The organism is Aeromonas sp. MdU4, assembly GCF_041929505.1.
In the GTDB taxonomy this organism is placed as follows: domain Bacteria; phylum Pseudomonadota; class Gammaproteobacteria; order Enterobacterales; family Aeromonadaceae; genus Aeromonas.
Map to the genome: position 1 here is coordinate 115,343 of NZ_JBHFMW010000032.1, position 57,671 is coordinate 173,013.

General features: G+C 58.9%; 48 protein-coding genes (1 of these 48 cut by a window edge). 30 read left to right on the top strand and 18 right to left on the bottom strand.

The genetic code is table 11. The features are described from left to right. From torA to ACE1BR_RS19630, 6 genes are all read left to right on the top strand, one after another. A protein-coding gene (gene torA, locus ACE1BR_RS19605) for a trimethylamine-N-oxide reductase TorA (RefSeq protein ID WP_374873226.1) crosses the window boundary here: on the top strand, positions 1–734 show its end. The gene continues 1,759 nt to the left of window position 1, outside the view; 734 of the gene's 2,493 nt are visible here — the last part of the coding sequence; the start codon falls outside the window, past its left edge; it ends in the stop codon at positions 732–734. A gap of 99 nt (positions 735–833) precedes the next feature. Next, positions 834–1,502, top strand: a complete 669-nt coding sequence (gene torD / locus ACE1BR_RS19610) for a molecular chaperone TorD (protein WP_374873228.1) — start codon at positions 834–836, stop codon at positions 1,500–1,502. 7 nt (positions 1,503–1,509) lie between these two features. Continuing rightward, positions 1,510–1,878, top strand: coding sequence for a hypothetical protein (locus tag ACE1BR_RS19615; protein ID WP_374873230.1), 369 nt, complete (start codon positions 1,510–1,512; stop codon positions 1,876–1,878). 170 nt (positions 1,879–2,048) lie between these two features. Next, on the top strand, positions 2,049–3,188 hold the full coding sequence (locus ACE1BR_RS19620) for a hypothetical protein (protein WP_374873232.1): 1,140 nt from the start codon (positions 2,049–2,051) through the stop codon (positions 3,186–3,188). Then, complete coding sequence (locus ACE1BR_RS19625; RefSeq protein ID WP_374873234.1) at positions 3,178–3,801, top strand: hypothetical protein; 624 nt, start codon at positions 3,178–3,180, stop codon at positions 3,799–3,801. Before ACE1BR_RS19620 ends, ACE1BR_RS19625 begins: the two co-directional genes overlap by 11 nt. 188 nt (positions 3,802–3,989) lie before the next feature. Beyond that, positions 3,990–6,431, top strand: a complete 2,442-nt coding sequence (locus tag ACE1BR_RS19630; protein WP_374873236.1) for an EAL domain-containing protein — start codon at positions 3,990–3,992, stop codon at positions 6,429–6,431. Between the two features lie 52 nt (positions 6,432–6,483). Here the strand turns inward: ACE1BR_RS19630 and ACE1BR_RS19635 are convergent, their stop codons facing one another. Next, positions 6,484–6,762, bottom strand: coding sequence for a hypothetical protein (locus ACE1BR_RS19635; RefSeq protein ID WP_374873238.1), 279 nt, complete (start codon positions 6,760–6,762; stop codon positions 6,484–6,486). 168 nt (positions 6,763–6,930) lie between these two features. On the opposite strand from ACE1BR_RS19635, the gene acs reads away from it, so the two are divergent. The 7 genes from acs to ACE1BR_RS19670 all read left to right on the top strand — a co-directional run bounded on the left by acs (position 6,931) and on the right by ACE1BR_RS19670 (position 14,847). Next, positions 6,931–8,877, top strand: a complete 1,947-nt coding sequence (gene acs / locus ACE1BR_RS19640; RefSeq protein ID WP_374873240.1) for an acetate--CoA ligase — start codon at positions 6,931–6,933, stop codon at positions 8,875–8,877. Between the two features lie 285 nt (positions 8,878–9,162). Next, positions 9,163–9,612, top strand: coding sequence for a type II 3-dehydroquinate dehydratase (aroQ, locus tag ACE1BR_RS19645; RefSeq protein ID WP_374873242.1), 450 nt, complete (start codon positions 9,163–9,165; stop codon positions 9,610–9,612). A 36-nt stretch (positions 9,613–9,648) separates the two neighbouring features. Next, the gene (gene accB, locus ACE1BR_RS19650; protein ID WP_374873243.1) at positions 9,649–10,101 is read left to right on the top strand and encodes an acetyl-CoA carboxylase biotin carboxyl carrier protein; all 453 of its coding nucleotides are present in this window, start codon (positions 9,649–9,651) and stop codon (positions 10,099–10,101) included. Between the two features lie 15 nt (positions 10,102–10,116). Further along, on the top strand, positions 10,117–11,457 hold the full coding sequence (gene accC / locus ACE1BR_RS19655) for an acetyl-CoA carboxylase biotin carboxylase subunit (RefSeq protein ID WP_374873245.1): 1,341 nt from the start codon (positions 10,117–10,119) through the stop codon (positions 11,455–11,457). Between the two features lie 162 nt (positions 11,458–11,619). Then, positions 11,620–11,883 carry a YhdT family protein gene (locus ACE1BR_RS19660; RefSeq protein WP_374873247.1) on the top strand — a complete coding sequence of 88 codons (264 nt, stop codon included), beginning with the start codon at positions 11,620–11,622 and terminating at the stop codon, positions 11,881–11,883. Further along, positions 11,873–13,330 carry a sodium/pantothenate symporter gene (panF, locus tag ACE1BR_RS19665; protein ID WP_374873249.1) on the top strand — a complete coding sequence of 486 codons (1,458 nt, stop codon included), beginning with the start codon at positions 11,873–11,875 and terminating at the stop codon, positions 13,328–13,330. Before ACE1BR_RS19660 ends, panF begins: the two co-directional genes overlap by 11 nt. 89 nt (positions 13,331–13,419) lie before the next feature. Further along, the gene (locus ACE1BR_RS19670; protein WP_374873251.1) at positions 13,420–14,847 is read left to right on the top strand and encodes a PTS transporter subunit EIIC; all 1,428 of its coding nucleotides are present in this window, start codon (positions 13,420–13,422) and stop codon (positions 14,845–14,847) included. A gap of 1 nt (position 14,848) precedes the next feature. On the opposite strand, the gene ACE1BR_RS19675 is transcribed toward ACE1BR_RS19670, so the two are convergent. Then, positions 14,849–15,721, bottom strand: a complete 873-nt coding sequence (locus ACE1BR_RS19675) for a LysR family transcriptional regulator (protein ID WP_374873253.1) — start codon at positions 15,719–15,721, stop codon at positions 14,849–14,851. Positions 15,722–15,821: 100 nt separating this feature from the next. On the opposite strand from ACE1BR_RS19675, the gene ACE1BR_RS19680 reads away from it, so the two are divergent. The 3 genes from ACE1BR_RS19680 (at position 15,822) to ACE1BR_RS19690 (ending at position 19,448) form a co-directional block, all read left to right on the top strand. After that, positions 15,822–16,838, top strand: coding sequence for a zinc-binding alcohol dehydrogenase family protein (locus ACE1BR_RS19680; RefSeq protein ID WP_374873255.1), 1,017 nt, complete (start codon positions 15,822–15,824; stop codon positions 16,836–16,838). A 538-nt stretch (positions 16,839–17,376) separates the two neighbouring features. Next, the gene (gene prmA, locus ACE1BR_RS19685) at positions 17,377–18,255 is read left to right on the top strand and encodes a 50S ribosomal protein L11 methyltransferase (protein WP_374873257.1); all 879 of its coding nucleotides are present in this window, start codon (positions 17,377–17,379) and stop codon (positions 18,253–18,255) included. 218 nt (positions 18,256–18,473) lie between these two features. Then, entirely contained in the window at positions 18,474–19,448 is a 975-nt protein-coding gene (locus ACE1BR_RS19690) for a D-2-hydroxyacid dehydrogenase family protein (protein WP_374873259.1), read from the top strand. Between the two features lie 70 nt (positions 19,449–19,518). On the opposite strand, the gene ACE1BR_RS19695 is transcribed toward ACE1BR_RS19690, so the two are convergent. From ACE1BR_RS19695 to ACE1BR_RS19705, 3 genes are all read right to left on the bottom strand, one after another. Further along, positions 19,519–20,598, bottom strand: coding sequence for a methyl-accepting chemotaxis protein (locus tag ACE1BR_RS19695; RefSeq protein WP_374873261.1), 1,080 nt, complete (start codon positions 20,596–20,598; stop codon positions 19,519–19,521). A 470-nt stretch (positions 20,599–21,068) separates the two neighbouring features. Further along, entirely contained in the window at positions 21,069–21,617 is a 549-nt protein-coding gene (locus ACE1BR_RS19700; protein ID WP_374873263.1) for an NAD(P)H nitroreductase, read from the bottom strand. Between the two features lie 104 nt (positions 21,618–21,721). Then, on the bottom strand, positions 21,722–23,749 hold the full coding sequence (locus ACE1BR_RS19705; protein ID WP_374873265.1) for an FAD-dependent oxidoreductase: 2,028 nt from the start codon (positions 23,747–23,749) through the stop codon (positions 21,722–21,724). Positions 23,750–23,958: 209 nt separating this feature from the next. On the opposite strand from ACE1BR_RS19705, the gene sppA reads away from it, so the two are divergent. Next, positions 23,959–25,803: a signal peptide peptidase SppA gene (gene sppA / locus ACE1BR_RS19710; RefSeq protein ID WP_374873267.1), complete on the top strand. Its 1,845-nt coding sequence runs from the start codon at positions 23,959–23,961 to the stop codon at positions 25,801–25,803. A gap of 96 nt (positions 25,804–25,899) precedes the next feature. On the opposite strand, the gene ACE1BR_RS19715 is transcribed toward sppA, so the two are convergent. The 8 genes from ACE1BR_RS19715 to ACE1BR_RS19750 all read right to left on the bottom strand — a co-directional run bounded on the left by ACE1BR_RS19715 (position 25,900) and on the right by ACE1BR_RS19750 (position 35,074). Further along, positions 25,900–26,820 carry a L,D-transpeptidase family protein gene (locus ACE1BR_RS19715; RefSeq protein ID WP_374873268.1) on the bottom strand — a complete coding sequence of 307 codons (921 nt, stop codon included), beginning with the start codon at positions 26,818–26,820 and terminating at the stop codon, positions 25,900–25,902. A gap of 539 nt (positions 26,821–27,359) precedes the next feature. Beyond that, positions 27,360–28,601: a tetratricopeptide repeat protein gene (locus tag ACE1BR_RS19720; RefSeq protein ID WP_374873270.1), complete on the bottom strand. Its 1,242-nt coding sequence runs from the start codon at positions 28,599–28,601 to the stop codon at positions 27,360–27,362. An 11-nt stretch (positions 28,602–28,612) separates the two neighbouring features. Beyond that, positions 28,613–29,248 carry an energy transducer TonB gene (locus tag ACE1BR_RS19725; RefSeq protein ID WP_374873272.1) on the bottom strand — a complete coding sequence of 212 codons (636 nt, stop codon included), beginning with the start codon at positions 29,246–29,248 and terminating at the stop codon, positions 28,613–28,615. A gap of 16 nt (positions 29,249–29,264) precedes the next feature. Further along, positions 29,265–29,672 (bottom strand): ExbD/TolR family protein, encoded by a 408-nt coding sequence (locus ACE1BR_RS19730; protein WP_374873274.1) that lies wholly within the window; start codon positions 29,670–29,672, stop codon positions 29,265–29,267. Between the two features lie 66 nt (positions 29,673–29,738). Further along, a complete protein-coding gene (locus tag ACE1BR_RS19735) occupies positions 29,739–30,266 on the bottom strand; it encodes a MotA/TolQ/ExbB proton channel family protein (RefSeq protein WP_374873276.1) in 528 nt (175 codons plus the stop codon). 9 nt (positions 30,267–30,275) lie between these two features. After that, positions 30,276–31,649 carry a MotA/TolQ/ExbB proton channel family protein gene (locus ACE1BR_RS19740; RefSeq protein WP_374873278.1) on the bottom strand — a complete coding sequence of 458 codons (1,374 nt, stop codon included), beginning with the start codon at positions 31,647–31,649 and terminating at the stop codon, positions 30,276–30,278. Then, positions 31,646–32,410 carry a DUF3450 domain-containing protein gene (locus ACE1BR_RS19745; RefSeq protein ID WP_374873280.1) on the bottom strand — a complete coding sequence of 255 codons (765 nt, stop codon included), beginning with the start codon at positions 32,408–32,410 and terminating at the stop codon, positions 31,646–31,648. The genes ACE1BR_RS19740 and ACE1BR_RS19745 overlap by 4 nt, the downstream gene beginning before the upstream one ends. Before the next feature lie 108 nt (positions 32,411–32,518). Further along, entirely contained in the window at positions 32,519–35,074 is a 2,556-nt protein-coding gene (locus tag ACE1BR_RS19750) for a TonB-dependent receptor (RefSeq protein ID WP_374873282.1), read from the bottom strand. 739 nt (positions 35,075–35,813) lie between these two features. Here ACE1BR_RS19750 and ACE1BR_RS19755 point away from each other — a divergent pair. The 5 genes from ACE1BR_RS19755 (at position 35,814) to ACE1BR_RS19775 (ending at position 42,075) form a co-directional block, all read left to right on the top strand. Further along, a complete protein-coding gene (locus ACE1BR_RS19755) occupies positions 35,814–36,839 on the top strand; it encodes an ABC transporter permease subunit (RefSeq protein WP_374873284.1) in 1,026 nt (341 codons plus the stop codon). A gap of 112 nt (positions 36,840–36,951) precedes the next feature. Next, on the top strand, positions 36,952–37,995 hold the full coding sequence (locus ACE1BR_RS19760) for an ABC transporter permease (protein WP_374873286.1): 1,044 nt from the start codon (positions 36,952–36,954) through the stop codon (positions 37,993–37,995). Between the two features lie 159 nt (positions 37,996–38,154). After that, complete coding sequence (locus ACE1BR_RS19765) at positions 38,155–39,972, top strand: extracellular solute-binding protein (RefSeq protein WP_374873288.1); 1,818 nt, start codon at positions 38,155–38,157, stop codon at positions 39,970–39,972. A gap of 31 nt (positions 39,973–40,003) precedes the next feature. Next, positions 40,004–41,062, top strand: coding sequence for an ABC transporter ATP-binding protein (locus ACE1BR_RS19770; RefSeq protein WP_374873290.1), 1,059 nt, complete (start codon positions 40,004–40,006; stop codon positions 41,060–41,062). Continuing rightward, positions 41,059–42,075 (top strand): ABC transporter ATP-binding protein, encoded by a 1,017-nt coding sequence (locus ACE1BR_RS19775; protein WP_374873292.1) that lies wholly within the window; start codon positions 41,059–41,061, stop codon positions 42,073–42,075. The genes ACE1BR_RS19770 and ACE1BR_RS19775 overlap by 4 nt, the downstream gene beginning before the upstream one ends. A gap of 100 nt (positions 42,076–42,175) precedes the next feature. On the opposite strand, the gene ACE1BR_RS19780 is transcribed toward ACE1BR_RS19775, so the two are convergent. Next, entirely contained in the window at positions 42,176–42,787 is a 612-nt protein-coding gene (locus tag ACE1BR_RS19780) for a YitT family protein (protein WP_042031690.1), read from the bottom strand. A gap of 320 nt (positions 42,788–43,107) precedes the next feature. Between ACE1BR_RS19780 and ACE1BR_RS19785 the strand changes: the two genes are divergently transcribed. The 3 genes from ACE1BR_RS19785 (at position 43,108) to ACE1BR_RS19795 (ending at position 45,668) form a co-directional block, all read left to right on the top strand. Next, entirely contained in the window at positions 43,108–44,118 is a 1,011-nt protein-coding gene (locus ACE1BR_RS19785; RefSeq protein WP_374873295.1) for an NAD-dependent epimerase, read from the top strand. A gap of 348 nt (positions 44,119–44,466) precedes the next feature. Continuing rightward, on the top strand, positions 44,467–44,655 hold the full coding sequence (locus tag ACE1BR_RS19790) for a hypothetical protein (protein ID WP_374873297.1): 189 nt from the start codon (positions 44,467–44,469) through the stop codon (positions 44,653–44,655). A 155-nt stretch (positions 44,656–44,810) separates the two neighbouring features. Then, entirely contained in the window at positions 44,811–45,668 is an 858-nt protein-coding gene (locus tag ACE1BR_RS19795) for a lytic transglycosylase domain-containing protein (RefSeq protein ID WP_374873299.1), read from the top strand. An 8-nt stretch (positions 45,669–45,676) separates the two neighbouring features. Here the strand turns inward: ACE1BR_RS19795 and ACE1BR_RS19800 are convergent, their stop codons facing one another. Both ACE1BR_RS19800 and ACE1BR_RS19805 read right to left on the bottom strand, forming a co-directional pair. Next, positions 45,677–46,258 carry a YgjV family protein gene (locus ACE1BR_RS19800; protein ID WP_374873301.1) on the bottom strand — a complete coding sequence of 194 codons (582 nt, stop codon included), beginning with the start codon at positions 46,256–46,258 and terminating at the stop codon, positions 45,677–45,679. Between the two features lie 57 nt (positions 46,259–46,315). Continuing rightward, on the bottom strand, positions 46,316–46,891 hold the full coding sequence (locus ACE1BR_RS19805) for a Crp/Fnr family transcriptional regulator (RefSeq protein WP_374873303.1): 576 nt from the start codon (positions 46,889–46,891) through the stop codon (positions 46,316–46,318). A 243-nt stretch (positions 46,892–47,134) separates the two neighbouring features. Here ACE1BR_RS19805 and ettA point away from each other — a divergent pair, with 243 nt between their 5' ends. The 5 genes from ettA (at position 47,135) to glnE (ending at position 54,508) form a co-directional block, all read left to right on the top strand. After that, complete coding sequence (gene ettA / locus ACE1BR_RS19810; protein ID WP_374873305.1) at positions 47,135–48,802, top strand: energy-dependent translational throttle protein EttA; 1,668 nt, start codon at positions 47,135–47,137, stop codon at positions 48,800–48,802. A gap of 93 nt (positions 48,803–48,895) precedes the next feature. Then, on the top strand, positions 48,896–49,225 hold the full coding sequence (locus tag ACE1BR_RS19815; RefSeq protein ID WP_374873307.1) for a hypothetical protein: 330 nt from the start codon (positions 48,896–48,898) through the stop codon (positions 49,223–49,225). Positions 49,226–49,489: 264 nt separating this feature from the next. Beyond that, positions 49,490–50,821 (top strand): NCS2 family permease, encoded by a 1,332-nt coding sequence (locus ACE1BR_RS19820; RefSeq protein ID WP_374873309.1) that lies wholly within the window; start codon positions 49,490–49,492, stop codon positions 50,819–50,821. Between the two features lie 183 nt (positions 50,822–51,004). Then, positions 51,005–51,451, top strand: a complete 447-nt coding sequence (locus ACE1BR_RS19825) for a GNAT family N-acetyltransferase (protein WP_374873311.1) — start codon at positions 51,005–51,007, stop codon at positions 51,449–51,451. Between the two features lie 159 nt (positions 51,452–51,610). Then, complete coding sequence (gene glnE, locus ACE1BR_RS19830) at positions 51,611–54,508, top strand: bifunctional [glutamate--ammonia ligase]-adenylyl-L-tyrosine phosphorylase/[glutamate--ammonia-ligase] adenylyltransferase (RefSeq protein ID WP_374873313.1); 2,898 nt, start codon at positions 51,611–51,613, stop codon at positions 54,506–54,508. An 80-nt stretch (positions 54,509–54,588) separates the two neighbouring features. Here glnE and ACE1BR_RS19835 read toward each other — a convergent pair whose 3' ends face one another. Continuing rightward, positions 54,589–55,323 carry an SDR family oxidoreductase gene (locus ACE1BR_RS19835; RefSeq protein ID WP_374873315.1) on the bottom strand — a complete coding sequence of 245 codons (735 nt, stop codon included), beginning with the start codon at positions 55,321–55,323 and terminating at the stop codon, positions 54,589–54,591. 78 nt (positions 55,324–55,401) lie between these two features. Further along, positions 55,402–57,603: a glycoside hydrolase gene (locus ACE1BR_RS19840; protein ID WP_374873317.1), complete on the bottom strand. Its 2,202-nt coding sequence runs from the start codon at positions 57,601–57,603 to the stop codon at positions 55,402–55,404. Between the last annotated feature and the right edge of the window lie 68 nt (positions 57,604–57,671).

Consider the following 57,671-nt stretch of genomic DNA (forward strand, 5'->3'; position numbering starts at 1 on the left):
GTCGTGGCATCGGCATCCGTCTGCCCCGTTTCAGCCAGTTCTGGCACGGCGAGGGCTTTGTCACCTTCCCGGCAGGCCAGCCCTGGGTGCGCCACGAGTCGTTCCGTCAGGAGCCGGATCTGGAACCCCTCGGTACCCCGTCTGGCCTTATCGAGATCTACTCCAAGACCATCGCCGACTACGGCTATGGGGATTGCCCGGGCCACCCGGTCTGGATCGAACCCTACGAGCGCTCTCACGGCGGGCCGGGCAGCAAGCAGTATCCGCTGCACCTGCAATCCTGCCACCCGGACAAGCGGCTGCACAGCCAGCTCTGTTCCTCCGACAACTACCGCGCCACCTACACGGTACAGGGTCGCGAGCCTGTCTATATGAATCCGCAGGATGCCAAATCCCGTGGCCTCAAGGACGGCGATCTGGTGCGGGTGTTCAACAGCCGCGGTCAGGTTCTGGCCGGGCTGGTGGTGAGCGATGACTACGCCCGCGGCGTGGTGCGCATTCAGGAAGGAGCATGGTATGGCCCGCAGGAGGGCGGCAAGGTCGGTACTCTCTGTACCTACGGAGACCCCAACGTGCTGACCGCCGACATCGGCTCCTCCAGCCTGGCACAGGCCACCACGGCCCACACTGCGCTGGTGGAGATCGAGAAGTTCCACGGACCGGCACCCGCCGTCACCGCGTTCGGCGCGCCGGAATCGGCCAAGGGCATCGACCCCATGTTCCCGGCACTCTGACCCCGGGGGGACGAAAGCGCCCCCTTGAGTTTCCTTTATTTTTAAAGTCGTTAGAATCGGGAGCCATCAAGGCTCCCGATTGCCATCCACGGAGGAAAAATGCAGGAATTTATGGCTACCAGCGAACGCCGGGCCGAACTCTACTGGTGGTTCTCCACCCTGTTCGCCGCCGAACTCAGTGATGAGCAGATCGCCGAATATGACACCTATGATGTGCGAAGCTTTCTGAAAAGCCTCTCGACCCTGGATCCGATGCGCGAGGCGGTGGCGGAACTCAACGAGGCTATCGCTCGCCTGCTGGTGCGCCCGGATCGCCAGCTCGAACTGGCCGCCGACTTTGCCGGCCTGTTTCTGGTGGATCCCAAGCATGGCGCCCTGCCCTACGAGTCGCTCTACCGCGGCGAGGCCAAGTTGCTGATGCAGGCCCCGATGGCCGAGATGCAGGCCCGCCTCGATCGCCTCGGCATCAATGTCAGCGACAAATACAAAGAGCCTGCCGACCATCTGGCTATCGAGCTGGATCTGATGGGCAATCTCATCATCCGCGCCGCGGAAGCAAAGAGCGCGGCCGAGCGGGAAAGCTGGATCGACGAGCAGGAAGCGCTGCTGCACGGCCATCTTTTGGGCTGGTTCGACAAGTTCGAGACCGCCTGTCGCGCCGCCGACCAGTTTGGCTTCTATGGCGCCAGTGCTCGCCTGTTGGGGGTCTTCCTCAAGATGGACGCCAACTACCTCTCCCTGGTCAAACCGGCGCCCTCCGCCGACTGAGCCCGAGATGAAAACAGCCCTGCTTCTGATTGCATGCTGGCTGCTGGCCCTGATCCCGCAGGATCAGGGCATTACCCCTCTCGTGGCCCTGCTGTTCAACCCGGATCGCGAGCTATACGGCAGCGCCCAGCTCACCGGTTTCGGTGGCATCCTGCTGACCCTTTACCTTGCCAACCTCGGGGTTGAAGTAGTACTGCGCCGTCGCTTCCAGATTGCGGGCATGCTGACCCTGCTGGTCGCCTGGATTGGCTTCATCAATTGCAGTGACAACCAGTCACATTTCCTGCTGCTCTATCTGCTCGCTCTACCATTCCACCTGCTCGGCTGGTTGATATTGGTGCGCGGTATTCAGGCCTTCGGCCGCCAAAAAGGCTAAGCAAACAGCCAAAAGTATTACAAATCATGACAGCCGACTCAGGCTATCCCCTGTCAGAGTCACCACTTACCCTTGTTACCCGTAACATTTGCTTACATTCAGCTCCCGTTCAGTTTCGCAAAAACCGCTATAGTGCCGCTCCTTTCCCCACACCACACAGGAGCAATAGCATGCCTCCACAGGATGCGCGCATCACAGGCCTCGATCTGTTGCGCGGGCTGGTCATCTTCATGGCCGTGTTTGAGCACTACACCGGCTACCTCAACTACTGGTATATCGATTTCTTCAATCGGGAGCATGCGCTGTGGGACAGCTTCTATCTGTCGCACAAGGCGATGGCAGGACACCTGTTACCCATGGATCAGCTGACAGCCCACGCATCAGCCTGGTTGATCCCCTGGGTCAGCCAGATTTATCTGGCTCTGGCCGCGTTCAACCTGAGCCGCCGCAGCCAGGCCAGCTTCAGAACACAACTGGGTGGCAAGCTGGCGCTGTTCGCCAGCATCATACTGATGCTCTATGTCGAGGGACTGGTCATCGCCCCCAACTTCGGCGAGGCCATCTCTTTCTATCCGGTCATGCTCTGGATGTGCCTGCTGGCACTCTTCTCGATGGTGTATGCCTGGTTCGGCATCCGCGGCATGCTGGTGCTGACCGTGCTCAGCCTGTTGCTGGATCAGCTCGGCGTGCAGGATCTGCTCGGTCATATCGACAGCTGGATGAAGCTGCACGTTCACCCCGAATATGAGCTGGATGCCCGTCTCGACCTGTTCATGGCCAGCGGCTGCTTCGGCTTTCTCTATGGCTGGTGCTGGCATCAACGCCCCCAGTGGCGGGATCGCCTCAACCGTCTGGTGTTCACCCTCTCCCTCATAGCACTCGCAGTCTATTTTCTGTTTGGCGAAAGTTGCGCGGTCGATATCAATGACATCTATGCCGACGAACATGAGCTGGCACTGGACATGATTGGCCGTGCCGGGATCTGGGGCATGGAGTTTCTGGTGATCGGGGCCGTACTCTGGCTACACCAACGCAATATTCGCCTCTGCTGGCGACCGCTCAACTGGATCGGCATGTACTCCCTGACCGTATTCATCTTCCACAAGAGCATCTTTGTCCACCTGTGGGGCCCCTTGCTGCTGTGGTGGACGGCTCGCCAGGGCACCATACTGCCCAACAGCTTCGGCCTGATCATGCTGCTCTGCACCGCCAGCGTCTTGCTTATTTATGCTTTCCAGCGCTCCGGCATCATCTGTCACCTGATGGGAATGCATCAGGATCGGGATTGGCAGCGACTGTATGGCAAATAAGCGCGGGTTACTGCTGCTCATCACTCTGATGCAGCCCTTCTCGGCCAATGCGCTGGTCATGGGCAGCCAATGGCAGCTCGATAGCAGCCACGCTGGAGAGGGGGCCGACTCCACGGTGCAGCTCTGGCTCGGCTATGAACGAGAGACATCGGTGGGCCTTCTCTTTGTCGATGGCCAAAGTGCGGGGCTGGCGTTGCCCCTTTATAAACAGAGTTTTATCGCTGTAGGGGCCAGCCCCATGCAGGTGGCGGATCACACCCGTTTCGGCGCGCTATGGCGTCTTGGCTGGCAACTGGATGACGACCACCAGCTCAGCATTGGCCAGCTTTATGATGTAACCGGTCGTTATGGCCAGCTCTGGTATATGGAACATTCGCTCCCGCTGCCTGCCAGCGTCTCCTTTAATCTCTGGCTGACCAGAGGTAACCAGGCACATATGTCTGCTTATGATGCCGAAGAGGGATGGTGCGAATGGGGAATGACGCTGGAGCGGAGCTGGACCTGGAAGCAATGGACGCTGGACACGGAAGCGGGTGCGAAACAGTGGCTGATGAAGGAGCGTGACTGGCAACCCACCATCAGCCTGACATTACGCTATCAATTAAGTCTGTAATAAATCTTGATGGGCAATCGCTCCCCCATGATTGCCCATCCTATTTGCCTCTCGCCACATTCAAGCCTGCTTTATCACGCAATCTATGTTTTATAACAACGAGATAGCTTGATTGAAACGCCCTTAAAACCGTTCGTGCCATACTAAAAACCGACGCAAGTGATAAATCAATCAATGCCGAGGTCATCATGGATGGGAAACCCTTTGACGCCGAGACACTATTGACACAGCTGTCAGATCACTCGGTTCTGGAACAGCTGATGGATAACGCGCCCCTGGGGATCGGCGTATTTGACCGCGACTTTCGCTACCGCAAGGTCAATCAGGTGCTGGCTGACATCAACGGCAAGACCATAGAAGAGCATCAGGGCAAACACCTCAGCGAGGTCGTGCCCAAACTGGCCCCCACTCTGGAACCCATGTTCCAGCAGATAATGCGCAGCGGCATTCCCTACGTGGATATCGCCATCACGGGCCAAACGGCGGCGTACGACAGCAGCTCCCGACGCTTTCAGGCTACCTACAGTCCGATGCGTGATGACAAGGGGGAGCTCAGCGGCATCCTCGCTATCGTGCGGGATATCACCGAACAGTACGAAACCGAGCAACGGCTGCAGTTGGCCATGCGGGCGGCACAAATTGGTGTGTGGGAGTGGCACGTCAAAGAGGACAGATTACTGTTCGACGGTCAGATTGAGCCACTGCTGGGTATCCAGGCTCACCTGTTCCACGGTGGCATTCAGACCTTCATCGACTGTTTTGAACCGGCTTCAGGCGACCAGCTCAAGGCTGCCTTGCAGGGTTTTGACCCCATCCACCTCACCCTGAGTTACATGACCAGCCTCAAGGAGCGCCACTGGGTCGATATCCATGCCGACCATGTGCCCGCCACAGAATCCGTTGGCCATAGAGTCATGGGGGTGATCCACAATGCCACCGCCCGCCGCCGCCAGGAGGAGCGACTCCATCAGGCCAACGTGGTCTTCGACACCACCGCCGAGGGGATCATCATTCTCGACAGCGAGCACCACATTCTCTCGGTCAACCCGGCCTTCACCATGCTGACCCAATATGATGCTGAAGAGGTGATAGGACGGACACCGGATATCATCATGCACCCGAAACGTTACACTGAGCTCGACTATCCTTGGCACCACCTGCGCCCCGGCAACAACGCCTGGCACGGTGAAATGGTCTGCCTGCGCAAGGACGGCAGCTACTTCTCCTCCTGGCAGCAAATCAGCGCGGTGTATGACAACTTCAACAACACCACCCACTATGTGATTGCCCTCTCCGACATCAGTGCCATCCGCAAGGTCGAAGCGGAGCTGAACCATCTCGCCTATCACGACCCCCTGACCGAGTTGGGCAACCGCCACCTCCTGCAGGAGCGGCTCACCCTGGAGTTGAAGACCGCAAAACTCAATCACAAGCAGCTAGGGCTGCTCTTTATCGATCTGGATGGTTTCAAGCTGATTAATGACAGCCTGGGCCACAGCGTTGGCGACCAACTGCTAAAACGACTGGCCGAGCGGATCCGTTGCTGCCTGCAGCACAATGACCTGGCCACACGCCTTGGCGGCGACGAGTTTCTGGTGCTGATCCCCTATCTGGAGCAACCTGACGAGCTGGCGAAACTCGCCAGCACCCTGCTCACTATCTTGCGTGAGCCGGTGGAGCTTGCCCACGATCTGGTCGCCATCTCAGCCAGCATCGGCATCGCCATCTATCCGGATCATGCCGACACCCCTGAAACCTTGATCAGCGCCGCAGACAGCGCCATGTATGAAGCCAAAAGCCAGGGGCGCAACGGTTATCAGTTTTATAGCCCGAGCATGGCAGCCAGCGCCCGTGAACGGATGCATATCGAACAGGGGTTGCTCAAGGCTCTGGAGCAGGAACAGCTCTGCATCTTCTATCAACCCATGACCAATCTTGCCAATGGCGACCTGAGCGGGCTGGAAGCACTGGTACGCTGGCAACACCCGAATGAGGGGATCATCGCCCCGACTCGATTCATCCCGGTCGCGGAAGAGTGCGGTCTGATCGAAAAAATCGGGGGGTGGGTGATGCGTAACGCCTGTGAGCAAGGGCAGTTCTGGCTGGCCGCAGGGCTACCGGTGCCCCGCTTGTCGGTCAACGTATCAGTGCGGGAGATGCGCTCTCCCGGCTATGTAGAGCGGGTTGCCACCATTCTGACCGAGACGGGATTTCCACCAGAGCGGCTGGAGATCGAAGTAACGGAGAGCATCATCCAGCGGGTCGATCAGAGTCTGGAGCTCTTTACTCGCCTGAAAAATCTGGGAGTACAAATTGCCATCGACGACTTTGGCACCGGCTTCTCCTCCCTGAGTCTGCTCAAGACCTTGCCCATCGATCGCATCAAGATCGACCGCGCTTTCGTGCAGGCACTACCAGAAGACAAAAATAGTCGGGAGCTATGCCGCACCATCATCAATCTTGCTGACAGTCTGGGAATGGAGGTCACCGCGGAAGGAATCGAAACCTGGGAACAGCAACATTTCCTGCAGTCCCTCAACTGTGGCGAAGGACAGGGATACCTGTTCAGTAAACCACTGCAGGTCGAGCGGATGCATGAACACCTGCATCATCGCGAGTCAATGCAATAGCCGCCCGGACTCAACAAGATCAGGTGGTAAGCAATCGGGCAAAACGCTCGATTTACTTACCCAGAGTCAGTGCTGCCATGCTCCCGTCATCACGCTCGTTGAGCATGCGAGCAAGGGGAGAGTTTTCCGGATAACGGCTGCCTGGTTCGCTGAAAGAGAGACGGGCCCCCGGTTTCTGCTCCAGCAATGAGGATTCAAGCTGGCTGGCCACCTGCTCGCGCAATGAGGGCGGTGCCTCTTCATGGGTAATCACAAACTCTTTTTCGAACCGCTCCGCAGGGAGCGGTGCGTCAAACGGCCAGAGAGAGGCGCTCAGTAAAAGAGAAAGCATCGGCATCTCCATCGTGCAAAAGGCCTTTTTAACCAAACTGAACGAGTTTGTCACCCTTGGCGCAGTAACCCGAATGTTGCCGTCTATCCAAAAGTCTAATTGCCCCCACCCGCCAAAGGTATAAGTTGTTACTTAATCATTAAAAGAATGTATTCAAAGGAGTGAGTAATGAGCGAGAGCAAGGTCTACCCGGTCAAACCCCATATCAGCAACAGTGCCCTGCTCGACAAGGGCGACTATGCAGCCATGTATCAAGCCTCCATCGAGGATCCCGATACATTCTGGGGTGAGCAGGGGAAAATCCTCGACTGGATGAAGCCCTACACCAGGGTCAAGAACACCTCCTATGATCCGGGCCACGTCTCCATCAAATGGTATGAAGACGGCCAGCTCAACGTCTCCGCCAACTGCCTCGATCGCCATCTCGCCGAACGGGGCGACAAGGTTGCCATCATCTGGGAAGGGGACAACCCCGCCGAAGATCGCAAACTCACTTACCGCGAGTTGCACGCCGAAGTGTGCAAATTTGCCAACGTATTGAAAACTCAGGGGGTGCACCGCGGCGATGTGGTCTGCCTCTATATGCCCATGGTGCCCGAGGCAGCCGTCGCCATGCTGGCTTGCACCCGCATCGGCGCGGTACACAGCATAGTGTTCGGCGGCTTCTCGCCGGAAGCGTTGGCCGGTCGCATCATCGACTCCGGTGCCCGCATCGTGATCACTGCCGACGAGGGGCTCCGTGGCGGCCGTCCTGTACCGCTCAAGAAGAACGTGGATGAAGCGCTCACCAACCCGGATACCCAGGTCAACAAGGTGATCGTGCTCAAACGCACCGGTGGCAATGTCGCCTGGCACAACCACCGCGACATCTGGTGGCACGAAGCGACCGCTGCCGTCAGCAGCGACTGCCCGCCCGAGGCGATGAATGCCGAAGATCCGCTCTTTATCCTCTATACCTCCGGCTCCACCGGCAAACCCAAAGGGGTGCTGCACACCACCGGTGGCTATCTGGTCTACGCCACCCTTACCTTCAAATATGTGTTCGACTACCACGAAGAGGACATCTACTGGTGTACCGCCGACGTGGGCTGGGTCACCGGTCACTCCTATCTGGTCTACGGGCCGCTTGCCAACGGTGCCACCACCATCATGTTCGAAGGGGTGCCCAACTACCCGGCCACCAACCGCATGAGCCAGGTGGTGGACAAGCATCAGGTCACCATCCTCTATACCGCACCGACCGCCATCCGCGCCCTGATGGCCAAGGGCAATGAAGCGGTCATCGGCACCTCGCGCCAGAGCCTGCGCATCATGGGGTCAGTGGGTGAACCCATCAACCCGGAAGCCTGGGAGTGGTACTACCGTACCATTGGCGACGAGCGCTGCCCCATCGTCGATACCTGGTGGCAGACCGAGACTGGCGGCATCCTCATCACCCCGCTGCCCGGAGTCACCGACCTCAAGCCCGGCTCCGCCACCAAGCCGTTCTTCGGCGTACAGCCTGCACTGGTCGACAACATGGGCGAACCGCTGGAGGGAGCTACCGAGGGTAACCTGGTGATCACCGACTCCTGGCCGGGTCAGATGCGCACAGTGTTCGGCGATCACGAGCGCTTCGAGCAGACCTACTTCTCCACCTTCCCGGGTCGCTACTTCACTGGCGACGGTGCTCGTCGCGATGCTGATGGCTACTACTGGATCACCGGACGGGTGGATGATGTACTGAACGTCTCCGGCCACCGCATGGGTACCGCCGAAATTGAATCGGCGCTGGTGGCCCATCCCAAGATCGCCGAAGCGGCGGTGGTGGGGGTACCGCACGAGATCAAGGGTCAGGGCATCTACGCCTATGTCACCCTGATCGCCGGGGAAGAGCCGAGCCGAGAGCTGCACAAAGAGGTGAAGGAGTGGGTGCGCAAGGAGATCGGCGCCATCGCCACGCCGGACGTGATCCACTGGGCCGAGGGGCTGCCGAAAACCCGTTCAGGCAAGATCATGCGGCGAATTCTGCGCAAGATCGCCACCGGCGAGACCGACAGTCTGGGGGATATCTCCACCCTGGCGGATCCGGGGGTGGTGGACAAGCTGATCCGCGAGAAGTCGGAAGCAGCCTGATCGCCTGCCAACTCACGTTCAAAGCCGGCCTCGTGCCGGCTTTGTTGTCTCTGCAGCAGTGCCAACGGCCTGCGCTGCAGACGCTGGACGCCCAGGGCCGAAGAGCTCAATAAATAGCCAGATGTAGAGATTAGACCAGTAAAATGCTGCTAATTTTCACGAAATCAATATAATTGCGAAATCTGTGTGCCAGGGCACACCGATTTGCGCAGAAAATGGCTAGATTTCTGGTAGTCCACAAGATAGCTGACAGATAGCAGCATTATCATCGAGGATGCACTCAATATGTCGCAAAATCACCGAATTCTCCTGCTCAACGGACCAAACCTGAATCTGCTGGGCAAACGGGAACCGGGTATCTACGGCAGCAAGACGCTTGATGAGATCGTCGCCGATCTGAAGCTTAACGCCAGCGAACTCGGTGTCACTCTGGAACATCTGCAATCCAACGCCGAACATGAGTTGGTCAGCCGCATCCATCAGGCCATGGGCCAGGTGGATTTTATCATCATCAATCCAGCCGCCTTCACCCACACCAGTGTCGCCATTCGCGATGCGCTGCTGGGCGTTGCCATCCCTTTTATCGAGGTTCACCTGTCAAACGTCCATGCCAGGGAGCCGTTCCGTCATCACTCCTATCTGTCTGATGTCGCCAAAGGGGTCATTTGTGGTCTGGGGGCCGATGGCTACCAATTCGCTTTAACCGCGGCCGCGCACCATCTGCGCGCGGCTTGATAATCACTGATCAGATAAAGAAGAAAGAGAATGCTAATGGATATCCGCAAAATCAAGAAGCTGATTGAACTGGTTGAAGAGTCCGGCATCGCCGAACTGGAGATCTCCGAAGGTGAAGAGTCTGTTCGCATCAGCCGCAACTTCTCCGGTCAGGTGACCACCGCCATGCCGCAGATGATGATGCAGCAAGCCGCTCCGGTTGTCGCATCTGCCGCCCCGGTTGCTGCGGCCCCGGCTGCCGATGCTGCGCCGAGCGGTCACCTGATGCGCTCCCCGATGGTTGGTTCCTTCTACCGTTCCTCCAGCCCGGAAGCCAAGCCGTTCGTGGAAGTGGGTCAGCAAGTCAATGTCGGTGACACCCTGTGCATCGTCGAAGCCATGAAAATGATGAACCAAATCGAGTCTGACAAGGCCGGTGTGATCAAAGCGATCCTGGTTGAAAATGGTCAGGCCGTCGAATTTGACGAGCCGCTGTTCATCATCGAATAAGGGAAATCGCCACCCATGTTGGACAAAGTAGTCATCGCCAACCGCGGTGAAATTGCCCTGCGGATCCTGCGCGCCTGTAAAGAGCTCGGGATCAAGACAGTGGCCGTTCACTCCACCGCCGACCGGGAGCTCAAACATGTGCTGCTGGCCGACGAATCCATCTGTATCGGCAAACCGGCCAGTACCGACTCCTACCTCAATGTGCCAGCCATTATCGCGGCCGCCGAGGTAACCGGTGCCGTGGCTATCCACCCGGGTTACGGCTTCCTCTCCGAGAACGCCGATTTCGCCGAAGTGGTCGAAAAATCAGGCTTCGTCTTCATCGGCCCGCGCGCCGAGACCATTCGCCTGATGGGTGACAAGGTCTCCGCCATCGAGGCGATGAAGAAGGCGGGCGTACCTTGCGTACCGGGCTCTGACGGCCCCGTCGACAACGACGCCAAACGCAACGCAGCCATTGCCAAGCGCATCGGTTATCCGGTGATCATCAAGGCCGCCGGTGGCGGTGGTGGTCGCGGCATGCGCGTAGTACGCAACGAAGCCGAGCTGGCGGGTGCCATCGCCCTGACCAAATCCGAAGCAGGCCAGTTCTTCAAGAACGACATGGTCTACATGGAGAAGTACCTGGAGAACCCGCGCCACATCGAAATTCAGGTGTTGGCAGACGGCCAGGGCAACGCCCTCTATCTGGGCGAGCGTGACTGCTCCATGCAGCGTCGCCACCAGAAAGTGGTGGAAGAGGCGCCAGCTCCGGGCATCACTGCCGAAATGCGCAAGTTCATCGGCGAGCGCTGTGTACGCGCCTGTATCGAGATCGGCTACCGTGGTGCGGGTACTTTCGAGTTCCTGTACGAGAACGGCGAGTTCTATTTCATCGAGATGAACACCCGTATCCAGGTTGAGCATCCGGTCACCGAGATGGTCACCGGTATCGATCTGATCAAGGAGCAGCTGCGCATCGCCGCCGGTCAGCCCCTGTCGATCACCCAGCAGGATATCCGCATCCGTGGCCACGCCATCGAGTGCCGGATCAACGCCGAAGATCCATCCACCTTCATGCCCTCTCCGGGTCTGGTGCAGCGCTTCCACGCGCCGGGTGGCCTGGGCGTACGCTGGGACTCCCACATATACGCCGGTTACAAGGTACCGCCCCACTACGATTCGATGATCGGCAAGCTGATCTGCTACGGCGAAAATCGTGACATCGCCATTGCCCGCATGCGCCATGCGCTGGACGAACTGGTGGTGGAAGGGATCAAGACCAACGTACCGTTGCAAAAAGAGATCATGAAGGACGAAAACTTCCAGCACGGTGGTACCAATATCCACTACCTGCACAAGAAGCTGGGTCTATAAGATCTCGCAGGCAGAACAATCACTTCCGGCCGGATAGCAGTACTCTGCCACTCCAAAATCCCACCGGAAGCTGACCTCACAAGAGGTTTCTGCTGAAAAAGGGCCATGGCGACATGGCCCTTTTTTGTTATCCTTGCGCCCCTCAATTTGTCGGAGGCCAAGGTGAACCGTTTCGCTCTCGCCCGCCGGGAAGCAGCTTTCTGTCTGCTGCTGACCCTGCTCTACTTCTTTGCCTGGTATGGCACCGCCTATTTTATCCCGCTCCAGCTGGAGTTATGGGGGCTACCGCTGTGGTTCCTGCTCAGCTGCATGGTGATGCCACTGCTGTTCATTCTGCTCTGCGCCCTGATGGTCAGCCGTCTCTTCGTCGAGATCCCGCTCGATACCCTGCCTCTTGCCAGCAAGGAGACATCCCATGAATCTTGAGCTGATGCTGCCGCTCTTTATCTATCTGGCACTGGTGCTGGGGGTCGGCTTTTGGGCCAGCCGCCATCGCGCCGAAGGCAACTTCGTGCAGGAGTACTTCATCGGCAACCGCAGCATGGGCGGGCTGGTACTGGCGATGACCCTGGTGGCCACCTACACCTCGGCCTCCTCCTTTATCGGCGGGCCGGGCGCCGCCTACAAGATTGGTCTGGGCTGGGTATTGCTGGCGATGATCCAGCTGCCCACCGTCTGGCTCACCCTCGGGGTTCTGGGCAAAAAGTTCGCCATCATTGCCCGCCGGGTCAATGCGGTGACCATCAACGACATGCTGTGGGCACGCTACCAGAGCAAGGCGGTGGTGATCCTCGGCTCCGTCACCATCATCCTCGCCTTTATCGCCACCATGGTGGTGCAGTTTATCGGCGGCGCCCGCCTGCTGGAGACCGCCACCGGCCTCTCCTACCAGCAGGGGCTGATGCTGTTTGCCAGCTGCGTGCTGCTCTACACCATCATCGGCGGCTTCCGTGCCGTGGTGATGACCGATGCCCTGCAGGGGATCATCATGCTGATTGGCACCGGCGCCCTGCTGGCGGGGATTCTGATCGCCGGTGACGGCCTGCCGAACCTCATCCATCAGCTCAAGGAGATCGATCCCAAACTGGTCAGCCCGCAAGGGGCCGATGACATGCTGACCCAGCCCTTTATGCTGAGCTTCTGGATCCTGGTCTGTGTCGGGGTGGTGGGTCTGCCCCACTCGGCACTGCGCTGCTTTGGCTATCGCGACAGCAAGGCACTCCATCGTGGCATTCTGATCGGCACCGTGGTCAGTGCCCTGCTGATGTTCGGCATGCATCTGGCTGGCGCCCTGGGCCGCGCCATCCTGCCCGGCATGGACAGTCCGGACAAGATCATGCCCTCCCTGATGATGGAGGTGCTGCCCCCCTGGCTGGCCGGAGTCTTTCTGGCGGCACCGATGGCGGCCATCATGTCCACCATCGACTCCCAGCTGATCCAGGCCTCCGCCACTCTGGTGAAGGATCTCTACCTCAACTACCTCAGCCCGAAGCAAGAAAAGCTGGAGGTGCGCATCCCCCGCCTCTCCCTGCTCTGCACCCTGATCCTCGGTACCCTGGTGCTACTGGCAGCGTTGCAACCGCCCGAGATGATCATCTGGCTCAACCTGCTCGCCTTTGGCGGCTTGCAGGCGGTGTTCCTTTGGCCGCTGGTGCTCGGCCTCTACTGGTCGCGGGCCAACGGCCCCGGTGCACTGGCCAGCATGGTCAGCGGCATCGTCAGCTATGGCGTGCTGAGTCAGTGGGGGATCAAGCTGGCTGGTCTGCATGCCATCGTGCCAAGCCTTGCTCTGGCGCTGGTGGTCTTCGTGGTGGTGAGCCTGCTGACTGCAGCCCCCTCGCGAGAAGTGCGGGAACTTTTCGAGCAGAAATAATAAAAAGATAAGAGAAGGGTTCCAAAACTATCCCCAAATGGGTGTTTTCCGGTTAAACTGTGCGCCAAGTCACAAAAAGTAGCCGCTGTATGCCCGTTAAAGCCACTCGACAAGTCGTTACACAAGCCCTGCAGCGGCTCGGTTATGCCCTGCTGCTGCCCGTCTCCATCCTGCCGATGGCGGCGTTGATCTACCGGCTTGGGCAGCCCGACGTGCTCGATTTGGCTGTGCTCTCCCTCACCGGTCAGGCGATCTTCAGCCAGATGCCGCTCATCTATGCGGTAGCTATCGCCTTTGGCCTGAGTCGGCAAGAGCTGGGCGGACAGACGCTGGCGGGGGCGGTCAACTTTCTGCTGCTCAGTACCGCGTTCAATACCCTGGCCCCCAACCTGCACGCCGACATGATCTGCGGCCTGCTGGCGGGGCTCACCACCGCCATCATCTATCCCTGGGTACACCAGCAGAAACTGCCTGGCTGGCTGCAGATCGCCAAGGGGGAGTTTCCCTGCCTGCTGGCATCGGCACTGGCCTGCCTGCTGCTCGCCATTCCCCTCGCGCTGCTCTGGCCGCCACTGGAGCGCGGACTGACCCTGCTCACCTCGGAGCTGCTCACCACACCGTTTGGCGCATTCTGCTACGGCGTGCTGAACCGGCTGCTGATCCCGCTCGGTCTGCATCAAGTGCTGGGCAGCGTCATCGGCCTTGGCGAGAGCAACCTGCAAGCGCTGGCCGCAGCACAACCGCTTCATGAAGGGTACGTGGCCGGTCTTTACCCCATCATCATGTTCGGTCTGCCGGGCGCCTGTTTTGCCATCTGGCTGCACCGCCAACGGATGCAACGGCTGCCGCAAGGCGGGCTGCTGCTCACCCTGGCGCTCACCTCGGCACTGGTGGGCATCACCGAGCCCATCGAGTTTCTGTTCGCCTTCACCGCCCCCTGGCTGTTTCTGGCCCACGCTCTGCTGACCGGGCTGTCGCTGGCAGTCTGTAGCGGGCTGGGGATCAAGGTGGGCAGTTACTTCTCCGCCGGTCTGCTGGATCTGGTGCTGAGCTATCAATCCGGCGAGCACAGCTTCTGGCTTATTCCGGTCGGTATCCTGTTCTTCGTCGCCTACACCCTGCTCTTTTATCAGCTGCTGGAACGCGCCCCCCTCAGCATGCCGAGCAAGCCGATCGCCAAGGAGCACCCGCGCCTCGCCAGCGTTGCCCCCTCCGACCCGCAGATGCTGGCGATCCAGTATCTCAAGGTGCTCGGCGGGATGGACAACCTGCAAGCAATGAGCGTCTGCCTCACCCGGCTCAGCCTGCGGGTGCGCGATATTTCGCTGGTGGAGCAATCCCGTCTGCTGGGTCTGGGTTGCCTCTCCTGGATCCAGCTCAACGACCACCAGCTGGTACTGGTGCTGGGCCCCAGCGCCAGCCTGATTGAAGGGCAGATCCGCATGCTGGCGGAGCGCCAGTCGGTGCCCCTTGGCCTCAAACCCAATCAGGAGTCGGCCAGCCAGAGCAGCTGGTAACTCAGGCGAACGGCAACCGTTCGGCCACGAAATCCATCAGGGTGCGCAAGGCGGGAGCCAGATGTTCCCGACTCGGATAGATAAGGTAAAACGGGTTGGCCGGAATCGGCTGATCCGGCAACACCTTCTGCAATCGGCCCGCAGCCAGATCCCCCTCGCAGACATGGTGGGGCAGCAAGGCAATCCCCCCGTCATTTAGCGCCATCTCCCGCAGTGCCAGCAAGCTGTTGCTGACACAGGCCCCCTGCGGCCGCCAGCCCCCCTCCTGCAATGGCCACACCGGCATGGCCGAGTGCACCAGACAGGCATAACGGCCCAGCTCGCTCAGCTGTTGCGGCATGCCGTGGGCAGCCAGATAGGCAGGTGCCGCCACCAGATGACGTGCCACCTGACCGATGCGCCGACAGATAAGGCTGGAGTCTTTCAGCGGCGCCGCCCGCAGCGCCAGATCGTAACCCTCCCCCACCAGATCGAGCTGCTCATCACTAAGGGTCAGCTCCAGCACCACCTCGGGGTAAAGGGCGCGAAACTCGGCGAGGATCCGGCCAAGCAGCAGGGTGCCGGTCGCCTCTGGAGCGGTGATCCGCACCCGACCTGCCGGGGCCGAGCGCAGCCGTGCCATCGCCAGATTGGCGCTGCGAGCCAGTGCCAGTAGTCCCTGACAGTGCTCTACATAGAGCTCCCCCTGCGGCGTCAGGCTCAACCTGCGGGTGGTGCGCTGTAACAGCCGCACCCCGAGCTGGGCTTCGAGCCGCGAGATCTTCTGGCTCACCGACGACTTGGGCATGCCAAGCAGATCGGCGGCCCGGGTAAAGCTCCCCTGCTCCACCACGGTGGCGAACAGTCCCATCAACTCCAGATCGACATTGTTCATATATTCAAACAGTCTTTACCGATTACCCACCTTAATCTTGATAATCAACCAGACTAGAGTGAGTGGCAATCCCGAACACAGCGATTTGAAAGGAATAACCATGAAAGCCATTGCCCTGACTCACTACCTGCCAAGCGACCACCCTGACTGCTTTATCGCCGCCAACCTGGCCGATCCCGTCCCGGGCCCGCGGGATCTGCTGGTGCGCGTCACCGCCACCTCCGTCAATCCGGTGGATACCAAGGTGCGATCCCCCAAGGCCAAAATTGAAAGCTCTCCCCGGGTGCTGGGCTGGGATGCAGTGGGGGAAGTGATCGCCACCGGCAGCGAAGTGACCCTGTTCAAGGCGGGCGACCGGGTCTGGTATGCCGGCGACATCAGCCGCTCGGGCAGCAACAGCGCCCTGCAACTGGTGGATGAACGCATCACCGCCATCGCCCCCACTAGCTTGAGCGATGTGGAGGCCGCCGCCCTGCCGCTGACCGCCATCACCGCCTGGGAGACCCTGTTCGAGCGCTTTGGCCTCAGCCGCGAGAGCCGTGGCAAGCTGCTGATCATCGGCGGCGCCGGTGGCGTGGGTTCCATCGCCATCCAGCTCGCCCGCCAGCTCACCGGCATGGAGGTAATTGCTACCGCTTCCCGCCCCGAGAGTCGCGACTGGTGCCTCGAGATGGGCGCTCATCAGGTCGTGAGCCACCACAAGTTGCAGGAGGAGCTGACCGCCCTTGGCATCACTCAGGTCGATGCCATCTTCTGCACCAACGCCACTGCCGAGCACTGGGCCACCATGGCGGGGCTGATCCGCCCGTTTGGCCATATCTGTACCATCGCCGAATCAAGCGAGCCGTGGGATCTCTCCTTGCTCAAGAGCAAAAGCGTTACCTTCAGCCAGGAGTTCATGTTCACCCGCTCCCTGTTCCAGACTCCGGATATGATCGAACAGCACCGCCTGCTCGGGCGGGTGGCGGCACTGGTCGATGAAGGGGTATTGCAGACCACCCTGACCAGAACCATCCCCTCGCTGACCCCGGTCACACTGGCTCAGGCTCACGCCGAGGTGGAAGCGGGCCGCATGGTCGGCAAGCTGGTGATCGACATGAGCGACTTTGCCAACTAAGCCCTCAAACGCACCATGATGGGATAAGTTCCCCAAGGGGATGCCCCAAGCAGGCACAACCAGCGGCACTCATGCCAGCCAGTGGCAGGCCAACGTCCGGCAACCAGCCAAAAAAGAGGCCATTTCGCGAGAAATGGCCTGAATACCTGAACATTGGGGTAACAATCACACACATATCCTTATGCAGGACATATTAGTCTTTGCATCTGGTGTGCCAACAGCCGCATGAATGCGCCAAAACGGCGCCAGCCCGTCCTTGAGCGAGGTGTCGACCTTGCTCTTTTTTGTCTGGCAGAGTTTTTACCGGACAAACAAGCACAGATAAAAAAATGCCACCCGAGGAGGGTGGCAGTGAAAGATGACGGAACTTGAGCAAAGCGTTCAGCGAAAACCGGTCGTCTTCGCCTGCATAGAGCAATACAGGAACCGTGCCAACCCGGCAAAATCCCCCATATCCCCCACATCATGGGCAAACCACGACAGCACAGCCCCATGATGATAGAATCTCGCGGTTTCACATTTATGAAGAGTCGACGCCATGCCCTGGATACAAATTCGAATCAACGCCACTGCCAAGACCGCAGACAAGGTGAGCAACATGCTGCTGGGGCGTGGAGCCCAGGCTGTGACCTTTATGGATGCCAAGGATGTGCCCGTCTACGAACCCATGCCCGGTGAAACTCCGCTCTGGGGCGAGACCGAAGTGATGGGTCTGTTCGATGCCGAAACCGATCCGGCCCCCACCATCGCCTTCTTCCAGCAGATCTTCGGCGAAAACGTCGGCTACAAGGTCGAGCAGCTGGAAGACAAGGACTGGGTACGCGAGTGGATGGATCACTTCCACCCCATGCAGTTTGGCGAGCGCCTCTGGATCTGCCCGAGCTGGCGCGATGTGCCAAACCCAGATGCAGTCAACGTCATGCTGGATCCGGGCCTGGCCTTCGGTACCGGTACCCACCCCACCACCGCACTCTGCCTGCAGTGGCTGGATGGTCTGGACCTGACCGGTAAAACCGTGGTCGACTTTGGTTGTGGCTCCGGCATTCTCGGCATCGCCGCCCTGAAACTGGGAGCGGCCCGCGTCATCGGCATCGACATCGACCCGCAAGCCATTCAGGCCAGTCACGACAACGCCGAGCGTAACGGCGTTGCGGGCCAGATCGAACTCTACCTGCCGGCCGACCAGCCGCAGGATGTCGAAGCGGACGTAGTGGTCGCCAACATCCTGGCCGGTCCGCTGCGCGAACTGGCACCGCTTATCGCCGGACACGGCAAGCCGGGCAGCCTGATGGCCCTCTCCGGCGTGCTGGAGAGTCAGGCGCCAGAGCTGGAAACCATCTACGGCCAATGGTTCGACATGGATCCGACCGCAGTCAAGGAGGAGTGGTGCCGCCTCTCCGGCCGCAAGCACGGCTAAGCACAGTCAGCATTAACGCCGACCTCATACCATCAGGGCTCCCGTTCGGGGGCCCTGATTGTTTTGGCCTGCCAACCCCACCTCCGTTGAGGCGCACCGTCGATATGAGGAGGCTTGAAGGCAACACGGCACTCCTCGAGCGTACCCATTCGAGGGCACAGCCCACCTGTTTCCGATAAGATGGATGCCTAACTAAACGCTATCGAGAGGGATTTCTTATGCGGATTGCCATTCTGGATGATTATCAGGATCAGGTACGCCATCTCCCCTGCTTTGCCCTGCTGGCAGGTCATGAGGTCATCATTCTCAACCAGAGCGAACCGGATCCGGCGCAACTTGCCGCCAAGCTGACAGGCGTGGAAGCGCTGGTGCTGATCCGCGAACGCACCCGCATCGACGAACAGCTGCTGATACAGCTTCCCACCCTTAAACTGATCAGCCAGACCGGCAAGATCAGCCAGCATCTCGACCCTGCCTTATGCCAACGCCATGGCGTAGCCATCGCCGAGGGGATCGGCAGCCCGGTGGCGCCCGCCGAGCTCTGCTGGGCACTGATCATGGCCGCCTCGCGCCATATTCCAGCCTACTGCAGCGCCCTGACCCATGGCGAGTGGCAGCAGTCTGGTCCACTTGGCTTGGGCCGTACCCTGCAGGGGTTAACCTTGGGTATTTGGGGTTATGGCAAAATCGGTAAACTGGTGGCCGGTTACGGCCAGGCCTTTGGCATGTCAGTGCTGGTCTGGGGCAGCGAGGCCTCGCGCAGACAAGCAGAGCAGGATGGCTATGCCAGCGCGACCAGCAAAGAGGCGTTCTTTAGTCAGGCCGATATCCTCTCACTGCATCTGCGTCTAAACGAAGCAACCCGCGGCTGTGTTCACCGGGCCGATCTCGCCCTGATGAAAGCGGACTCCCTGCTGGCCAACATCAGCCGGGCCGAACTTATCGAGCCGGGTGCTCTCCATGCCGAACTCACCGCCCATCCGACCAAGCGAGCAGCACTCGATGTCTTTGCTTCCGAACCCGCGACACCAAAAAGCGAGCCCCTGCTGCGTCTGCCCAACGTCTTGGCGACACCTCATCTGGGCTATGTGGAACAACACAGCTATGAACTCTACTTTCGAGTGGCATTCGAGAATGTACTGGCCTTTGCCGCAGACAAAGCCCAAGACCTGATAACACCGACAGCGCAGTAACCATTATTTTAAGAAAGATAACCGCCAGGCTGTTAATTCGGATCAGGGGAGCAAACCTCCCCTTGACTGATTAAACCTCTCCGAGCAAACGGTCGATGCAATTAACCACCTGCATGCTGGCACTCTCCATGGCATCAAGTTCGGCAACCATTGTTTTGATATCGCCCTGCTGCCTGGCTTGCAACGCAGCTTTACCACTTTCGTGAACCCGCTGATGGGGCTCATCCAGTTCGCGAAAAGCCGAACAATGGCCAAACAGCTGAGCCCCATATCCCTCAAAATACCATTTACCAAGCCGACATTCGGTGTGTCCGCTAACAGGTTCATTAAACGTCTGCTGCTCAATCTGACGATAGATGGCGCTCTTCCAAACCACGTGATCCAGCTTTGTGGTATTGAGAAACGAGGTAGTGGCTGCACGGTGAATCACCTCCTGCATCTCACCGGATTGCACCAACACCTTTGCGACGACAGAATCGATCTGGGATGATGAGGTAGCAATCTCGTCAGCACTGACCTGATTATCATCAATGATCGACTTGATACTCTGTGCCTGACTGACAATTTGATTTACCAGCACCTCAATCTGACTGCTCGACTCATGAGCATTGCGTGCCAACTGCCTGACTTCATCAGCTACAACGGCAAAACCTCGGCCAGCCTCTCCGGCACGCGCAGCCTCAATTGCCGCATTCAATGCCAGTAAGTTGGTCTGAGCAGAAATCCCCTGAATGGCGGTGACAAACTGATTGATAGCCGAGGTGGTGACATCCAGCTGACTAACGGCAGCAAGGCTTTGCTGTGCCTCTTCCTTGATGATTTGCGCTCTCGTGGTCAAACTGCCAATGGCACTGCGGGTCTGGGTAAATAACTGCTCAAGTTCGCCCAGCGCCTGTTTCTCATCCATCAGATGGGCAGCACTCCCGGCAAGGGCCTCCCTAATCGTCAGCAACATCTCCCCGCCACGGTTCTGACAAGAAAGCACCTGACTATAGAGATCGCCGCTCACCCTTCCCGTTTGCTGCGACCTCTCATACTCGGTACATATGACCCGCAACTCCTCCAACTCCTTTTGATGCTGCTGCACCTGAAGTCTCAGTAATTCTTTAAGATGCTGGTTCTCGGTTTTCAACTTGCGATTAAACCACATGCTACCTCCGCGATATTTTGGAATGCATGTAGGCACCCCGATGAAAGAACAACTTCTTTTGCATTATCTGTCTTCCATCAAATCACTGAACCCCCAACTATCTAATCAGAGACTAAAAATTGACCTCCTTCACAAAATTTTGATTACAAAAAAATAAAGCCCAATGTCACAAGGACGTTGGGCTGTAAAAAGGTGCTACGGAATTGCGACTCTCATCGCAGAAAAACTTAGAAGGTATGCCCTTCTAAACTGGCAAGGGAATAATAGCGGATGCGCAAACGTTTTACATAGTGAAACAGGCCAGGATTGCGAGGTATATCGCACTCTTTAAATAATTAGCTGCTATGGTGGACAAACCCCTTTTGTGCCATTTATTTTCCATACCAACTCTGGTTACTATTCACGGTTAGACAGTAAAAACCCGATTTATCGAGGAATTACTGGTCTCAAGCGCAACAAACCAGAAAAAATCAGAAGCGGTGGACAAACTGGTCGATGGGCAGTTCGCGCAGCTTGCGCGCCTCCAGCATGGGGGTGCCGAGGTAGAGGAAACCCACCAGCTGATCTTCTGCCGCCAGCCCCAGCCCCTTGTTGATCTGCTCGTCGAAGATGAACCAGCCGGAGCGCCAGATGCCGTTGAAGCCCTGCGCCTGCGCCGCCATCTGCATCGCCATCACGGCGCAGCCAGCTGAGAGCTCCTGCTCCAGTTTCGGCACCTTGGGGTGAGCCTGATAGCGGGTCGCCACCGCGATGACCAGCGGAGCCCGCAGCGGCGCTTCACTGCACTTTTTGATGCTCTCTTCATCCTCGCCACGGACACGGGCCGCGTCCGCCAGTAGGCTACCCAACCGTTCACGCCCCTCCCCTTCAAACAGAATGAATTGCCAGGGGGTCAAAGTGCCGTGATCCGGCGCGCGCAGTCCCGCCTTCAAAATATTGTCGAGCACCTCGCCGGCAGGAGCGGGATCGGCGAGACGGCCACAGGAGTGGCGGTTGAGCAGCAGGGTCAGGGCATCCATGGGCAATTCCTTCTTGGGCAATGATGGCGCTACCTTAGCACAGCGCCGAATGAAGAAAACCCCTGAGGCTCAGGGGTTTATCTCATCGATGATGGCGGGAGGCGCTAGATGACAGCGGCCAGTTCGGCGCCCTGTCTGATCGCCCGCTTGGCATCCAGTTCGGCAGCCACATCGGCACCACCGATGATATGCACTGGCTTGCCAGCGGCCTGCAGACCGGCCTGCAACTCCTTGAGGGGCTCTTGTCCGGCGCAGATGATCACCTGATCCACCGGCAGGCACTGCTGCTTGTCGCCCACCTGGATATGGAGCCCGTCGTCATCGATGCGCAGGTACTGCACGCCGGAGAGCATCTCCACCTTGCGGTTCTTGAGTACGGTACGGTGGATCCAGCCAGTGGTCTTGCCAAGGCCGTCGCCTACCTTGCTCTCCTTGCGCTGGAGCAGCCAGATCTGGCGCTCGGGCGCATCGACTTCAGGAGTGGTGAGGCCACCGCGCTCGCCGAGTTGCTTGTCGATGCCCCACTCCTTGAGCCAGTGATCACGGTGGCTCCCGGCATCTGTCTCAACCCTTTTCTCCACAAGGAATTCGGCCACATCGAAGCCGATGCCGCCAGCGCCGATCACCGCCACCTTCTCGCCGACCGGCTTGTGATCCCGCAATACATCGAGGTAATTCAATACCTTGGGATGCTCGATCCCCGGAATATTGGGAGTACGCGGACGGATGCCGGTGGCGAGGATCACCTCGTCAAAGCCGCCGCCGAGCAGGCTCTCGGCACTCTGGCGCTGGCCGAGGTAGAGCTCGACGCCACACTTCTCCAACCGCTTGGCAAAATAGCGCAGGGTCTCGTAGAACTCCTCCTTGCCCGGGATCTGCTTGGCAAAGTTGAACTGGCCGCCAATCTCGCTCGCCTGATCGAACAGGCTCACCTGATGACCGCGCTCGGCAGCGTAGCAGGCAAACGCCAGCCCGGCCGGACCCGCACCCACCACTGCCAACTTTTTGGGCTGCGGCACGCGACCAAACGTCAGCTCGGTCTCGAAACAGGCACGGGGATTGACCAGACAGGAGGCGCGCTTCTGTTTGAAGACATGATCAAGGCAGGCCTGATTGCAGGCGATGCAGGTGTTGATCTCGTCCGCCCTGTCTTCGGCCGCCTTGATGACAAATTCAGGGTCTGCCAGGAAGGGGCGCGCCATGGAGACCATGTCCGCCTCGCCGCCCGCCAGAATACGCTCGGCCACCTCGGGAGTGTTGATCCGGTTGGTGGTGATAAGTGGCACCTTGAGATGCTTTTTCAGCTCGGCTGTGACCCAGCTGAAGGCACCGCGCGGCACGCTGGTGGCAATGGTGGGAATGCGCGCCTCGTGCCAGCCGATGCCGGTGTTGATGAGGGTCACCCCCACCGCTTCCAGCGCTTTGCCAAGGGCTATCACCTCTTCCAGGGTCGAGCCCTGCTCCACCAGATCCAGCATGGAGAGGCGGAAGATAATGATGAAGTCAGTGCCGACTCGCTCGCGGATGGCGCGCACTATCTCCACCGGGAAGCGCATCCGTTTCTCGACGCTGCCACCCCAGCCATCGCTGCGCTGGTTGGTGCGCTCGCAGATGAACTGGTTGATGAGATAGCCTTCCGAGCCCATCACCTCGACCCCGTCATAACCGGCCGCCTTGGCCAGTGCTGCAGTGGCGGCGAAGTCGCGGATGGTGCCACGGATCTGTCGCTCGCTCATGGCGCGCGGCTTGAATGGGGAGATAGGGGCCTTGAGGGAGCTTGGCGCCAGACTGAACGGATGATAGGCGTAGCGGCCCGCATGGAGGATCTGCAGCGCAATCTTGCCCCCCTCCTGATGCACGGCGCGGGTCACCTTCTTGTGCTTGCTCACCTGCCAGGGAAAGCTCAGCTGGGAGCCGTGAGGCACCAGCCGTCCGCGCAAGTTGGGGGCGATGCCGCCAGTGACGATAAGACCGACGCCACCGCGGGCGCGCTCGGCGTAGAAGGCAGCCAGCTTGTCAAAACCGCCCTTCTCCTCTTCAAGGCCGGTATGCATGGAACCCATCAGCACACGGTTGCGCAGTTGGGTGAAGCCGAGATCGAGCGGGGTCAGCAGGGTTGGGTAACGACTCACGACGCCTCCAGTTAATTTTTTGTTATCAAACTGCAGCTAGAGTAAAGAATCGAAAATGCTTTTTCAAACAATTGTTTGGATGATTTTTCAGCGAACAGCCGTGCCCTGAACGAAGTTGGCCGGTAACTTGGTGCTGAAAATGGCAATTGAGGGAACAACTGGTTAATAATGAGCCCTCTTTAACCCATTAACAGGGCGATAACTCGACTATGTCTATCTTCAAAGGTCTGGGTTGGCTGTTCCGCACGCTGTGGCGCCTGCTCAATTTCACCCGGCTGATGCTGGTCAATCTGCTGTTTCTCGTACTGGTGCTGGTCATCGTCTACAGCGTTGGCCAGAAAGAGGCGCCAGAGACGCCCATCGAAGGCGCTCTGACCCTCAACCTCAACGGTATGCTGGTGGAACAGCGCAGCACGACCGATCCCACCTCGCAGCTGCTGCGCCAGATGGACAACAGCGACGAGCAGCCGAGCGAGATCCTTCTCTCCGACCTGCTGTGGGCCATTCGCAGCGCCAAGGATGACGATCGCATCAAGGCGCTGGTGATCAAGCCGCAAGGGCTGCAGGGCACCAGCTTCTCCAAACTGCAGGAGGTGGCTGCCGCCATCGACGAGTTCAAGGAGAGCGGCAAGCCGGTTATCGCCATGGCCGACTTCTATAGCCAGGGCCAATACCTGCTGGCGGCCCATGCCGATCACGTGCTGCTCAACCAGAGCGGCGCCGTGGTGATCGAGGGGCTTGGCGTCTACCAGACCTACTTCAAGTCGGCGCTGGAGAAGCTCAACATCACCCCGCACGTGTTCAAGGTCGGTACCTACAAATCCTTCGTCGAGCCCTATACCCGCGACGAGATGTCCCCCGAGAGCAAGGAGGCGAACCAGCGCTGGCTGGATCAGCTGTGGCAATTCTATGTAGCCGACGTAGCCGAGCAGCGCGAAATCGAACCGGATGCCGTGGCGCCGGGCAAGGATCGCTTCCTCGAGCTGCTGCGCAAGGCCGGTGGCAACGCCGCCAACTACGCCCTCGACAACGGGCTGGTGGATCAGCTGGCGACCCGCGACGAGATGAGCCAGGCGGTCATCAAGGAAGTGGGCGAGAGCGACGACCACGGCTGGAAAGGGGTTGGCCTGAAAGAGTATCTGGCCGCCATCCCGGATCAATATCCCCAGAGCGGCAAGGATGAAGTGGGTCTGGTAGTCGCCAGCGGCGCCATCATGGATGGTGTCCAGCCTGCCGGCACCATCGGCGGCGATACCCTCTCCGACCTGCTGGCCGACGCTCGCCGCGATGACAAGGTGAAAGCCGTGGTACTGCGGGTCGACAGCCCGGGTGGCAGCGCCTTCGCCGCCGAGCAGATCCGCGCCGAGCTGCTGGCCCTGAAGCAGGCTGGCAAGCCGGTAGTGATCTCCATGGGCAGCTACGCCGCTTCCGGTGGCTACTGGATCTCTGCCGATGCGGACAAGATCTTCGCCTCCCCGACCACCCTCACCGGCTCCATCGGGGTATTCGGCATGTTCGCCACCATCGACAAGGCGCTCTCCCAGTACGGCATCCACACCGACGGCGTCGGCACCACCGACTATGTCGGCGTCGGCCTGACCCGCGCCCTGCCGGAACACGTCGGTCAGGCGATCCAGCTGAGCGTCGAGGATACCTACCAGCGCTTCGTCGGTCTGGTCAGCAAGGGCCGCGGCCTGAGCCAGGAAGAGGCGGAGAAAGCGGCTGAAGGTCGCGTCTGGACTGGCGAGGATGCCAAAGCGCTCGGTCTGGTGGATGAGTTCGGCAACCTCAATGACGCCATCAAGGCCGCTGCCGAGCTGGCCAACCTCAAGGAGTGGCAGGTGACTTCCATCGAGCAAGAGGAGTCCACCCGCGACAAGTTCCTGCGCCAGCTGTTCGACAGCAGCGCCCGCGTACTTGCCCCGCAGCTGCAGAGCTGGCTGCCGGCTGGTTTTGGCAAGGCGCTGACCGAGGTGAACCGCAGCCTCGACCCGCTAACCCGCTTCAACGACCCGCAAGGCACCTACGCCTTCTGCCCGGTCTGCGTGCCATAACAGTGCTGCAAACGAAGCAATAAAAAACGGCGACCATCTGGTCGCCGTTTTCTTTGCCTGCCTTGCCAGTGCCCTTGGCTCTGGCTGTCCGCTCAATCAGGGATTGAGACGGGTCGGCATGCCGGTACGCTGCTCCAGCACCTGCTTGACCACGTTGGAGTCAGACTCGGCGTGGGCGATGAAGCGGGTGATGGCCGGGGTCATCGGGAGCGGCACGGAGGCAGTGGAGTTGAACTCCTCCTCGTTGCGCGACAGCGGCTCGTGCACCTCCATGTAGCGACCGCCATCCGGCTCGACCGAGGTCTTGACCGGCTGGTTGACGAACTGGACACGAGTACCGACCGGCACATTGTCGAACAGATACTTGATGTCGTCGGCGCGCAGACGGACGCAGCCGCTGCTCACCCGCAGACCGATGCCGAAGCTGGCGTTGGTACCGTGGATGGCGTAGAGGTTGCCGATGTAGAGGGCGTGCAGACCCATGGGGTTATCCGGGCCAGCCGGCCATACCGCAGGCAGGGTCACGCCTTGGGCGGCATAACGGCGACGGATGTTCTCGGTCGGGGTCCAGGTCGGGTTGGCGCGCTTGCGCTCTACCTTGGTGATCCAGTTCTCCGGGGTGTTGACCCCCAGCTGGCCGATGCCGATGGGCAGCACTTCCACCACGTTCTTGCCTTTCGGGTAGTAGTAGAGGCGCATCTCGGCGACGTTGATGACGATCCCTTCGCGGGGGGCGTTGGGCAGGATTAGCTGATGGGGGATGATCAGGGTGCTACCCGCCTTCGGCAGATAGGGATCAACGCCCGGGTTGGCCTCCATCACGTTGGTCAGACCCAGCTGGAAGTCAGCGGCGATCTGCTCCAGCGGACGGTTGTCCGCGGGCACCACGTATTGCTGGTTCTCGCCGATCAGGCGGCTGTTGGCCGCAGGCAGAGTGTATTCAACGGCAGCGGCCTGCTGGCTGATCAGGGCAAGTGTGCAAAAAAGCGCCGAAGCGGCAGTGCGAAGGGGATTCATAAAATTCCTGTGTGGTTTCCTGTACCAAATGGGCCGGAGGCCATCTCATCCTCGGTCTGCCGGTGGCGGGTCAACCTGCACCACGGCGCCAATAACCGAGCGCGCATTCTTTCCCGAGTCGGCCAAAATTTCAACTTTGTTGTCCCGCTTTTGTTGTTAAAAAGTGCCGTTTTCAGTGCAACTTATCGCAACAGGGCAAAAGTGACTCTAACAAAGCATGGATGAGCGAAAGATGAACGGTTGCGGCGACCTGTCAGCGAGCCACTCTGATCCCCGGCAATGACAACGCCACCCGATGTTGTTTCACTGGTGAAACAGATATCGCAACGTTTGTTACACCAAAGGAGATAATCCCATTGCGGCAAGGCCCCCATGCTGGCGGAAACGATGACAAACAGCCGCGCCGCTCACGACAAGGGCGAAGATAAACGTTGCCAGAGGCTGCTCAGCTGGTGGCCACTATAAAAAAACCGCTCCGGGGAGCGGTTAATGGAGCCACCAGGCAACCATAAAAGAGACGACAGGTGTGATGATTAGCGCTACTGGATGGCCTCCTCCCCCGCGCCGCCTTGCTCCTTGAGGAAGGTGATCCACGGCGACGCACGACCACTGACATTGCCATTCTGGGCGGCCTGGGTGAAGGCGTTGAGCGCCTCCTTCGGCTTTTTCTGCTCAAAATAGGCAACCCCGGTCAGGAACTTCAGATCGGCGCGTTGCTCACCACTGGCATTGGCTGCCGGCTTGGCGGCCAGCGCCACCAGATCCTGATAACGCTTGCTCTGGATCATCATGCGCGCCATTTTCAGCTGCAACTCGGCACTGGGGGCCAGTCTGTAGGACTTGGCCAGGGTATCGATGGCCGGATTGAGCTCCTTGGCCTGATGCCAGTAGTTGGCCAGGGTCTTGTAGTTGGCGGCACTGCCCTCGATGGTTCCCTCCTTCATCGCCTTCTCTATCACTCTTGCCGCACGATGAGGAATGCCGCTAAACGCCAGGTAGCTGGCCAGCCGCTGCAGCTCGGCTGCCTCGGTCAGCATGCCGAGGTTATAAGCCGACTCCAGCGCAGCCAGTGCCTTGCCATCATTACCCGCCTGCATATGCATGGCCGAGAGCTGGGTCCAGTACTTCTTCTTCTCCGGGAACATATTGACCAGGGTTATCAGCACGTCAGTGGCCGGTTTGTACTGCTTCAGTTCATAGTGAGCAGCCATCTTCAGCAGGTACCAGGATTCCGGTGCTTTACCCGCCGACAACTTGATCGCCTGATCCACCGCCGGGATCGCTTCACGATACTGCTTGAGCTGCACGTGGGCGTTGGCCAGGGTGATATAGGCATGGGAGTTGGGTTTGTCATCCTTGCCCTGGTTGGCAAACCACTCCTTCATGGTCTTGATCGAGCCCTGAAAATTCCCTTCCGCCATATAGAGCTGGGCCAGGTTATAGCGCACCTGCTGGGCCACCGGTGGCGGCAGACCGCCGGTGGCGATGGCATCGGCAAAGTACTTGGTCGCCAACCCGTATTTCTCTTGCTGGGCGGCTACAAAGCCGAGCGTCTGTAAAATGACCCCTTTGTCGTAGATCCGCTCGCCCGCGCCGGACAGCGCCTCTTGCAGCTTGGCATTGGCCTCGCCATATCGCTTCTCGCTGATCAGCGCCTGCGCCTTGTTGACCGCGCGATAGGCCCGATCCGACAGGGTCGGTTGCTCGGCAGCCCAGCTGGCTGTGCTAAGCAGCACCGCCATGGCGACCGGGGCGAGGATCATCTTGTATAACTTGTTCATCGCCACCCTCCTTAGTTGACCGCAAACTCGATTTCTTGCTGCATCCGGCTCGCCTGCGGCTTGCCATCCATCATGGCCGGTTTGAACGTCCACTTGGCGATAGTCTTGCGCGCCTCCTTGCCCAGGTCATAGCTACGCGGCTCTTCCTTGACGATCCGCACGTTGCTGACGGTGCCGCGCTCGGTGACGGTGAACTCCACCAGCACCTTGCCGGAAGCCAACCCCGCCAGAGCCGCCTTGCGGGGCATCATGGGCTCGAAGGTTGCCAACGGAATGGCACCGTTATTACCACCCAGCCCGCCGCCACCGCCGCCGGTGCTGTAAGCACCGAGTGCATTGCCGCCACCAATGTTGACCGGAATGTCGAGCTTGGGCATATCCATGGGGGCGCTCTCCATCTTCGGCCGATCCGTGCTGGCCACTTCCAGCTCGGGAGGAGGTGGAGGACGGTTAGGCGGCGGTGGTTTGGGCAATTCCCGTTGCTTCTCTTGCAGGGTCTCCTGAGGCTTGATGCGGATGAAATCGGTCATGGTGACGTCATCCCTCTCCACCAACTCCCGATGATCCGGTGTGATGAGCTTGCTCATTCCCAAAAACAGAAAGAACACCACCACACAGGAGACCACCAACGATATCAGGTATCTCATAGGTCTCTCTCCAGCATCAGTTGTTCTTGCTGGCAGCGATAGAGATGTTCTGGACACCTGCCATGCGGATCTGATCCATCACCTGAACCACCAGACCGGAACGGGATTCGGTATCGGCCTGGATCACCACGGCACTCTCCGGGTTTTCGGCTCGCAGTCGCTCGATGTTGGCGCGTACTGCCCCCACCTCCACCACCCGCTTGTCGACCCAGACCTGACCATTCTCCCGTACCGCGACCATGATATTGCCCTTCTTCACCGTCTCGGCCGTGTTGGCACTCGGACGATTGATCTCGACACCGGACTCCTTGACGAACGACGTAGTCACGATAAAGAAGATCAGCATGATGAACACTATGTCCAGCATGGGGGTCAAATCGATGGCCGCCTCGTCAGCACCGCTGTCGCTGTGACGTTTTCTCATAGCAAAAACTCCTTGCTTGTTCTGTGCCCCGGCGGGACATGCCTCGCCGGGGATATGCATCCTGCATCAACCGTGTTTCAGATTGTCTTCCAGCTTCTGCACCGCCAATTTGGCCTTGTGATCGAGCTGAGTGACAAAAAACAGGCCGGAAAGGGCGGCAATCATGCCCGCCATGGTCGGTACTGTCGCCTTGGAGATCCCCGATGCCATGGCGCGCGGTGAGCCGGTGCCGGTGATGGCCAGGGTATCGAACACCTGTACCATTCCCACCACGGTGCCGAGCAACCCCATCAGCGGACAGAGGGCGATCAACACCTTGATGACCGGCATCCCCTTGTCTACCGCCATGGCGACCCGTGAGACCAGCTCGCGCCGGATCTGCTTGGCAGACCAGGAGAGATGATCGGTGCGGGCCAGCCAGGTTGCCTTGGTCTGTCTCACCTGCCTGGGGTAGACCGCCATAAAGTAGAACCAGCGCTCCAGCAACAGGGCCCACATCATCAGGGTCAGGAAGCAGAGGGCGACCAGTACATCGCCCCCCAGCCCCAGAAACCGGCGGACCGACTCGACTTCTTCAATCAACCAGAACCACATGGTGACTCCTTATGCTGCGGCTTTGGAGCCGTGCAGACGTTCCTGATAACGGGCGACGAAACCGGCGCTCTGCTCTTCCAGCACCTGGATCAGGCGTCGGCTCTGGGTCTGCACAATGGTGTAGAGGAACAGCATGGGCACGGCGACAACCAACCCCTGCATGGTGGTCACCAGCGCCTCGGAGATACCGCCCGCCATCAGCTTGGGATCGCCGGTACCAAACAGGGTGATGGCCTGGAAGGTGGCGATCATCCCCACTACGGTACCGAGCAGGCCCAGCAGCGGCGCGACCGAGGCAATCAATTTAATGATGCCGATCCCCTTCTCGAACTTGGGTACGTTGCGCAGGATGATCTCGTCGAGCTTGGACTCCAGATCCTCGATGTTGTCACCGCGATGGCTCTGGTAGGCCCCCAGCATGGCACCGATAGGATTCCCCTTGATGATCTGCTCGGACTTGAGCTGCTTGCGCATGGACGATCCAATGAGAGAAAGGCGCACACCACAGAAGATCGCCAGCAAGGTACCAATGACCCCCAGCGCCAGGATCACATAGCCAACCGAGCCACCCTGATCGATCCGCTCTTTAAGGGTCGGCGACTGCACCAGCAAAGAGAGGATCACGCCGCGAGACGGGTCGATAAAGATGGGTTTGACCCCATCACCGCCCTGTTCAAACTCGGCAATAGGGGCCAGCACACTTTTCTCCGGTTGTCGGGAGAGCTGCTCGAACTTGCCGGTCTCCGGCACGAAGGTGAGATATTTTCCTTCGGAGACGGTATTGAACTCGCCAATCTGGGTGACGGTCTTTTCGGCCTGGTTGCCCTCGCCGTAAACCACGATTGCCGGGATCTGGCTCACCTTGCCCCCCTCAACCATGCGGCCCAGGGTGGTAGTCCAGAACGCTTCCAGATCGTCGCTGGAGGGGAGCTCTTTACTCTCGGCCAGACGGGTCAGCAGGGCGGACTGTTCCGGATGCTCGACCCGACGGGCGGAGGCGTTGAAGATCCCCTTGAACTCACCGGCGAACTGACGCAGCACACCAAACATCTCGCCCATGTTGCCGGAGCGCTGGCGCAAGGTCTCGGTCAGCTCGGTCAACTGCTTGTCATTGGCATCGAAAGTGGCCTTGAGCGCTTCACCCTTGGCCGTTTCCGCCGCCAGATCCGCCCTGGCCTTGGCCAGCAGGGCTGCTTGCTGGTTTTTGTCCGCCAGGAAGCGGGCTTCCCGCTCCTTGTTGAGTTGAGACTCGCTCAGACTCGACGCCTTAACCTGATTAAGCAACGCATTCAAATCCACCGGCTTCTCGGCGGCAGTCACCGGCAGAGTGGCCAGCGTTACCCCCGCAATCAGCGAGGCAATAGCAAGTTTGATTCCATTCATGATGCACTCTCCGCAGTTTGAACCGGCAGCTTGATAAGCGCAGGAGGCGCCTGCTTCTTGGCGATACGAAGGCCCTGTTCAACTGCACTGCGATACTCTTGAGGTAATACTTCCCACTGGCGGGTCTGTTTGTTCCACATCCCCGTATCCTGCCCGTCAGGAGACTGATAGAGCAGGGCGATGCGACCGACACGCAGGAACTCATAGGTCTTCTCGCTGCCATCCCGGTCCAGACTCGCCTTATAGGCTTCGATGGTGCGGCTGAAGCCCTCCTCAATCTGATAGGCCTCGAGGATCTTGCGGTACTTCTCGGAGATGGTGACATCGGCGCGGTTCATCAGGTCGGTCAGGGCCGCCACTCGGTCCTCCCGCTCCACCTTCTGGAACGGCAGATCCAGCGCAACAAACTGCTCGAGGGAGTCGATCATCTTGAGCATCAAGGGCACCACTTCGGTGCTGGTCTGGTCGATCTGGGCGATCTGCTTTTGCATCGAGGCCAGTTCGCTACTCTGGGATTCGACCATCTTGCCCACCTGCTCGTTATAGGTGCGCAAGCTGTCGAGTTGGCGCAGGGCAGCCTTGTACTGGGCCAATGCCGATTCGGCAGACTCGGCATAGCTGTCGATCTTCTGCTGGGAAACTTTGGATGCGTTGTCGGTGGCGGCTTGGGCGTCCACAGCCTGACTGGCAGTGGCAGCACTGAGATTGAAGCTGGTCAACAAGGCGGCCGAAACCAGGCTGCCGAGGAGCGCTTTCTTCATTGTAATGGTCCTTGTCTTCATAGGATTACCCTATCTCCGTAACTTCCTTGGACGTTGGGTGCAGCCGACCCGACCGGGCCGGCTGAGGTGGTATATCAACGAAATGAATTAGAACTTCTGGGTGTAGTCGATGTAGTAGACGCGACCGTCTATGCCGTAGAGGTATTCATCGTAAGTGAAACCATCACTGGACAGGGAAGGTGTTCGGTTGAACATGTTCTTCACTCCGGTCTGGATCTTGGCATTCCAGCTGGTATCGACCGCTACATTCAAATTCCAGACAGTGTTGGAAGCGATATGGCCCTCTTCCTTGCCATCAACATAGTCTTGGCTCTGTGAGTCGATATAGTTGGTGCTCAGGTAGGTATCAAGATTCCACAATTGCGGGAAGTTGGCACCGATCCCGGAGTTGAAGCGGAAGTTGGGCACACCATTCCACCCCGTCTTGTCGACCATTGGGCCACCAGTGAACAAACCTTCTTCATACTTCAGGATGTAGCTGCTGCTAAAGTCGTAGCGCAAGGTGAAGGAGTTGAAGTCATACCTGTAGTCGACTTTAAAGTCGATACCACTGGTTTTGAGCTGCCCCTGGTTGACCATGCCGGCATAAACCATCTCGACATCACCGTTGACATCACGAATGACATTAGGATTGCTGCCGCTGTTTAGTTCCTGATAGAACTGGGTCTGAGTATTCGCCAGCTGGATCACATCATCAATCTTGATGTAGTAGTAATCGAGCGACAGGTTCAGGTTGTCCAGTGGGTTGTAAGCTGTACCGATAGTGAAGGTATTAGCAGTCTCTTCCTTCAGATTTTGGTTGGATTTACGGGTTGTTTTGTACTGAGCTTCAGCACAATCCGCAACACCATTGGCCTTGCAGCTCACATAATCCTTGGCAAAATCTGCAGATTGGGCATCCGCCGCATGGAGGTCGTCCAGACCCGGTGCACGGAAAGACTGCGACCAGGAAGTACGGAACATCAACTGGTCAAGCGGCTGATAACGCAGGCTCGCCTTGGGTGAGAAGGCGCTGCCAAAGTCGCTGTATTTGTCGTAACGACCAGCCAGGTTCAGCTCGATCTGCTCAGTAATGGGAATTAAGCTCTCGATATAGGTGGCAAACACATCGCGCGTACCACCGCCAGAGTTGCCAGCAGATCCCAGCACATTGCCCGCTTCGGACTGACTATCATAGGTATCGGAGTAAGCCCAGTCATTATACTCAGCCCCCAGATACCAACTGATAGGGCCAGCGGGCAATTCGCCCATCGTCCAGCCCAAACCACCGTACCACTGGAAGAAGTCCATCTTGGAGTTACGACTGCTGGTATAGGCAAGATCCTTGGTGGCACTGTCAGAGAAGCTGCCATTAACGAATTTTCCGCTGTTGACCTGGGTATTGACTGCCGGTCCCAGAACATAGCCATTACCCGTATTCTGATTGTCAGTCTTGGAATACATGTAGCCTGCATTCCATTCCACATCACCAACTACTTCGGTCGGCACTGTGCCTTCAAAACCGAGATTCAAGGTTCCGGTCAAATCGGTTGCATCGTTGTCACGGGGCCCAACATTGCTGAAACGGTAATAAACGGTGGCGGCCTTGGCAGTACTGAAGTTATTGGCACTTAATATGGCGGTACTTTCCGGTGTGGAATTATCCACAGTGAAGTCACCATTAGCAGGAGCGAAACGGCCAAAACTAGTCACACGGGAACCAATCATCTGCGGCACGAAGTCCACATTATCATTTATATGGTAACGCCCATTTACATAGACAGTATCGCGGGTCCGAGAGGCTGTCTTGGCAGCCACTTTGGCAAAGTCGAAACGGCAAGTCGTACCCTTGGTAACAAAACCGGGGCCAGTACCTTCACAATCAACACCATTCAAAGAACGGGTGACTGTCTTACCTGTCGTGATATCCACCCCCTTGATGTTGCGACCATAAAGACTAGGGGCTTCCGCGCCCTGTTTGGCCAGATAGTCACGATCCTTGTAGTAGACCTCGTCTTTCACATCGTGTTCATAGACCATCATCAGGGAGCCTTTCTCCCCCGAAACACCGCTGACGATGGAGCCACTCTTCTCATCACCACCTTTATTTGCCGGAAAACCGACACGGCCCTGAAATAACAACCCCTCAAAACCCTCCTTGAGAATAACGTTGATGACGCCACCGATGGCATCAGAACCATAAAGTGCAGAGCCGCCATCCAGGTTTACTTCCACGCGCTCAACCGCCGCCATGGGAATAGTGTTAAGATTGATGGCCGTTCCCCCCATGGAGGGAGAACCGGCGATACGCTTGCCATTGAGCAACACCAGCGTGCGATCTGCCCCAAGACCACGCAATCCGACAGTAGCCTGAGATTGAGCAGAGCTACCAGAGGAAGGGGAGAAACCACCGAAGGAGTTGTAGGAGGCTTGTTTCAGATAATCCGCCACCGTCTGCTGTCCAGATTGTTCTATCTGGGCCTTACTGACAGAGACAACCGGCGTGGCGCCCTCTACATCAACACGAGAAATACGAGAACCGGTAACCTTGATTTTTTGCAGCTTTTCGACGTTCTGCCCATCTTCAGCAGACACATAAGGGGCCACGGCAAGGCTCGCCAAGGCGAACGCAATCGCAGCAGAAATTCTGCTCTTCCTAAGCATCGCTTATATCCTTCCTGATTGTTTATTGTTTGCTTCCTGATACCGCCCTCGTTGGAGCGGTGAGTAAGGCTTATCAAGCTTTGACTAACCAAGTCAATTAAACAGGGAGGATGGAAGGGGAGTGCCAGCCATAAGATGAGTGTATTGTTTTTGAGTTAAAAAATTAGTGGAACATTCTGCGAAAAATAACAAAACCAATGTAAATACATTGTTATCCGCAATTAATTGAGGTGGTTTTAAATTTGATCAATTTATCATTTACACATTGCTGAATTATAGATTATTTCAACCATCCATCATAAAAAAGAAGAAAAAACCAAATCAAAGGTTATTGATTAATTTACCATCAAATGATGGGTGGTGTGTAAAGCCATCGACATAAAAACGTTTTTTATTGCTTTTTTAAAATAAAAATCACGCATATTCAATCGACTACCAACATTCTGATTGGCGTCATAATCTGCCTGTGCGCTTTCGACAGTTTTATCAAAAATCAGTATTTTGTTTTGATTATTACTTTTCAGTTAAAAAAACCTCATTTCTGCTCTTTTTCACCTCAGTGTGGCATTTCTCCCTGCATTCCATTTCCTTGTACTTGATTTTTGTTGTAGAACTTTTACAGTGGCCAAGCTAATTGGCTGCTGTTTGCCAAACAATCCAGCGCTTAATGCCAGGAAGGATAGACCAGCCACTGTATTTAACTGGTCGCAAAAAAGAACAACAAGGACGAGGTTCCACCATGCTGTCGTATTTCCTACGCCGGATGCTTTTGATCATCCCGACGTTTCTCGGTATCACCCTGCTCGTCTTTAGCGTCACCCGCTTCGTACCGGGCGGGCCGGTGGAGCGGATGCTGATGCAGGCGCAGGTGTCGCAACACGAGGGGGGGCGCTCCAGCGGCAGCAAGGGAGGACAGGCGCTCTCTGACGAGCAGATTGAGGAGCTCAAGGCCTTCTATGGCCTCGACAAGCCGATGCTGATCGCCTACTGGGATTGGTTGCAAAAACTGGCCGTGCTCGATCTTGGCGATTCGACCCGCTACTACGAGCCTGTATGGGACCTCATCAAGGATAGACTGCCAGTCACCGCGTTTTTTGGGCTGGCCACCTTCCTGCTAAGCTACGCAGTTTCCATCCCGCTCGGGGTAGCCAAGGCGCTCAGGCACAACAGTCGCTTCGACTCCGTCAGCTCCATGCTCATCTACATGGCGTACGCCCTGCCCGCCTACGTGGTGGGGATCTTTCTCATCACCGTCTTCGCGTTTCATCTGGAGTGGCTGCCCATGGGCGGTTTTCCGGGCGACGAGTTCGACTCGATGACCAGCAGTTGGGATCAAATCCGCACCCTCTTTGCTCACGCCCTGCTACCGCTTATCGCCTATGCCATCGGTGATTTCGCCATCCTCACCATGACGATGAAAAACAGCCTGATGGAGAACCTGTCGGCGGATTATGTCCGTACCGCAGTCGCCAAGGGATTACCGTTTCGCAAAGCCGTCACTGACCACGCCATGCGCAACAGCCTGATCCCCATCGCGAGCCACTTGGGGTCGGTGCTCACCGTCTTCTTCGGCGGCTCCTTTCTCATCGAAACCATCTTCAACATCGACGGTATTGGCCTGCTCGGGTATGAGGCGATCGTCGAGCGGGATTACCCTACCGTGATGGGCATTCTGGCCATCACCTCCATGCTGATGCTGATCGGCAATATCGTCTCCGATATCTGTGTCGCTCTCGTCGATCCCCGCGTACGGTTTGGAGAGTGAAGATGAGCCCCCTTTCCCTTGTTACGGTCAGATTGAAACAGGGCCATACCGCCCCCGCTATCTGCGTTGCAATCCGGTTCGTCGATCCCCGCGTTCGGTTTGGAGAATAACCATGAATCTCAATCCGGTTACCTTGAAAAAACTCAAGCGCTTCAAGTCGATCAAGCGCGGTTACTACTCATTTATCATCTTTACCACGCTAGTGCTGCTCTCCCTGCTGGCGGAGATCCTGGTCAACAGCCGGGCGCTGGTGGTGAGCTACCAGGGACAACTTCACTTTCCCACTTATAGCGATGTGATCCCCGGTCAGCAATTCGGGCTCGATTACAAGTACGAGACCAACTATCGCCAGCTCAAAGCCAAATTCGCAGCGGAAGGCAAGGGGGACTGGGTGCTGCTGCCACTTGTGCCATGGAACCCTTATGAACAGGATTTCAAAGAGGATGCCTATCCTCCCTACGCCCCGAGCCTGAGCGAACGTCACCTGCTCGGTACCGACACCAGTGGCCGCGATGTGCTGGCCCGGCTGGTCTACGGCTTTCGTATCGCCATCGGCTTTGCCTTTATCGCACTGGCAGCCAGTTATGCCATCGGGGTCACCATCGGCTGTTTGATGGGCTTTCTCGGTGGCCGTTTCGATCTGATCCTGCAGCGCTTTATCGAGATCTGGTCTCAGGTGCCGTTTCTTTACGTCATCATGATCCTGGTATCGCTGGCCAAACCCAACTTTGGCCTGTTTGTCGGCATCAACGTGCTGTTTGGCTGGATGGGGATCACCTGGTACATGCGCACCCTCACCTACAAAGAGCGGGCACGGGACTATGTGATGGCGGCACGGGCGCTGGGGGCCAGCACCAGACGGATCATCTTCAGCCACATTCTGCCCAATACCCTGATGATGATCGTGACCCTGGCACCGTTTGCCGTGGTGGGCAACATCTCCACCCTGACCGCGCTCGACTATCTGGGCTTCGGGCTGGCGCCCCCCACCCCGAGCTGGGGGGAACTGCTCTCTCAGGGGATCAACAATCTGGATGCTATCTGGATCGTCAGCTCGGTAGTGGCGGCAGTGAGTCTGGTACTGATCATGGTCTCCTTCATCGGCGAGGCGATCCGCGAGGCATTCGACCCGCGCAAATTTACCCGTTATCAGTGACGAGGCGGGGCCAACACCGCTTCGCGGCGAGTATGAGCCCGTTAAATTTACCGGTTATCAATGAAGGACGGGTTGCCACAGCAGATGGCCCCGGGACCAAGGGATTAACCCGTTATCAATCAAAACCCCCAGTGCAGGGGCTAGACCTGGAAGTCAAACATGAAGAATAAAATCAAATGGATAGGCGCTTTTTTTCTGCTGATAAACGGCTCCTGGGGTTGGGCAGCCAGCCTGCCCGCGGATCTCAAGTGGGAGACCAACGATACCGATCCGCTGTTTGCCTCCCCCAAGGCGATCCCCGGTGGCAACCTGAACCTGTTTGTCGACAGCTTCCCGCTCACTTTTCGCACTGCAGGGCCGGACTCCAACGGCGCGTTCCGCTCCTTTATCATGGATAACCAGCTACGCCTTATCAGCTTTCATCCCAACACTGGCAACCCCATCCCCTCATTGGCGACGCACTGGGCCATCGCCCCAGATAGCCAGACCGTCTATTTCAAGCTGGATCCACGGGCCAAGTGGTCTGACGGCAAGCCGGTCATCGCCGACGACTACACCTTTGGCTACGAGATGATGCGATCCAAAGAGATCAAGGGCCCCTGGTTCAACAACTACTACACCACCGAAGTGGTGGCGGTAGAGAAGATCGACGACCACACCATTCTGGTCAAGGCGGGCCACCGCAAGGCGAAACTGGATCTGCTCAATACCACCGAACTGTGGCCTCAGCCGAAACACTACTACAAGCTGACCCCCAACTGGGTAAAGCAGTACAACTGGGCAGTCGTCCCCACCACGGGCCCCTATGTGATCAGCGATGTCAAAATGGGCAAGTCGGTCACCTTCAGCAAGCAGAAAGATTGGTGGGCCAGGGATAATCGCTACAACCAGCACAGATTCAATGTCGACACCATCAAGGTGCAGGTGATCCGTGACCAAAACATCGCCTTTCGCCACTTCCTGAAAGGGAAGATCGATACCTTCGAGATGCGCCTGCCCAACTGGTGGCATGAGAAGGCGGTCACCCCGGAGTACAAGAAGGGATATGTGCAGAAAGTGATGGCCATTACCGACACCAAACAGGGTGGCCAGGGTGTACACCTCAACGTCAGCAACCCGACACTGGCCGATATCAATGTGCGGCTCGGGATCCAGCACGCCTTCAATATCGACAAGATGATCGCAACCGTGCTGCGTGGTGACTATGACCGTTCGATCACCTTTGACTCGGGTTTTGGCGAGTTCACCGACATCACATTACCTGAACGCGCTTTTGACATTACCAAGGCGCGGGAATACTTCGCCAAAGGTGGCTACAGCAAACCGGGGCCGGACGGCATCCTGCAAAATGACCAGGGCGAACGACTGACACTGGCCCTCACCTACACCAGTCAGGAGCAATCCAAACGGCTGACCGTACTGAAAGAGGAAGCCAAGAAGGCAGGGCTGGATCTGGAGCTCAATCTGGTCGACGGCGCCACCGGCTTCAAGGCGATGCTGGAGAAGAAACACGAGGCCGCCTGGCTCGGCTGGGGTGGCGGTGGTCTCTATCCGCAATATTGGGAGTTTTTCCACTCGGCCAACGCCAACAAGCCACAGACCAACAACCTGTTCAACGTGGCAGATAAGGAGCTGGACACGCTGATCGACGCCTACAACGTCGAATTCGATACCGCTAAACGAGCGTCACTCTCTCAGCAGATCCAGCAGCGGATCTATGATCTTGCCATCTTCGTGCCCGGGGTGCAGCTCAACTATGTGCGGGCCAGCAGCTGGCGTTATGTGATGTTGCCCGAGGTACCTGCCACCCGCAACACCCAGGATCTGCTCTACTGGCCGATGGATGGCTACCCCTACAGCAGCGGCGGCCTGCTCTGGCTCGATCCCAAAGTGAAAGAGGAAACTCAAAAAGCCAAAGAGGCTGGCGAAGTGCTCCCCCCCATTAACCTGCTCGACAAAACCTATGCACGCCACTGATATTCATGCCATAGCAAAGGGAGCAGCAGCGATGTCCAACACACAGGCCCCGATGCTCGACGTACCGGATAACGGGCTGGAGTTCGCCGCGGATAACGGCCAGCACCCGGCCCCAATCCTCGAAGTACGCGATCTCGAGGTGGAGTTCGCCGTCGATGACGGCAAGATCAAGGTGCTCGACGGGGTCAGCTTCAAGGTGGCCCCGGGTCAGACCCTGGGGATCGTCGGGGAGTCTGGCTGTGGCAAAAGTGTCACCGCGCTGGCCATCATGGGGCTGTTGCCCAAGCCCCACGGTCAGGTGGTAGCCGGTTCCATCCATTTTCAGGGGGAAGACCTGCTCACACTGGCACCGGATCAGATGTACAAGGTGCGCGGCAACCGCATCTCGATGATCTTTCAGGAGCCAATGACCGCACTCAATCCGGTGCAGACGGTGGGTGAACAGCTGATGGAGGTGTTTCGCCTCCATCGCCCCGACTATGACAAAACCCAGCGTAAAGAGGCGGCCATCGCCATGCTGCAGAAGGTAGGGATCCCCGAACCTGCCCAACGTTTTGCCGTCTACCCCCACAACCTCTCCGGCGGCATGCGCCAGCGGGTAATGATCGCCATGGCGCTCGCCTGCGAACCGGACTTGCTCATCTGTGACGAGCCAACCACGGCGCTCGATGTGACCATTCAGGCCCAGATCCTCGAACTGATGAAAGAGCTGCAGGCCCAGACCGGCATGGCCATCATCTTTATCACCCACGATCTCGGCGTGGTAGCAGAGCTGTGCGACGAGGTGGTGGTGATGTACGCCGGGCGGGCAGTTGAGCAGGCCGACGTGTTCGAGCTGTTTGACCACCCCCGCCACCCCTATACCCACGGCTTGATGAGCTCGATCCCGCGCCTCGAGGATGAACCCAAGAGCCTGCTCAAGACCATCAAGGGCCAGGTACCGGCCCTGCACGAAATGCCCGCGGGCTGCCGCTTCTCCAACCGTTGCCCTCACGCCACCGACCTTTGCGTCAGCGCCGTGCCAGCAGTGGAACAGCCAACCCCCCGTCACCATGTCGCCTGCCACTACTGGAAGGAGTTGTCCGTATGAGCACCCTGTTATCGGTCAGGGACCTGAAACAGTACTTCCAGCTGGGAGGCGGGTTGCTGCGCAAGAAATATACGGTTCACGCGGTGGATGGCGTCAGCTTCGACCTGAAACAGGGAGAGACGCTGGGGCTGGTCGGCGAGTCAGGCTGTGGTAAATCCACCCTGGGGCGCAGCCTGCTCAAGCTGTTCGATCCGACCGCAGGCACCATCACGTTCGAGGGGCGCGATATCACCGCCCTCAGCCCGAAAGAGATGCGATCCCTGCGCCAGGAGATGCAGATGGTGTTTCAGGATCCTGCAGAATCCCTCAATAGCCGCCACACTGTGGGCCAGATTTTGGAGGAGCCCTTTATCATCCACGGCAAAGGCAATGGCGAGCAGCGTCGGGCCTGGGTGCTGGATCTGCTGGCGAAGGTGGGCCTGCCGGCCAGCGCGGTGGATCGTTATCCTCACGAGTTTTCCGGTGGCCAGCGCCAGCGCATCGGCATCGCCCGCGCCATCGCCCTCAAACCCAAGCTGCTGGTGTGCGACGAGGCGGTCTCGGCCCTCGATGTCTCTGTGCAGTCGCAGATCGTCAACCTGCTGCTCAGCCTGCAGCGGGAGATGAACCTCTCCATCATCTTCATCGCCCACGATCTGTCGGTGGTCAAACACATCTCGGATCGGATTGCGGTGATGTATCTGGGACGTATCGTCGAGCTGGCGGATGCCCAGACCCTCTATCTGGCGCCCCGTCATCCCTATACCCAGGCGCTGATTTCGGCCATTCCGGTGCCGGATCCGCGGCGGCGCAGCCAGCGCATTCCACTGACCGGCGATGTGCCCTCCCCCATCTCGCCGCCAAGCGGCTGCCACTTCCACCAGCGCTGCCCCATTGCCAGCGAGCAGTGCAAGAGCTTGGTGCCCCGACTGGAGGTGTGCGATGAGGCTCATCATCAGGTGGCCTGCCACACCCCGCTCGCCATTGGAGGTAACGCCATTAGCGGCAACACCAACCTGGAGCAGGCGAGCTAGGTACGGCGAACAAGTGCCAGAGTTGAAACGACGAGGCGGCCATCAGGCCGCCTCGTGCTATCGGGTCACTCTTGTACTATCGAGTCACGGTTGCTGGTCGTCAGGCGATCTGGTAGCGGCCCGGCTTGTGGTTAAGTGTCAACACCAGATTACAGATAACCGCCGCTACGATGGAGAGAGCCAAAATCCAGGGCTGTACCACGAAGAACGAGGCGATAACGATGGCGCAATCGAGGCCCATCTGCAGCTTGCCCGCCCGGATGCCAAAGCGATCCTGAATAAAGAGCGCCAGAATGTTGAATCCCCCCAGACTCGACTTGTGGCGGAACATGATAAGCAGCCCCATACCGATCAGGGTGCCGCCGATCAGCGCCGCATAGAGGGGCTCTATCTTGCCGATCTGCAACACGCCGTTGAGGTGATCGGTCATGTAGGAGACCGCCGCCACCGAGACGAAGGTGTTGAGGGTAAAGCGCGGCCCCATTCTGAGCCAGGCGAGCGCGTAGAAGGGCAGATTGATGCCGAAGAAGAGCAGGCCAAAGCTGATGCCCGTCACCTGTTGCAGCAGCAACGCCAGCCCAGCGGTGCCGCCTGTGAGCAGGCCCACCTGATGAAACAGGAAGATGCCGAGTGAAACAAAGCCTGCCGCGGTCAGCAGGGCCAGCACATCCTCATAGACGGGATGGGCAGTACGAGTCGAGGTGTTGTCCATAACCTGTATCCAAGCGAAGTAAAGAGAGAGTGTCTGTCGCCAGCCTTGCTCGGCGGGCTGCGAGCCCAGTCGGCAGGGCTTCGTTATGAGGTCCAGTCTATTTTTTGTGAAAATGATCACAACAAGGGGGCTGCACGCCCCATTCTGGTGCCTGTCATCCGGCATTGACACTCGCTGCACCAAGATGCAGCATGCCGCGCCTGAACCGCGCCGACACAAGCGGTTTTCCATGGCACAAACGCGCCAGCTCTGCTACAAAGCGCGCATCCCCCTTTTCCCATCACCGTCAGGAGCCCCATGATCTTCACAGGACCCCAACCATGATCTATCTGGTGACCGGGGTCGCCGGTTTTATCGGTTTTCACGTAGCTAGCCAGCTGTGCGCGGCAGGCCATCAGGTGGTGGGGATCGACAATCTCAACGACTACTACGAGGTGAGTCTGAAAGAGGCGCGGCTGGCACAGTTGGCCAGTTTTCCCCATTTTCACTTCGAACGGGTCGATCTGGCGGATCGCGAGGGGATAGCTGCCCTGTTTGCCAGCCACAACTTTGAGCGGGTGATCCATCTGGGGGCGCAGGCGGGGGTGCGCTACTCGCTGGAAAACCCGTTTGCCTACGCCGACAGCAACCTCACCGGCATGCTGACGGTGCTGGAGGGGTGTCGCCAGCACGGCATCCAGCATCTGCTCTACGCCTCCTCCAGTTCGGTTTATGGTCTGACCGACCAGATGCCCTTCACCACCGCGCAGCCGGTGGATCACCCCGTCTCCCTCTACGCAGCCACCAAGAAGAGCGGCGAGCTGATGGCTCATGCCTATTCCGCGCTCTATGGCCTGCCCACCACAGGGCTGCGCTTTTTCACCGTCTACGGCCCCTGGGGTCGGCCCGACATGGCCATCATCAAGTTCACCCGCGCCATCCTCGCGGGCGAGCCTATCGACGTCTATAACCACGGCGATCTCAGCCGAGATTTCACCTTTATCGACGACATCGTCGAGGGGATCCTCGCCGTCGCCGCTCAACCGCCCTGCCCCAATCCCGATTGGCACGCCAGCGAGCAGAGCCCGGCCGAGAGCGCCGCCCCCTACCGCATCCTCAACATCGGTCATGCTCAGCCGGTGCGGCTGCTCGACTTTATCGAGGCGCTGGAAGAGGCCCTCGGCAAACCTGCCATCAAGCGGATGCTGCCGATGCAGGCGGGCGAGATGCACACCACCTGGGCCGACAGCGCCCCCCTCCACACCCTCACCGGCCTGCGCCCCGCCACCTCCATCAAGGAGGGGGTCGCCGCGTTCGTGCGCTGGTATCGCGACTACTACCAAACGTCCTGAGCCCAATGAGCCAAGCCTTGGCGACAAATATCCGGTCAGCGATGATTTAATCCGATACCACTAACCAACCACGGGTCTTAGGATGGGGAGACGCGCTGGCGGCATGTGCTCATGGGGTACCTAAGTGCCATGAATGGAGGCCGGAGTCCGCAATGGATTGCGTCGAGTACCTGCAGCACATGCCAGCCAATAGAACGGAGATGACAATGAAAAGTGTGATGACACCACGGATCGGCAGCGGCACAGCGCGATATACTCGGCGTGCTTTGTGCCACTCGGGAGCAACTCCCGACACCAGGCAAGCGGTCCGTGGCCACGCAACACCCCCATGATGACAAGGAGCCACTCATGACCCGAACCCTGCTATTAGTTAGTGCCGCCATCGCAGCCTATGCCCTGCAACAGAGCCATACCCTGCTTCCCCTGCTCAGTTTGCTGATCCTGCTCTCGCTCTGGGTCGTAAGCGAAATCCGTCAGTTTTTCCGTGATCTCCCGGCTGGCAAACCGGATGAGCCGGATTATTACCTCGACGTCTAAGCGACCGAAAAACCTCGATAAACTACTCGTTCGCCATTAGTTCCATACCATTTTGCTCTCTGAAATTCCCGCGCTATAACAACAGGATCCACTGGATTCGTGGCGATAGCGACCATGTTCCTCTATATCTTCTCTACTTAAACAGGAGATAAAGCATGAGGGACATCAGCGAAAATGGACTGTTTTTGCTGCTTTTTTTGTCATTGTTACTGGCAGGCACACAACAGACGATGGCACAGGGCAGGGATTTCAGACAGGCCCCCAAGGCGCTGACAGCGCTCAGGCAGGGACAGAGTGCCCAGCATAGCGGCAACCTGCAAAAGGCGATCGCCCTCTACTGTGTCGCTGCCAGCACGGGCAACCCCGAGGGATACTTCCGGATCGGCCGCCTGCTTGCTACCGGCCCCGCCTCGGTGCGCAGCGCCAGAATGGCCAACAGCTATCTCGCCATGGCGATGCGTCTTGGCAATCAGCGGGCAGGGCACTACTACAATGCCCGTATTGGCAATGCCCCCATGGGGGATCAGTGTGGCGTTGGACTTCGTGGTGGACAGGGGGGCTATTTTGCCCCCATTCCCAACACGCCCTTTAATGTCGATTCCTGGCTTGCTCGTCAGTCACCAGCCAAGCAGAAACTGGTCACCATGCTGCGCCACGCAGCCAAGCACCATAAAGTCGATGCCCGCTTGGCACTGGCGATCGCCATCGCTGAATCCAACCTCAATAGCCAGGCTGTCTCACCCAAGAACGCCCAGGGTGTGATGCAGCTCATCCCCGAGACCCAGCAACGATTTGGTGTCACCCACCCGTTTGATCCGGAACAGAGCATCAAGGGGGGGCTCACCTATCTCAAGTGGCTGGATCGCCGCTTCGATGGCGACTGGGTGCTGATCTCCGCCGCCTACAACGCAGGGGAAAAAGCAGTGGAGCGCTATGGCGGGATCCCGCCCTATGACGAGACACAAGAGTATGTAAAACGGGTGCTCTACTTCGCGGGACACAAACAACCCTGAACGAAACATCAGGGTGTTGCCTGATCGGAAGGCGGCACCCTCACCTTGCTACGGTCACAGTGATGAGTGCCACGTCCCCAATTGCGGTAGCCATAGTGGCGAAAACCATAGTAGCGGTAGTAACCCACCAGATTGCTGACCAAAAACAGCCCCTCCATCAACACGGCCACCGGAGAGCCCACCAGCAGGTTGTTAACCAACCAGCAGAGGGTGCCCAGCAGCATCCAGCGCCGCAGCTGGCGATCATCGGGGCAAAATGCGGCCCGGGTTTGCAACAAGCTGGCCAGCAGACCAATCCATGAGAGCAGGCCCTGATAGGTGGCCAGTGCTGCGGCGCAGGCCAACCCCATGAAAAACCACATCAAGATGCTGCGAACTCGCCAGATACTGACCAGAAAACGCACGCTGGCGAGTAGCAACAGGCTAGCGGCTGACCAATGCCCGAGCAGGGCAAAGTGACCGGCATTGAGTGCGCAGGAGAGGGCCAGACAGGCCAGGATCCTGCTGCGATCCCGCAACTGAAACGACAACAGATCGAGCAGCAAGGCCAGACTCACCAGCAGTTGAGACCACAGAAACAGCGACATCATCCACACCTCGTCCGTTATTTGGATGGCGCAGCATGAAGTGGCAACCAACAGACGGCATTAACCCCTGTTAATGCGGCGGCGGATCCGTGACAGGGTGACCGGGCTGATACCGATGTAGTTGGCGAGCTGCACTTGGGTCAGTCGAGCAGGCCAGTGGGGGAAGGTGTGGCAGAGCTCTCGATAACGCTCCTCGGGAGAGTGGAGCAGCAGGAAAGCTTCCTTGCGCTCCTTGTAGCCCAGTTGCTGGCGCAAGAGGGCCATACAGACTGGCTGCCATGCGGGCTCATCCAGCAAGACGATCGGCACCCGCATCACCTGCAGTTCCGTCAGCGCCTCCAGCTGGTAGCGGGCGGGAGACCCGGTGATCCAGCTGTCATAGAGCAGGCAGAGCTCCCCTTCGAAGTAGAACTCCTTGCAGCGCTCCTGCCCATCCCGGGTGTAGTGGCAGGCACGGGCGATGCCCGTTTCGACATAGAAGGCCGCATCCTGCTCGGCCCCTTGCGCCAACAGCGTCTGACCGGCGCGCAACGTCAGCCGGGGCAAGCGCTGACAGAGGGCTGCGCTCAGCGCGGCATCCAATCCCATGGAGCAGAGAAAGGCGGACAGTGAGGGAACTTGAGGAGATGGGATCATGAGGGCTCCGGAACAAAACAGCAGCCCACATCATGCCCAAATTGCACGGCTGATGCAGCAAGACGTGACCGCAGCGGCAAAGGGGGGCACCAACCGGGCGCCACCTTTGCCCACCCTTGCCCATTGGTTTACAATCGACGGGTTTTTTGGAACCCGGTTGACGGCGTGTCGACCTGGCCCCACCACGACATCAGTCTGTTAATGCCAAGACATTAACCTGCTGAAAAGGAAGAGAATTAGCCAATGGCTCAATTTATTTACACCATGAACCGGGTCGGCAAGGTAGTGCCGCCCAAGCGTCATATTCTCAAGAACATCTCCTTGAGCTTCTTCCCGGGCGCCAAGATCGGCGTGCTGGGTCTGAACGGCGCCGGTAAATCGACCCTGCTGCGCATCATGGCGGGCATCGATACCGATATTGAAGGGGAAGCCCGCCCGCAGCCCGGCATCAAGATCGGCTACCTGCCCCAGGAGCCGAAACTGGATCCGGAGCAGACCGTACGCGAAGCGGTCGAAGAGGCCGTTGGCGAAGTGAAGCGCGCCATGGCTCGTCTGGACGAGGTCTATGCGGCCTACGCCGACCCGGATGCCGACTTTGACAAGCTGGCCCGCGAACAGGGTGAGCTGGAAGCCATCATCCAGGCTCAGGGTGGCCACAACATGGAAAACCAGCTGGAGCGCGCGGCTGATGCCCTGCGCCTGCCAGCCTGGGATGCCAAGATCAAGCACCTCTCCGGTGGTGAGCGCCGCCGGGTAGCACTGTGCCGTCTGCTGCTGGAAAAGCCGGACATGCTGCTGCTGGACGAACCGACCAACCACCTGGATGCGGAATCCGTGGCCTGGCTGGAGCGCTTCCTGCACGACTACGAAGGCACTGTGGTGGCCATCACCCACGACCGTTACTTCCTCGACAACGTGGCAGGCTGGATCCTGGAGCTGGACCGCGGCGAAGGTATCCCGTGGGAAGGCAACTACTCCTCCTGGCTGGAGCAGAAGGACGCCCGTCTGGCGCAGGAAGCAAGTTCCGAAGCGGCCCGTCGCAAGTCCATCGAGAAAGAGCTGGAGTGGGTCCGTCAAAACCCGAAAGGCCGTCAGGCCAAGTCGAAGGCCCGTATGGCTCGCTTCGAAGAGCTCAACACCAACGACTACCAGAAGCGCAACGAGACCAACGAGCTGTTCATTCCGCCCGGACCGCGCCTCGGCGACAAGGTGGTGGAAGTGGCCAACCTGCGCAAATCCTACGGTGATCGGGTGCTGATCGACGATCTGTCGTTTGCCATTCCGAAGGGTGCCATCGTCGGCATCATCGGCCCCAACGGTGCCGGTAAGTCGACCCTGTTCCGCATGATGTCGGGTCAGGAGCAGCCGGACTCCGGCGCCATTACCCTGGGTGACACCGTGGTGCTGGCTTCTGTCGATCAGTTCCGCGACAGCATGGATGACAAGAAGACAGTATTTGAAGAGGTCGCTGACGGTCAGGATATCCTGCGCATCGGCAACTACGAGTTCCCGAGCCGCGCCTATATCGGCCGCTTCAACTTCAAGGGCTCCGACCAGCAGAAACGGGTTGGCGAGCTCTCCGGTGGTGAGCGTGGTCGTCTACACCTGGCCAAGCTGCTGCAGACCGGCGGCAACGTGCTGCTGCTGGATGAACCGACCAACGATCTGGATATCGAAACCCTGCGCGCCCTCGAGAACGCCCTGCTGGAGTTCCCGGGTTGTGCCATGGTCATCTCCCACGACCGCTGGTTCCTCGACCGTATCGCCACTCACATCCTGGACTATCAGGACGAGGGCAAGATCGAGTTCTTCGAAGGTAACTTTACCGAATACGAAGAGTGGAAGAAGAAGACCTACGGCGCCGAGGCGATCCAGCCTCACCGCGCCAAATACAAGCGCATCACCAAATAAGGCTGACTGCGTGTTAAGGGGAGCTCCGGCTCCCCTTTTTCTTGCCTTTTGACTTACAATCCAAGACGGATGCCTTTGCATGGATGTAGCAAGATGACGACCCCCATAGAGAAAAAACTCACCATCCAGATCCGGGTTGAACCGGGTTGCCTCGGGCCGGATGGCAAGGCACACATTGAGACCTTCTGTGCTGCCGCCGCCAAAATTTTTGCCGCTGTGGAGCCAGAGCTGGTGAGCTGGGTGCTGATCCCACGCTATGACAAACAGTTGCCGGAGCAGGAGTTCTTTATCGAGGGGCGCAAGCTGAGCAAAGAGCAGGCCAGCCTCTTTCTGCGCCGCTTCGGGCGTGAACTGGGTGAAGTGCAAGATCGACTCGATTCTGTGCTCGCCCAGCTGGTAGAACGCTACTTCAAGACGCTTTAACCCCACAATTCCTGAAAAAAGGTTCTCTGCTGAGAACCTTTTTTTATGTTCAAAAAGCAAACGTTTGAATTTTTGCTCTATTCATTGATCTGCTTCGCAGATCCAGGGTTTGTAAACAGCGCCACCTGTGTAAAAATGTGCGCGCTGTCACGGTATCAGGACGAGTCTGGTTACTTAACCACCAGAAACAGGGCACTTTATCCCGAATGGATGGGATAGCCCGTTTCCCTGCTGCTTATTTCACGTCACCTATTGGAATCCAACATGAATCAACAACACCAAGCCGCCGGGCAAGGATTGCTTGAGCGCCTGTTTGCCCTGCAAGGCCATGGCACTACCGCCCGCACCGAAGTGATCGCCGGTATCACCACTTTCCTGACCATGGTCTACATCGTCTTCGTCAATCCGCAGATCCTCTCGGCGGCAGGCATGGACACCCAGGCCGTGTTCGTCACTACCTGCCTCATCGCCGGTATCGGCAGCATCCTGATGGGCCTGTTGGCCAACCTGCCCATCGCCCTGGCCCCCGCCATGGGCCTCAATGCCTTCTTCGCCTTCGTCGTGGTCGCGGGCATGGGCTACTCCTGGCAAGTGGGCATGGGCACCATCTTCTGGGGTGCCATGGGTCTGTTGATCCTCACTCTGCTGCGGGTACGCTACTGGCTGATCGGCAATATTCCGCTCACCCTGCGGGTCGGCATCACCGCCGGTATCGGTCTGCTGATCGCCCTGCTCGGCCTGCACAACGCAGGTATCGTGGTCGCCAGCCCCGCGACTATGGTGACCGTGGGCAACCTCACCTCCCTGCCCTGCCTGCTGGGGCTGCTCGGCTTCTTCCTGATCTGCATCTTCTCCGCCCGCGGCGTCCACTCCGCCGTACTGATCGCCATCGTGGTCACCACCACCCTCGGCTGGCTGTTTGGCGATGTCACCTTCAAGGGCTTCGTCTCCATGCCCCCCAGCATCGAGCCGGTGTTCGGCCAGCTGGATCTGATGGGCTCGCTGGATATCAGCCTCGCCGGGATCATCTTCTCCTTTATGCTGGTCAACCTGTTCGACTCCTCCGGCACCCTGATTGGTGTCACCAACCGCGCCAAGCTGGCCGATGATCGCGGCCACTTCCCGCGCATGAAACAGGCGCTGATGGTGGATAGCGTCAGCTCCGTCGGCGGCGCCTTTATGGGCACCTCCTCGGTCACCGCCTTTATCGAGAGCAGCTCCGGCGTCGCCGTCGGCGGCCGCACCGGTCTGACCGCCATCATCGCGGGTATCCTGTTCCTGCTGGCGATCTTCTTCTCCCCGGTTGCCGCCATGGTGCCAGCCTATGCCGCCGCAGGTGCCCTCATTTACGTGGGCGTACTGATGTGCTCCGAGCTGACCCGGGTTAAGTGGGAAGATCTGACCGAAGCGGTACCGGCCTTCATGACCGCCGTGATGATGCCGTTCAGTTTCTCCATCACCGAGGGGATCGCCGTTGGCTTTATCTCCTACTGCGTGATGAAGGTGGGCACCGGCCGCTGGCGCGAGATCAACCCCTGCGTGCTGGTGGTCGCCCTGCTGTTCGTGCTCAAGTTCGTCTGGGTCGACAGCCACTAAACCGCTGTTCCACCAATAAAATGGGCCTCCAATATCGGGGGCCCATTTTTGTAACCGGGGTTGAAAAAGGGTGGCAGCTTAACGCTCATCCCGTCAGACAAAACTGCTAACATGGCAGCCAGTAGCCAATAGCCAATAGCCAATAGCCAGTAAATTTCCACCACCATCCAGCAAGGAGCCAGGATGCAGCACAGAGAAGAGCAGTTTCAATTCGAGATCAGTGACGACAAAGGGCGGCTCGACGTGCCGCTGATCCATCGCTTTTTATCGGAAGAGGCCTACTGGAGCAGGGGTATTCCCCACAGCACTGTGGTGCGGGCCATCAACCACTCCCTCTGCGTTGGCGGCTATGTCGACGGTCAGCAAGTCGCTTTTGCCCGGGTCATCACAGACCGGGCCACCTTTGGCTATCTGGCGGATGTCTTCGTGCTGCCTGAGTATCGCGGCCGCGGTTACAGCAAGGCGCTGGTGGCTGCCATTCTCGACCATCCCGAGTTGCAGGGATTGCGCCGCCTCTCCCTCGCCACCTCTGATGCCCACGGCCTCTACGCCGGTTTCGGCTTTGCTCCGCCCGCCAGCCCGGGCAGCCTGATGGAGATCTACAACCCCACCATCTACCAGCGCACCTGAATCGCTGGCTGCCGAATATTCCCGCCGGATCATGCTTCTCGCCCCTGCGCTGTGACGCGGGGGCCTGACAGTGCTAGATTGGCAGCCACCATTTTGAACCGGCAGTTTTGTTAACCCCGTGTCGTTAACCGCCTGTCGTGAACCACAAGGACGGCAACCGTGGCCCAGCATTTTGCTTCTCCCTCCGCATCAATCTCTGCATCTATCAACTCTTTCCCGCCCTTGCTGCAAGAACAGGCCGAGCGTCAGTGGCAGCGACTGATCGAGCTGGCCCCCGACTATGGCAACCAGCCCGAACTGGTGCGCCAGACCTTGCTGACCCTGCTCGGCCTCTCCGATTTTGTCGCTGATTCCCTCTTCAAACAGCCGGAGTTGCTGACCGAGCTGCTCGCCTCCGGGGATCTGGATCAGACCGAACGCTGGCCCACCTACCAGAGCGATCTGACCGCCCTGCTCGCCGAGGTAAACGATGAAGAGGCGCTCAAGCGCATCCTGCGCCAGTTCCGCCGCAGCCGCATGCTGGTGATCGCCTGGCGCGAACTGCTGGGGCACTCAGCAGTGGAAGAGAGCTTTATCCACCTCACCAAGCTGGCGGATGCCTTGATCTGCACCGCCCGCGACTGGCTCTACGCCAAACAGTGCAGCGAGCTGGGCACCCCGATGGATGGCAATGGCAACCCACAGCCGCTGCTGATCCTCGGCATGGGCAAGCTGGGGGGCGGTGAGCTCAACTTCAGTTCCGACATCGACCTTATCTTCACCTTTCCCGAGAACGGCTATACGGTCGGCGGGCGGCGCGAACTCGCCAACCAGCAATTCTTCATCAAGCTGGGGCAGCGCATCATCAACGCCCTCCACCAGCCCACTCAGGATGGTCAGGTGTTCCGGGTCGATATGCGGCTGCGTCCCTTTGGCGATGCGGGGCCGCTCGCCATCTCCTTTGCCGCCATGGAGGATTACTACCAGCACCACGGCCGCAACTGGGAGCGTTACGCCATGGTCAAGGCGCGGGTACTGGGCCCCCAGTGCGAGCACGCGGTCGAGCTGGCCGAGATGCTGCGGCCCTTCGTGTTTCGCCGCTATATCGACTTTGGCGTTATCGACGGCCTGCGCCAGATGAAGGCGATGATCGCCGCCGAGGTGCGCCGCAAGGGGCTGGAGGGCAACATCAAGCTGGGGGCCGGCGGCATTCGTGAAGTGGAGTTTATCGCCCAGGCGCTACAGCTTATTCGCGGCGGGCGCGAACCGGCACTGCGGGTGCGTCACCTGCCGGAGGCACTGGCTGCCATCGCCCAATGTGGCGCCCTCGAAGCTGACCATTGTGATCGCCTGCTGGAGGCCTATCGCTTCCTCAGACGGGTCGAGAACATATTGCAGGAGATCGGCGATCAGCAGACCCAGACCCTGCCGACCGAGGAGCGGGATCGCCAACGCTTGATCGCCGCCCTCGGCTTTACGGACTGGGGCGCCTTTATGGCCCATCTCGATGAGGAGATGGCGGCCGTCCATCAGGAGTTCGCCACCGTAGTGGGGGAAGAAAAAGAGGCCCCCGCCCATCTGGAGCAGCTCTGGCTCGACCTCTGGCGCACCGAGCTCGATGCCGCCGAGCTGGAGAAATTGCTCACCGCTCAGGGAGTTAACGATCCAGCTCCCCTCTGCGCCGCCCTGCTGCGCTTCAAAGCGGAGTACAAGCGCCGCCAGGTGGGGCCACAGGGGCGCATCGCACTGGACTGGTTGATGCCGGAGCTGCTGCGGCTGGTGGTCGCCAGCGAGCAACCTGCCCGCCTGTTCGAGCGGGTGTGCGAGCTGCTGACCCGCATCTTCACCCGCAGCGCCTATCTGCAGCTGCTAGCGGAGAACCCGGGCGCCCTGCGCCAGCTGGTGCGGCTGTGTGACGCCAGCCATCTGGTGAGCGAGCAGCTGGCCCGCTACCCGATTTTGCTGGACGAGCTGCTCGATCCCCAGCACCTCTACCACCCCACCCCGCTCGATCAATACAAGCCCCAGCTGCGCCAGTTCCTGCTGCGCATCCCCGAAGAGGACGTGGAGCAGCAGATGGAGGCGCTGCGCCAGTTCAAGCAGGTGCAGCTGCTGCGCATCGTGGCGGCCGACATCGCCGGCGCCCTGCCGCTGATGAAGGTGAGCGACCACCTCACCTGGCTGGCGGAGGCGATCACCGAGGAGGTGGTCAATCAGGCCTGGGCCCAGATGAGCGAGCGCTACGGGGTGCCGCCCGAGGTGGCGGTGAGCGGCCAGCGCGGCTTTGCGGTGGTGGCCTACGGCAAGCTGGGCGGTATCGAGCTCGGCTACGGCTCGGATCTCGACCTGGTGTTCCTGCACGGTGGCGACCCCAACAGCTACACCGACGGGCGCAAGCCCATCGACAGCCGTCAGTTCTACCTGCGCCTGGCCCAGCGGATCCTGCACCTGTTCAGCACCCGCACCCCGTCCGGCATTCTTTACGAGATCGACATGCGGCTGCGCCCCTCCGGCGACTCCGGCCTGCTGGTCTCGTCGCTGTCGGCCTACGAGCTGTATCAGCAAAACGAGGCGTGGACCTGGGAGCATCAGGCACTGGTGCGGGCCCGTCCCATCTATGGCGATGATGCGATCAAAGCCGAGTTTGCCCGTATCCGCCGCGATGTGCTGGCCAAGGAACGCGACCTGCCGACCCTGGCCCGCGAGGTGCGCGAGATGCGCCAGAAGATGAGGGACCACCTGCTCAAGGCGGGGGCTGGTGAGTTCGACCTCAAGCAGTCCCCCGGCGGCATGGTGGATATCGAGTTTATCGCCCAGTATCTGGTGCTGGCTCACGCCTGCGGTGAACCCGATGCCCTAACCCGCTGGTCCGATAACGTGCGCATCTTCGATGAGTGCGTCATGGCGGGGGTGCTGACGCTGGAGCAGGCGGAGGGGCTGAAACAGGCCTATCTGGAGATCCGCAACCTAGGCCATCGCCTCAACCTTTCGGAGATCTCCCGCAAGGTGAGCGACGATCAGCTGCAGAGTGAGCGCAGCCATGTGCTCGCCGTCTGGCAAACCCTGCTGGGGGAATGAGATAAAACACCCCAGGATCAACGAGAAAGGGGCGCTTGGGCGCCCCTGCTTCATCCTGATCTCTACGGTAGCCTCAAGCGCTATCGTCCACCGGCAAGGTCAATGAAGGTGCCGGTAGCGTAGGAGGCTTGGTCCGACAACAACCACGCGATAGCGGCGGCCACCTCGGCTGGTTGGCCTCCTCGTTGCAGCGGGATCTGACTCTTCACTCTATCCACCCGCTCAGGTTCCCCCCCATCTGCATGCATCCCTGTATAGATAAAACCGGGACGCACACCGTTGACTCGTATTCCCTTTGCAGCGACCTCCAACGATAACCCCTTGGTCAGCACATCGATCGCCCCCTTGGAGGCAGCATAGTCAACATATTCACCGGCTGAGCCCAGACGAGCAGCTGCCGAGGAGACGTTGACGATGGCACAACCTTCGGTCATACGATGCACCGCCTCACGACAGCAAAGAAAATAGCCAGTCACATTGGTGGTCAAGGTTTTGTTGATACGCTCAGCACTCATCTCCATCACCTTCATCTGTGGTTGCAAGATCCCTGCATTGTTCACCAGATGGGTAATCACCCCGAGTCGCTCGTCCATCTCCTCAAACAGATGCACCACCTCAGCCTCGATACTGATATCAGCCTGCACGGCTATGCAGGAGACTGCAAAGTTATCCTTGATTTCAGCCACCAGCGCATCAGCGGCCTGTCGGTCACACCGATAGTTGAGGCAGAGGTTATACCCCTGTCCCGCCAGATAGCGGGCGGTGGCAGCACCTATTCCTCTACTGCCCCCAGTGATCAACACATTTTTGTTCATTGAGCATCCCTGTTATTCCACTATCAGTTTCACGATCGCTACCCGCCACGATAGTACCCAAACCCACCGACTCCAACTTCAACGTGCACCCTCAGCTTGCGAAACAAACTGTAACCGCCTGCCATCTGGCAGCAGCGCCAGCACGCTTTGAGCGGCCAGTTTGATCCCTGCCAGCTCGGTGGCCGAACCGAAGTTGGCAATCAGTCGAGAACCATCGGCAAACTCGCTCTGCTGCACTACACCTCTTTTATCGAGCCAGCGAAAACCGGTGAGCGGCTGGTTGTAGAGTCTTTCATGCAGCGGGCGGAAGAAGGCATCGAGTCCCTTGAGGTAGGGAATGCGCACGCTGGCGCTATCCAGACTGAGGTTAAGTAGCGGTGGCACGTTGTAAAGCTGCTGCAACAGTTCGGTGACCTGACGGCTCTCCCTGAATTTGAGGCTGTCCATCGTCCAGTGATGGGTGGTCACTATGCTGTCGTGAAAGACGCTCTGGAACAGCGGCAACCGCAGCGCCGGATCGAAGTAGAGCCCCTGATACTCAGGTTTTAGATGGCTCTGGCGAAAGAAGAACGCGGGCTGATAGTCGGGATACCAGGCCCCCAGATAGTAGGGAGAGCGCTTGTTGCGGCGCATATCGGGATCCTGCCAGCCAAAACCGCTGGTCTGGGGACCGTGGGCAAAGGCCGCGGTGCGGTTGGCAACCGCGCCGCCCTCCTCGGAGCCCACCAGCACACCCTGACTCTTGGCAATCCACGCCATCCCCGCCATCCGGTTGTCCGCATCCTGCGCCTGAGTGGTTGGCTTGGCCGGGTCGAAGTCGTCAAACACCATGCCGGTCGCCGCCACATCGAGGAACCAGCTGTTGTAGTGGCTCGCCTGCTGCAATTTTGGCACTCGCTGCTCCATCACCGGGCGCACGCAGGCCGGATTGGTGTAGACGCCGCTATTTTGAAAGCCGCTCTTGCGCCGACCATTCTCCTGCATGATGCCGCAACGCAGATAGCTATCCTGCCCCATCTGGGCGGTGAGCCAGCTCTGCTGGCGATTCCCCTCCGGCAGCGCGGTATCGTAAGAGTCATAAGGTGCGATGAGATAGCCCGCCGCTTTGGCAAGTTCAATCCCCTCTGGCGCGGCAAAACCGGCCGTCCACTGGGGCAGACCCAACCAGAGTTTTGGTAGTCCAGCCTGCTTGAGAGCGGCGATCATCTTGGCCGAGCTGCCATCACCCCAACTCTGCGGCTCGTTGAGCGCCGCCCCCAGTTGCGTGGCCGCCAGCGCACGCCGGGCGGCGAAATCGGCCGGTTGCTGACCCGGATGGCGCAGCGCCAGCGCCTGCTCAACTCCGGTCAGCACCAGATTTTGCAGATAGCGGTTGCGAGCCAGATCGGGCGCTTGCAGCGCACTCTTACTCTCCCCCTTGAGCCAGTCGGCGGGGATCAGGCGGCGCAGCGCGGGCCAGCTCTTCACATCCTGTGGCACCAGCAATCGCTCGCCCCAGAGGTAGAGGTGAGAGGCGCCAATCAGCCGCTTGCCATCCGGGACCGCCGCCAGCTTGCTCTCGAGCGAGACCAGCTCACCCCGCTCCTGCAGCCAGTTGCGATAGGCCTTGCCCGCCGCCAGCCAGTCGTTGCCCGGTTGCAGCGAGACCGCCACCTCATAGGGCTCGGCCAGATTGAGGCGATTGACGCTATGGGTCGCCGTCAGGGCAATGCCATCTTTCCCGGGCGTAAAAGTGAGCCGGTTGTTGAAGGGGTTGGCAAAGAGGATCGCCAGTTGCTGATCGCCGTGATCCAGCCCGACCAGCGGCAGGGTGAGATCCTCGGTGGTGTTGATCCCCTGATACTCCTGCGCCAGCGCCTGGCGCCACGCGGGATGCTCAACCGGGATGCGAAAACCCTCGTGGATCGGCAGCATCAGCGCCTGCGCCCCTGCCGGCACCCGCGGCCACACCAAGTCGCCTGCACTCGCACGACTCAGGGTGAGGATCAGACGGTTGCCTTCAAGGCGGGCAGAGGCTCGCACCTCGCCATCGGCACGGGTCAGCCAGCTGGCACGCACCCCCTCCTGCTGCAATCCAGTGACCGGCTGGCGCGGGCCGGGAGAGGAGATGACAAGGTGCTTGCCCGATGGCAGCACAGCTTCGGCGGCCAGAGTGGCGGGATCCAGCTCGATGCGCCACTGCTCGTTGGCCAGAGTCAGCGCCTCGGCAGGCAGGGAGAACAGCGGCGCCAACAGCAGCAGCGGGCAGATCCGGCTCGCTAATTCGGGAAGAAGAGTCATGGTCGGTGATTCCTGATAAAAACGGGAGCCGCCATTGCAGCAGATCGGCGAGCTCAGATTGTCAGGGC

What these genes read in the sequence shown, in the direction of transcription:
- ACE1BR_RS19770 (WP_374873290.1), top strand. Translation starts at nt 40,004, where the DNA reads ATGTCCAACACACAGGCCCCGATGCTCGACGTACCGGATAACGGGCTG.
- ACE1BR_RS19740 (WP_374873278.1), bottom strand. Translation starts at nt 31,649, where the DNA reads ATGAATGGAATCAAACTTGCTATTGCCTCGCTGATTGCGGGGGTAACG.
- ACE1BR_RS19840 (WP_374873317.1), bottom strand. Translation starts at nt 57,603, where the DNA reads ATGACTCTTCTTCCCGAATTAGCGAGCCGGATCTGCCCGCTGCTGCTG.
- torD (WP_374873228.1), top strand. Translation starts at nt 834, where the DNA reads ATGCAGGAATTTATGGCTACCAGCGAACGCCGGGCCGAACTCTACTGG.
- ACE1BR_RS19800 (WP_374873301.1), bottom strand. Translation starts at nt 46,258, where the DNA reads ATGATGTCGCTGTTTCTGTGGTCTCAACTGCTGGTGAGTCTGGCCTTG.
- ACE1BR_RS19790 (WP_374873297.1), top strand. Translation starts at nt 44,467, where the DNA reads ATGACCCGAACCCTGCTATTAGTTAGTGCCGCCATCGCAGCCTATGCC.
- ACE1BR_RS19625 (WP_374873234.1), top strand. Translation starts at nt 3,178, where the DNA reads ATGGCAAATAAGCGCGGGTTACTGCTGCTCATCACTCTGATGCAGCCC.
- accB (WP_374873243.1), top strand. Translation starts at nt 9,649, where the DNA reads ATGGATATCCGCAAAATCAAGAAGCTGATTGAACTGGTTGAAGAGTCC.
- ACE1BR_RS19715 (WP_374873268.1), bottom strand. Translation starts at nt 26,820, where the DNA reads ATGAATCCCCTTCGCACTGCCGCTTCGGCGCTTTTTTGCACACTTGCC.
- acs (WP_374873240.1), top strand. Translation starts at nt 6,931, where the DNA reads ATGAGCGAGAGCAAGGTCTACCCGGTCAAACCCCATATCAGCAACAGT.
- ettA (WP_374873305.1), top strand. Translation starts at nt 47,135, where the DNA reads ATGGCTCAATTTATTTACACCATGAACCGGGTCGGCAAGGTAGTGCCG.
- ACE1BR_RS19720 (WP_374873270.1), bottom strand. Translation starts at nt 28,601, where the DNA reads ATGAACAAGTTATACAAGATGATCCTCGCCCCGGTCGCCATGGCGGTG.
- ACE1BR_RS19680 (WP_374873255.1), top strand. Translation starts at nt 15,822, where the DNA reads ATGAAAGCCATTGCCCTGACTCACTACCTGCCAAGCGACCACCCTGAC.
- ACE1BR_RS19745 (WP_374873280.1), bottom strand. Translation starts at nt 32,410, where the DNA reads ATGAAGAAAGCGCTCCTCGGCAGCCTGGTTTCGGCCGCCTTGTTGACC.
- ACE1BR_RS19795 (WP_374873299.1), top strand. Translation starts at nt 44,811, where the DNA reads ATGAGGGACATCAGCGAAAATGGACTGTTTTTGCTGCTTTTTTTGTCA.
- ACE1BR_RS19675 (WP_374873253.1), bottom strand. Translation starts at nt 15,721, where the DNA reads ATGAACAATGTCGATCTGGAGTTGATGGGACTGTTCGCCACCGTGGTG.
- ACE1BR_RS19765 (WP_374873288.1), top strand. Translation starts at nt 38,155, where the DNA reads ATGAAGAATAAAATCAAATGGATAGGCGCTTTTTTTCTGCTGATAAAC.
- ACE1BR_RS19775 (WP_374873292.1), top strand. Translation starts at nt 41,059, where the DNA reads ATGAGCACCCTGTTATCGGTCAGGGACCTGAAACAGTACTTCCAGCTG.
- aroQ (WP_374873242.1), top strand. Translation starts at nt 9,163, where the DNA reads ATGTCGCAAAATCACCGAATTCTCCTGCTCAACGGACCAAACCTGAAT.
- ACE1BR_RS19695 (WP_374873261.1), bottom strand. Translation starts at nt 20,598, where the DNA reads ATGTGGTTTAATCGCAAGTTGAAAACCGAGAACCAGCATCTTAAAGAA.
- ACE1BR_RS19690 (WP_374873259.1), top strand. Translation starts at nt 18,474, where the DNA reads ATGCGGATTGCCATTCTGGATGATTATCAGGATCAGGTACGCCATCTC.
- ACE1BR_RS19725 (WP_374873272.1), bottom strand. Translation starts at nt 29,248, where the DNA reads ATGAGATACCTGATATCGTTGGTGGTCTCCTGTGTGGTGGTGTTCTTT.
- ACE1BR_RS19635 (WP_374873238.1), bottom strand. Translation starts at nt 6,762, where the DNA reads ATGCTTTCTCTTTTACTGAGCGCCTCTCTCTGGCCGTTTGACGCACCG.
- ACE1BR_RS19815 (WP_374873307.1), top strand. Translation starts at nt 48,896, where the DNA reads ATGACGACCCCCATAGAGAAAAAACTCACCATCCAGATCCGGGTTGAA.
- ACE1BR_RS19820 (WP_374873309.1), top strand. Translation starts at nt 49,490, where the DNA reads ATGAATCAACAACACCAAGCCGCCGGGCAAGGATTGCTTGAGCGCCTG.
- ACE1BR_RS19780 (WP_042031690.1), bottom strand. Translation starts at nt 42,787, where the DNA reads ATGGACAACACCTCGACTCGTACTGCCCATCCCGTCTATGAGGATGTG.
- ACE1BR_RS19700 (WP_374873263.1), bottom strand. Translation starts at nt 21,617, where the DNA reads ATGGATGCCCTGACCCTGCTGCTCAACCGCCACTCCTGTGGCCGTCTC.
- ACE1BR_RS19630 (WP_374873236.1), top strand. Translation starts at nt 3,990, where the DNA reads ATGGATGGGAAACCCTTTGACGCCGAGACACTATTGACACAGCTGTCA.
- accC (WP_374873245.1), top strand. Translation starts at nt 10,117, where the DNA reads ATGTTGGACAAAGTAGTCATCGCCAACCGCGGTGAAATTGCCCTGCGG.
- ACE1BR_RS19750 (WP_374873282.1), bottom strand. Translation starts at nt 35,074, where the DNA reads ATGCTTAGGAAGAGCAGAATTTCTGCTGCGATTGCGTTCGCCTTGGCG.
- ACE1BR_RS19735 (WP_374873276.1), bottom strand. Translation starts at nt 30,266, where the DNA reads ATGTGGTTCTGGTTGATTGAAGAAGTCGAGTCGGTCCGCCGGTTTCTG.
- ACE1BR_RS19730 (WP_374873274.1), bottom strand. Translation starts at nt 29,672, where the DNA reads ATGAGAAAACGTCACAGCGACAGCGGTGCTGACGAGGCGGCCATCGAT.
- ACE1BR_RS19615 (WP_374873230.1), top strand. Translation starts at nt 1,510, where the DNA reads ATGAAAACAGCCCTGCTTCTGATTGCATGCTGGCTGCTGGCCCTGATC.
- panF (WP_374873249.1), top strand. Translation starts at nt 11,873, where the DNA reads ATGAATCTTGAGCTGATGCTGCCGCTCTTTATCTATCTGGCACTGGTG.
- ACE1BR_RS19755 (WP_374873284.1), top strand. Translation starts at nt 35,814, where the DNA reads ATGCTGTCGTATTTCCTACGCCGGATGCTTTTGATCATCCCGACGTTT.
- ACE1BR_RS19785 (WP_374873295.1), top strand. Translation starts at nt 43,108, where the DNA reads ATGATCTATCTGGTGACCGGGGTCGCCGGTTTTATCGGTTTTCACGTA.
- ACE1BR_RS19805 (WP_374873303.1), bottom strand. Translation starts at nt 46,891, where the DNA reads ATGATCCCATCTCCTCAAGTTCCCTCACTGTCCGCCTTTCTCTGCTCC.
- ACE1BR_RS19835 (WP_374873315.1), bottom strand. Translation starts at nt 55,323, where the DNA reads ATGAACAAAAATGTGTTGATCACTGGGGGCAGTAGAGGAATAGGTGCT.
- prmA (WP_374873257.1), top strand. Translation starts at nt 17,377, where the DNA reads ATGCCCTGGATACAAATTCGAATCAACGCCACTGCCAAGACCGCAGAC.
- ACE1BR_RS19670 (WP_374873251.1), top strand. Translation starts at nt 13,420, where the DNA reads ATGCCCGTTAAAGCCACTCGACAAGTCGTTACACAAGCCCTGCAGCGG.
- ACE1BR_RS19825 (WP_374873311.1), top strand. Translation starts at nt 51,005, where the DNA reads ATGCAGCACAGAGAAGAGCAGTTTCAATTCGAGATCAGTGACGACAAA.
- ACE1BR_RS19760 (WP_374873286.1), top strand. Translation starts at nt 36,952, where the DNA reads ATGAATCTCAATCCGGTTACCTTGAAAAAACTCAAGCGCTTCAAGTCG.
- sppA (WP_374873267.1), top strand. Translation starts at nt 23,959, where the DNA reads ATGTCTATCTTCAAAGGTCTGGGTTGGCTGTTCCGCACGCTGTGGCGC.
- ACE1BR_RS19620 (WP_374873232.1), top strand. Translation starts at nt 2,049, where the DNA reads ATGCCTCCACAGGATGCGCGCATCACAGGCCTCGATCTGTTGCGCGGG.